The following is a 57,671-nucleotide window of genomic DNA, read 5'->3' as shown; positions in this document are numbered from 1 at the left end:
CAACTAGTAGCAGACGGCATTGCCTCTCAGCTAGAGCGTCGTGTTATGTTCCGTCGCGCTATGAAGCGTTCGGTACAAAATGCAATGCGCATCGGTTCAAAAGGGATTAAAGTTGAAGTTAGCGGTCGTCTTGGCGGCGCAGAAATCGCACGTTCAGAATGGTATCGTGAAGGTCGTGTACCTCTACATACTCTTCGTGCTGATATCGACTACGCAACTTCTGAAGCCTTAACCACTTATGGTATCATTGGTGTTAAAGTTTGGATCTTCAAAGGCGAAGTTATTGGTGGTTTACCACTAGTACAAGAGCAAGAGAAGCCAGCTAAACGCGCGCCAAAGAAAGCCAAGAAAAGTGCTAAGTAGAGGTAGCGAGTAATGTTACAGCCAAAACGTACAAAATTCCGTAAAATGCACAAAGGCCGCAACCGCGGTTTAGCGCAAAACGGTAACAAAGTAAGCTTCGGTACTTTCGGATTGAAAGCTACTGGCCGTGGCCGCATGACTGCTCGTCAAATCGAAGCAGCTCGTCGTGCTATGACGCGTCACGTGAAACGTCAAGGTAAAATCTGGATTCGTGTCTTCCCTGACAAACCGATTACAGAAAAACCTCTTGAAGTTCGTATGGGTAAAGGTAAAGGTTCTGTTGAATATTGGGTTGCTGAAATTCAGCCTGGTAAAGTACTTTACGAAATGGAAGGTGTTTCTGAAGAGCTTGCTCGTGAAGCATTCGACCTTGCAGCTCGTAAACTGCCATTCAAAACAACTTTCGTAACTCGGACGGTAATGTGATGAAAGCAAGCGAACTAAAAGACAAAAGCGTAGAAGAGCTTAATGCTGAACTTCTAGGACTTCTTCGTGAGCAGTTTAACCTGCGCATGCAAGCAAGCACTGGTCAGTTAGCTCAGACACACACGCTAAGAACAGTACGTCGCGATATCGCGCGTGTAAAAACAATTATTAACCAGAAGGCAGGTCAATAATGAGCGATAAAATTCGTACTCTTCAAGGCCGTGTAGTTAGCGACAAGATGGAAAAATCTTTCACTATCGCAATCGCACGTTACGTGAAGCACCCAATCTATGGGAAATTCATTAAACGTACAACTAAGCTACACGTACATGACGAAAACAACACAGCAAAAGCGGGTGACGTAGTTACTATCCGTGAATGTGCACCAATTTCTAAGAATAAATCTTGGACTTTAGTAGACGTTGTTTCTAGTCCAAAACAAGCTTAATTTTTAATTAAGTTAGTTTTGTAAAAAAGCCCCGGCATTAGCTGGGGCTTTTTGTTTGCGTTTAAAAAGCTGTAAGTTTGAAGCTTTTAGTCGTCAGGTGCTCGCAGTGAAGTGAAGCGCTATAGCTTAGGTAGATAGAGTCCAGCGAAACCCGAGGAAAAAGAGGCCAGTTTAATAGTTTTTAGAATGAAATATAAGTTTATTAACAGTAAGCTAACCTCTAGGTGCGTATTACTCCATCAATAGCTGGAGCTTAGTGCCAGTATTGATTAAAATCTTGTAAATTTATACTAATTATATAAGTCTTTAGAAAGGGAAATTCCGTGATAGTTAAGTCAGTCTTTCTTGATAGAAAAAAATACAAATTAGTTTCGAATAACTATTGTAACAAAAAAAATGCTTACACTGTGCTGGTTGGAAGTAATGGTACTGGTAAGAGTAGGATATTAAGAAGAATAGTAAATAGTTTTAAAAATATGACAGAAGATAAGGCTGTTGTACCACGTAATTATAGTAGAAACTTGGAAGTTGATTCTATTGTACGATCTTATTTTACGTTTTCAGGCTCTACTGAAGCAAAGTCATATTGTTCAGATAATCAAAGAAACGTCATGGAGGTAGATGATGATATAAAAGTCATCGCAGTTACAACCTCTCCCTTTGATAAGTTTCCTGTCGAGTATAAAGGCAACTCCAAGTATAGATACCATGATACAGACTCATATCACTATATTGGCTTACGCGCATCGAAAAACTCTTTTAATCAGTCTAATTTTTTGAATTTATTATTTCGATCTTTATTAAGTAATAAGAGCCTTATTTTTAATGAAAAAATATTTTTTCTTCTAAAGTTAAATAACTCAGTAAAGGTAAAAATTAAAACTAAATTGTTAAATGGTATTAGATATGAAACCTTTAAGAGTTCATTTGAAATTGTAGAAAATAAAACTCCTGAGTCTGAGTTTAGAGATTATTTGTTTCATAATATGCCAATGATTTTCAATAACATTAAAGATGACAATAAGTTAATAGAAAAAATATATAGTAGTTATATTGATTGCTTTAATTTCTTTAATGCTGAGATAGATCTTTCATCAGATCAAATACCAAGAAAGAGCCTTCTTTTGCTATTAGATTTAGGTTTAATTAATGTTTCAGATATAATTTATGAATCAAACGATGGTAAAGCTTTAAAAGATTCGGAACTTAGTTCTGGACAAAAATGTTTAATACTGACTATGTTAAACATAGCAGGAGTTATTGCTGATAATTGTGTCATTTGTATTGACGAACCAGAAATAAGTCTTCATCCGAAGTGGCAAAAAGAGTTTATGTCTACATTGATAGAGTTCTTTAGTGAGTATAAAAGGTGTCACTTCATTATTGCTACTCATTCACCTCTTATAATTTCTGAGTTATCAGAAGTAAATAGTTTTATCCTTAATATGGATGAGAAGGAAGCTAAACCATCTCAAGATTATACAAATAAGTCATCGGATTACCAGTTAGCAGAGGTCTTTGGCGTTGCTGGAAATAACAATGAGTACTTAAATCGTTTAGTAATCTCTTTACTTTCATCTCTAAGCAAAAATGGGAAATTAAAGAAGCTAGAGAAAAGTAAATTGAACTTACTAATGAAACTATCAGAACAGATGGACGATGAAGATCATGTAAAAGAGTTAATTCAAATTTTATGCGAAGCTTGGGAGCAGGTTTCAATAAAATGATAAATAAAATAAATTTTAATGAAAAGGATAAAGAGTTAATTCACAAGAAGTTGAATCATCTGGACTTTAACTCTGCTAGTTGGTCGGATGATGATTTAACTGATTTACGAGGTCGAATAAAAGAGTTTTATCTGAAAGAACAAAAATTTACTTGTTTGTATTGTAGGCAAGTGCATAAAACTAAAAATGGCCGATGTTGGGATATAGAACATATAGCGTCGAGACATGACTTCCCACAGTTCATGTTTGAACCAGAAAATTTATGCATTGCTTGTATTGATTGTAATTTAGCAAAATCTAATAAAAAAATAACTACTAGCAAAGCTAAAATTAATTACCCTAATAAGTCTGAGAGTTATTTGATTGTTCACCCTCATTTTGATGAATATACGGAAAATATTTTGGTTATTAAAGAGGGATTTTATTACGTAGCTATAAAGCCTAAGGGTGAAAAAACGATTGATATTTGTCGTTTGAATAGGTTCTATGAATACGCAGATTTTGGTGCAGATGTACAGGATGACGAGCGTATTTTTATACTATCCGAACAGTTAAAAAAAACTAAAGAAGAATTTAAGAAAAAGGCTATAAGAAAAGAGATTGCGGCACTTGCTATTCAAGGGGCAGCTTAAGTATATTGTTTAATTCTTAGTATGGAGTTTAAAAGGCCCTGTAAGTCAATGGGCCCTTCTCTTTCATTAATTTATTATTACCAAATCATTTCTACAAATTCAGGGTAGTCGATAAACGGATTACGGTTACCTTGGAATTCAAATGCTGCTTGGTTTCGGTCTATTTCCATTTGGCTAACAGGGTCTGCGTTATGCCAGTTGATTAACATAGCAACAACCCAGCTTTCAAATACCTGCGTACTGGTGCCGTTAAGAACGGCATTACTTGCAGTGGTATTATTTTGCCACGTCCCAATTACATTTTCGTAGCGTGTAGCCATGTAAAAATAGGCGCGTGCAAAGTCACCTTTAAATTCATCAATGGGTTCAAACACTGTGCCCGTGTAATTAATGGTACTACTTGCAGAGCCTAACTTACTGCCATTAGTTGATGTAAATGTGGCGCTTGCTACTTCACCAAACGGGAAGTTGCTGCGTTTAGAGTTTACATAGCCATCGGTTGCATAAATATGATGAACATCTGAGTTCATAGGCTCATTGGTACCGCCAAACCAACTTTTAGGGAACGAATGCTCGCGGTTGTAACAACCACCTTCACCACTATAATTGCCACATTGATCGCTAACAGCTGTGTATGTGTAGCTATCGCTGCCATTTGGCTTTTCGCTGTACATATCTAAAATACTATTATCGTTTTCAAAATATGTATCGCGAGCCGATGAATCATAAAAGTCCCATATCGCAGAGTACCCCTGCGAACTATGATTATTAATGATGTTATAAAGCTCTGTTTTTAGTGCATAACCGGTTAGGCCTTGTGCTGTAACATAATAACCCGTTGGTGTGGTCGGGGTGCCACCAGAGCCACCGCCAAGCGAAAATGAGGTGCTTTCAGTGCTGCTGAAACTTGCTCCACTTGCAATGGTTGAACTACCACTAGTGAGTGCATAATTACCACTACCAAAACTACAACAGATACCATCACCGTAGCTGTCGTTAATAGTAAAGGTATAGGCGCCATCAGCTAAACACAACGCTTCGTTGTATTGTGTATTAGACGCATAGCCACTACCACTGGCAACCGTACTACCTTGGTTATTATTAATAGCCCAGCTTGTTTCGCTACCATAATTATCTGTCGTCAAACTAAAAGAGAGACTATTGCTCGAACAACTTCCTGAACTGCTGTCGTTACTTGTAGGCAAAAAGTTATCTATATAAACAAGTTCACTGCCATCAAAGCCACTAACATCATAAAAGCGTAGACCAACATTAATGGTTTTATTACTACTTGCTGTATAGCTGTGGCTAATTGTTTGCCACTGGTTAGTTTGCGTATTATTGGAGTAGCCTTGGTAACCATCTACGAATAAACGGGCTTTAATTTTTCCTTCTGTGTGGTAGACATCAGTTGAAAACGTATAGGTTTTCCCTGCTTCTACCGTTATTTGTTGTAATAAATCGGTGTTAGCCTGAGAGCCTGTGGTTACATTAACTGCTGCAGCGCTATTACCTGTTTTAACAATATTTGTTGAGCGCGATAGGCTAATGCCGCTATCTATCGTGCTCCATGCGTCAGGTGTATTGCCTGACCATTGCTCAAAACTACCGTTTTCTACATTTGCCATTACCGGAAGTGTGCCTAGTAATAAGGCTGTTCCGAATAGTTTATTTTTATATGTCCCGTGTGACATGATTGTTCCTATTTTTATAATGAGTGAATAATATACATTACTTTGTTTAGGTTACAAAATTGTTAATTTAAAATTTAATAAAAAGCAATAATTACTCTTTAATCTGTTTTTTTAGGTGTTTTTTAAAATTAATAACTAAATGGAATATCAAAGCAGATTCTATTCTTTTTTGATAAGCGGATAGCCCGTTATCCTGCACAGTAAGAAAACCTCAGCAAACTTTATATTGGTTGAGGAAAAACTCATTTTTAACAATACACGGTGTGTGTTGTGCTTAATTTTCAGGGTTATGGGGAATCGATTCATGTTGTTAGGTCAACTAAATGCTGCGGCAAGCCCGCTATCGCAAGATCAAGTTCAAAAGCTGCAAGGTTTAGTGGCTGAACTTAATCCAATTCAACAAGCGTGGGTAAGTGGTTACTTAGCAGCTAATGCCAATGCCTCAACGCTTGGTATGCCTACAGCTGGGGCGCCAGTTTCTGGTGATGCAGCAGTACTAACTATTTTATACGGCTCACAAACGGGAAATGCAAAAGGTGTTGCAACCCAAATGAAAGAGCAAGCTGAATCGCGTGGTTTATCAGCCAAGTTAGTAAGTATGTCTGATTACAAGCCAACAGCCCTGAAAAAAGAAAAGTTTTTAACCGTTGTTGTATCTACTTATGGTGAAGGTGAGCCGCCTGAAGATGGCGAGACTTTGCATGCATTTTTAGCGACCAAAAAAGCCCCTAAACTCGACGGTGTTAAAATAGCGGTTATTGGCTTAGGCGATTCTAGCTATGAGTTTTTCTGCCAAACCGCAAAAGATTTTGAAGAACGTTTAAATAAGTTAGGCGCTGAGTCGGTTTATCAACGTGCTGATTTAGACGTTGACTACGAAGAAGAAGCTGCAACATGGATTCAAGGCGCATTGGATGCATTTGAACCAGATTTAAAAGCGCAACAGGGTAGCGCAGGGGGCCAAGCCGCCGTTATGCCATTTGGCGCGCCAACGCCTGTAGCTAGCCAGTACACAAAGAAAAATCCATTTGAAGCCGAATTATTAGCAGTTCAAAAAATTACTGGGCGTGATTCAACAAAAGATGTACGCCATGTAGAAATTTCACTTGAAGGCTCTGATATCACTTATACACCGGGTGACTCGCTGGGTGTATATTTTTTAAATGATGAAGCGTTAGTTAATGAAGTACTAGCACTTACCCAAATTGATGGCTCTAGTCGCGTTAAAGTAGCGAATGAAGAACTAAGCGTTCGTGATGCACTTATTGAAAAATTAGAACTAACTCAGTCATACCCGGGCTTTGTTGAGAAATACGCAACAGCAACAGGTACACCTGAACTATTAAAGCTAGTAGAAGATAAAGCGGCGATGCGTGCATACATTGAACCACGCCAAATATTTGATGTTATTCGTCAAAATCCAGCAAAACTAGATGCACAAACATTAGTTGATTGCTTACGTAAGCTTCAGGCTCGTTTATATTCTATAGCGTCTAGCCAAAGCGAAGTTGAAGACGAAGTGCATTTAACAGTAGGACTCGTTGAGTTTGACACCTTTGATAGCGAGCACTTAGGTGGTTGTTCTGGTTATTTAGCGCGCCGTGCAGAAGAAGGCTGTAAGGTAAAAGTATTCAGCGAGCATAATGATAACTTCCGTTTACCGGCTAACGATGAAACACCTATCATCATGGTGGGTCCGGGTACCGGTATTGCGCCATTCCGTGCTTTTTTACAAGAGCGTGACTCGCGTGAAGCACAAGGTAAAAACTGGCTGTTTTTTGGTAACCCTCATTTTACACAAGACTTTTTATACCAAGTTGAGATTCAGGGGTATTTAAAATCGGGCTTATTGAGCAAAGTAGACGTGGCATTTAGTCGCGACCAAGCCGAAAAAATCTATGTACAAGACAAGCTTCGCAAAAACTCAAAAGATGTTTTTGAGTGGTTAGAAGCTGGCGCTCACTTTTATGTGTGTGGTGATGCAAACCGCATGGCAAAAGATGTACATCAAGCATTGGTTGATATTATTAAAGAAAATACCGGCAAAAACGATGAAGACGCAGAGCAATATTTAAAAGACCTGCGTAGCGCAAACCGCTATCAGAAAGACGTGTATTAATCACGTTTCTTATTTTATTAACAGCTAACAGCCGTCACTGTAACAAATTTAGGATTTAAAATGAGCGAACAAGATAAAAACGTAAAGCTTTCTGATAACGAGCGTTTGAAAAGAGAAAGTAACTTTTTACGTGGCACTATAGAGCAAGACTTAAAAGATGAGATAACCGGTGGTTTCACTGCTGATAACTTCCAGTTAATTCGTTTTCATGGCATGTATCAGCAAGACGACCGCGATATTCGTCCAGAGCGCGCTAAACAAAAGCTTGAGCCATTGCATAACGTAATGCTACGTGCGCGTATGCCTGGCGGTATTATTAAGCCAGAGCAATGGTTAGCAATCGATAAATTTGCTGATGAGAAAACTAGCTACGGCAGCATTCGTTTAACTACGCGTCAAACGTTTCAGTTTCATGGTGTATTAAAGCCAAATATTAAAGGCATGCACCAAATGTTAAACAGTGTGGGTATTGATTCAATTGCAACTGCGGGCGATGTAAACCGTAATGTGTTGTGTACTACCAACCCGGTTGAGTCTGAGCTACATCAAGAAGCGTATGAGTGGGCTGCTAAAATTTCAGAGCACTTGTTACCAAAAACAAAAGCGTATGCTGAAATTTGGTTAAACGGCGAAAAAGCAGAAACAACAGAAGAGCCTATTTTAGGGTCTAATTATTTACCACGTAAGTTTAAAACAACCGTCACTATTCCGCCTAATAACGAGGTTGATGTTCATGCTAACGATTTAAACTTTGTCGCTATTGCAGAAGCCGGCAAGCTTGTTGGCTTTAACGTACTTGTAGGTGGTGGCCTTGCGATGACCCACGGCGATACGGCTACGTATCCACGTAAGGCTGACGACTTTGGCTTTATTAGCCTAGAAGACACGCTAAAAATTGCAGAGCACGTTGTATCTGTACAGCGCGATTGGGGTAACCGTTCAAACCGTAAAAATGCAAAAACCAAATACACACTAGACCGTGTTGGGTCAGACGTATTTAAAGCCGAAGTAGAAAAACGCGCAGGCGTTAACTTTGCACCGAGCCGCCCGTATGAGTTTACTCATCGAGGCGATCGTATTGGCTGGGTAGAAGGCATTGATGGTAAGCACCACTTAACGCTATTTATTCAAAGCGGCCGTATTTTAGACTACCCAGGTAAGCCACTTAAAACAGGTTGTCGTAAAATTGCAGAAGTTCACCAAGGTGATATGCGTATGACGGCAAACCAAAACTTAATAATTGCTGGTGTACCTGCCGATCAAAAAGCAGTGATTGAAGAAATTGCTCGCAATCATGGGTTGATTGACGACGGTGATACAGAGCAACGTAAAAATTCAATGGCCTGTGTGGCATTACCCACATGCCCGCTAGCAATGGCTGAAGCTGAACGTTACTTACCAAGCTTAATTGAAAAAACTGAAGCACTACTTGCTAAACACGGCATTCCAGACGACAGCATTATTATGCGTGTTGTAGGCTGCCCTAATGGGTGTGGCCGCGCAATGCTTGCAGAGGCCGGTTTAGTAGGTAAAGGCCCTGGTAAATATAACGTTTACTTAGGCGGCAACCTTGAAGGTACACGCATTCCTAAATTGTACCTAGAAAACGTAGGCGAAGATGTTTACCTAGAGGCGTTTGACAAGTTAATAGGCCAGTGGGCAAGTGAGCGAAACGACGGTGAATGTTTTGGTGACTTTGTAATTCGCAAAGGCATTGTTGCTGAAGTAAAAGTATCAGTAACCGATTTTCACGCATAATTAGATACCAGCGCCTGGCGCTGGTGAGGCTTGGAATTTTCCATGAGTGAATTTAAAAATATATTACAGCTAGATAAACAAAGCCAAGCAGCTATGTTGGCTGATGCTAATGGTTTACTAGCAGATATGAACGCAGAGGAACGCGTTGCGTGGGCACTTGAAAATTTACCCGACACTGCGTTTTTATCCTCAAGCTTTGGGATTCAAGCTGCGGTAATGCTGCATTTAGTAACGACCCAGCGTCCAGATATTCCTGTAGTATTAACAGACACAGGTTATTTGTTTCCTGAAACGTACCAGTTTATTGAGCAAATGAGCGAGCGTTTATCACTTAATTTAAAAGTGTACAAAGCGCAGCTGAGCCCAGCATGGCAAGAAGCTAAGTTTGGAAAACTTTGGGAGCAAGGTGAAGACGGTATTAAGCAATATAACCAGCTCAATAAAGTTGAGCCAATGACCCGTGCGTTAAAAGAAATTGAAGCGGGCACCTGGTTTAGTGGTTTGCGTCGCGACCAGTCATCAACACGAGCAGATAAGCAGTTTGTAGAAATTAGCAGAGGGACGGTTAAGGTATACCCCATTATTGAATGGTCAAACCGTGATGTCTATCAATACCTGACCAAGCATGATTTGCCTTACCACCCGTTATGGGAGCAAGGGTATGTGTCAATGGGAGATGTACACACTACGCGTAAATTAGAGCCGGGTATGACCGAAGAAGAAACACGCTTTTTTGGTTTAAATCGCGAATGTGGTCTTCATATGGACGGCGATGGGATTTAACACGATTAAGACGTTGTTTAACCACACTATAACGCAGCATAAGCTGCGTTTTTTATTGCTTAGATTTTGATAAAAAATTGCTTGATTGCACTTTATTTACTACTATCAACTTAATGGAATAACAAAAGCAGGAACGCTATGAAATACTTTACCTATTTAGCAATATCAGTCATGGTTATTGCTGTAATATCATTGTTTTATTTAAAAAAGCCCGATGGCCAAACTTGGCTTTCTGGTTCAGTAGTTAGCAAAGAAACCCAGCAAATTAAAGAACAAATGGTGGCGCTATCAACCAATACGCTAAATCAAGCTGTAAAAGGCATCCAGCAGGCTGGGGATAAAATTACCAGTGGCATTTCAAGCAATACATCAACAGTGACATCTTCAAGTACAATTTATAAGTGGCAAGATGAAACAGGCCAATGGCATTATTCAGATAGCCCTAATCCGAATGGAAAAAGTATAGAATTAACCCTTAACCCTGAAGACATAACCGTGATTGGTGCAGAAGATACCTCTATTTTAAATTTAGAATCTAGCACTAATGAGATGTCAGCTAATACACAGGCTCCTTCAATATTAAACCCTGAATCGATTAAAAAGCTGTTTGAAGACGCAGAAAACATCGAAAAAAAATTAGAAAAACGTAATAAAGAAATTAATAATTTAAGTGTGCTTTAAGCGCTATTCATGAGTACGAGAGCGGGTATAACGTTTTTCAACTTCCATTAGTAATATGGTTAGATATATTTTGGTGGGAAGTGATAATAATATGCCCACTGCAATGCAAGCTGCGGATGCAATAATGCCGTTAATACCAAATTGCTCATTAAACCCATTAGATATGATAAGTGCATGGCCCGTAATTATAAGGCATAAGCCAAGCACGATGGATGCTTTAAGTACTCTAATAATAGTTAGATGCGACATAACGCCCCCACTGGTTATGGTACCAGTGTATTAAGCTATGTGTTTTGCATATTGATGCAGCGCAATAATAAGACAGTTATAAAAAAGGCCTCATGGTTTTAACCATAAGGCCTTTGAATCATTCACTACGCAGCTTAGTTAAGCATATTACGCAGTACATACTGTAAAATACCGCCATGCTTGTAGTAATCCCACTCTTTAGGTGTATCAATACGTACATCGGCTTTTACGCTTGTTTTTTTGCCCTCGGCATTTGTAGCCACAAGTGTAACTTCGTCGGTTTTATCGTACAGGCCTTGAATATCAAACTCTTCTTGTCCTGTTAAACCATGTGACTCATAACTTTCACCCTCTTTAAATTGTAATGGCAGTACACCCATCCCGATTAAGTTAGAGCGGTGAATACGTTCATAACTTTGTGCAAAAACGGCTTTTACACCCAACAGTAATGAGCCTTTCGCAGCCCAATCGCGAGACGAGCCTGTTCCATATTCTTTTCCGGCCAAAATAATAAGTGGTGTATCATTTTTTTGATATGCCATAGCTGCATCGTAGATACTTTCTAAGCTATTGTCTGGTTGCGTGCGTGTTACACCGCCTTCTGTGCCCGGTGCTAACAAGTTTTTTAGTCGCACGTTAGCAAAGGTGCCACGCATCATTACTTCATGGTTACCCCTACGAGAGCCGTAAGAATTAAATTGTGCTTTTTCTACATTGTGTTCTTGCAGGTAAAGCCCAGCAGGTGCTTCGGCTTTAATTGCGCCAGCAGGCGAAATATGATCGGTTGTAACCGAGTCTCCTAGCTTAGCTAAGCAGCGCGCTCCTTCAATAGTAGGAATGCCAGGTGGCTCTACGGTCATGCCATCAAAAAATGGTGCTTTTTTAATATAGGTAGATGCGTCGTTCCAATCATATAATTTACCATCAGGTATTTGAATTTGTTGCCAACGGCTGTCGCCTTCATAAACATTGGCGTAGCTTTTGGCAAACATTTCTTTGGTAACCGTCTCTTTTACTAAATCGCTAACCTCTTTTACGCTTGGCCAAATGTTTTTAAGGTAAATATCGTTACCGTTTTCATCTTGTGCAAGAGGCTCGTTATAAACATCTATGTCTGTTCTACCTGCAATTGCGTAAGCAACAACTAAAGGAGGTGACGCTAAAAAGTTCATTTTAACATCTTGGTGTATACGCCCTTCAAAATTACGATTACCTGATAAGATAGAGCTGACTACCAGCTTGTGTTTTTGAATAGCTTGTGAGATTTCATCAGCTAGCGGTCCAGAGTTACCAATACAGGTGGTGCAACCGTAACCCACTAAATTAAAACCTAAGCTTTCTAAGTCGTCCATCAAACCTGCTTTGTCTAAGTAGTCAGTGACCACTTTAGAGCCTGGTGCAAGTGAGGTTTTAACCCAAGGTTTAACATTAATACCGAGTTGTTTTGCTTTTTTAGCCACAAGGCCCGCGGCTAAAATAACACTTGGATTAGAGGTATTAGTACAGCTTGTAATAGCTGCAATAACGCAGGCACCGTCGTTAAGTTCAAACTCTTGGCCTTTGTAATTAACTTTTGCCGCCCCCATAAATTGTGCTTCGTTTACAGGTTCATCAGGGTTGGTTGTGGGGCCTTCGCTTTCGATACGCGATTGCTCATCATCACTTTTATCGCGATGTGCGATACGCTCTTCTTGAAAGCCTTTTAAATGTTGAGAAATTTCCTCGCCGGCTTTGTTGAGCGCTATTCTGTCTTGTGGACGTTTAGGGCCCGCAAGGCTTGGTACAACATCATCGAGCTTTAGTTCTAGTGTGTCGGTATAGCGAGCTTCGTCGCCATCGTTACGCCACAGGCCCTGGTGTTTTGCGTAATCTTCAATAAGTTTTAGTTGGTCTTCATCGCGGTTGGTGAGGCGTAAATAATTAATGGTTTCATCATCAATTGGAAAAATACCACATGTAGCGCCATATTCGGGTGCCATGTTTGCAATGGTTGCTCTATCAGCAAGGGGGAGATCTGCAAGGCCATCGCCATAAAATTCCACAAACTTGCCGACCACACCGTGGTTACGCAAAATTTCAGTTACTGTAAGCACTAAATCGGTTGCTGTTGTGCCTTCAGGTAATCGGCCACTAAGCTTCATACCAACTACTTGTGGAATGAGCAAGCTAATAGGCTGGCCAAGCATAGCAGCTTCAGCCTCAATGCCACCTACACCCCAACCAAGTACACCTAAGCCATTAATCATGGTGGTGTGTGAGTCAGTACCAACCAGTGTGTCGGGGTAGGCAAACTTTTTACCATTGCTATCTTCATTGAAAATAACACGGGCTAGGTATTCTAAATTAACTTGGTGAACAATTCCGGTTGCGGGAGGCACCACTTTTAAGTTATCAAATGCCGTTTGGCCCCAGCGTAAAAATTCGTAGCGTTCTTTATTGCGGTCGTATTCAAGTTTGGCGTTTAAATCGAAGGCACCGTCATTACCATAGCCGTCTACTTGAACTGAATGGTCTATCACTAACTCAGCAGGCGAAAGCGGATTAATTTTTGCAGGATCCCCACCTAATTTTTCCATTGCATCTCGCATTGCAGCTAAATCAACAATGGCAGGTACGCCAGTAAAGTCTTGCATTACTACCCGTGCAGGGGTAAATGCAACTTCAGATGATGGTTTTGCCTTTGGATCCCAATTTAGTAGCGCATTAATATCTTGCTCTTTAATGTTTTCGCCGTCTTCGTTGCGCAGTAAATTTTCGAGTAAGACTTTTAAGGAGAAGGGGAGTCGTTTTGCTTTGTCGCCAAGTCCTTTTAGAGAATGTATATTATATTGCTCACCATTAATTGTGAGCTCATGTTGGGTATCGAAACTATTTTTCATTATTTTGCCCCTTCTTAACTAATTAAATTTTTTAAAAAGTAACCTCTGTAATTAGGTTATTGCAAAGTGCATACCATGATAAATGAACCTTAAATAGCTGCATTTATGAACAGCTAGAGTCGGGAGTAAGGTTTTAAATTATGATTTTAATAAACCATCTATGACAACTAAAAAACGTTGTTCAGCTGGCCCCATCAAGCTAGTTTAGCCAGCCTTGTTGTTTGCCTTTTATACTTAAATAAATAAGCGCTAAGGCAATGACAACTACCAATGATGGCATGATAATCGAGCTTACTCCGAGTAGAGCAATGCTATCAATTACAAAAAAGTTGTAGTATTGCTGAATTACTATCGCGCCGAGCGATAAAGCAAAAGTAGGTGTTGCAAGCGATTTTTTAGCAAGTAAAAATACGCAGCCTAAGGCACCGCCAAAAACGGCAACAGCAAAGGCAATGGTGGCCCATATTGGGGTGTTTGAATATGCAGCTTGTTGATCTAATGGTAGTTTACTGATCATATCTGGGCTTGTCATTATGTGCATAATGAATGCTATAACGCCCAATAAATTCCATATAAGAGCAGCCCAAGCTACAGGTTTAAACCATTTTTTAGGTGTGTGAGATGACATGTTGTGACCTTGTTTTTATTATTATTAACAAGGTTATTAAAGAGTAAAAAAGCCAACTATACAAGTTGACCTTTTTTGTAGTGCAGATTATGGGCTTACCCAAATGAAATAGGGCGTCGTCCTGTTTTTTCATCGACCTTTGGCTTTTTAGTACGTTTACGCTTACTTTTTGCTGGTTGGTTTTCCGCAGCTGAAGTATTTTGCTTGGGTTCAACAGGTGCTTGTTCAATCGGTTTTTGTACTGGGGTTGCATCTTCACTCAGAGAGAGTTGAAAAAGTTCGCCATCAAATTCAAGCACATCACCACTGTATAATTTTTTCCGTTTTATTGTACAAATTTCATGGTTAACACCCACATAGCCTTCGGTGATTAGGTTTTTAGCTTGGCCGCCACCTTCAACTAAATTGAGTACTTTTAATAATTTACAGAGCTCTATAGGCTCTTCTTCTAGTTCTATTTCTATGTATTCTTCGTTCATTTTTACTCTCGGTGGAGGCTTGCATAGGCTGTAGTATAAAGGCATACAGCCAATTATGCACCAAACCAAATCACTCAAATTTACGTATTAATTATTTTAAAAAAAATGACTCCCTTAAAAAAACTGAAGTATTTATTAGTTAAGCTGCGGCGAGTCACTTTTGTAGGTGGCTTACTAATTGCTATAGCTGTGTCGAATTTAGAATACATAGAATCATGGAGTAAAAAATGGGCGTAAGATTAGCAATGAGAAAAGAGCTAATGGGCTTAAATCATTCAGACATGTTAACTGCCGATGATGTTAGGGAACACCTTAGTAAATCAATAAAAAAACACGACCAAAAACCTGAGCGAGGGTTTTCGGTTATTTCAAAATTTAACGATACACACAGCCAGTTACTAAGTGGCAATACTAACAAAAAAAGCGTTTTGGAATTTGAACGTCACCGCTTATTTAAAGAGGTGTTATATACGCGCAAAAGTGTAGATGCTTGGTTGAATAACCAAATAAATTAGGTTGCTATAAGTCATTACCTCTAATAGACTACATTTGTAATCAATTGAGGTGACTATGAAAAAAGGATTTTTAATTTGTGTACTGGCATGTATGTTAGCCGCATGCCAGCAACCCACCGTTTATGTTTTTAGTGAAAATTTGCAAGTTGAACAGCGCAACCAGCTCGATGCTGCGCTAAAAGCACAGAACCTTCCTTATGAATATGTAGAACTAGAAATCCCATCTGATTTTGGTGAGGCTACATTGCTTTTATCAAGCGATAAGATTTATCAAAAAGAGACTGAGCAGTTAGCTATTATTATGCAAGAGCTAGGTTATCAACCCGAAATTAACTACACCACACGATCAAATCATTTTTATGGCGATGGCAATATAGGCTTTTATTTAAAAAGTACTGATGGAGAAGGCGCTTTTACTATGCCGTCTCGGCTAAGGACAACCCAATGCAGCGAAGATAAGTACAATGATTTAATCGTTTCCTTTACCAAAAAGCATGCTGATTTTACCTTACCCAGTGGCGCTATTGTGAGGTTAGGTTGGGAGTTTTTATACGGTTACGTTGTCATTTATTACAAAAATTATTCGCAAACATATAGCCACTCACAGCCGCTTGTAAATACGCCCTTTGGCGCCAAGCCATCCGATACTTACACATTTACAGCCCATGTCAATAACCCAAGCTGGCTTGATTGCTCATTACAGGTTGTTTATATGGATTGAACTAACCGTGGTTTTCTATATAGTCACTGAGCTTGGTTATTCGCTCGCTCATGCCTTCAATAATACGGTCTTTAATTTTTTCTCGAATGACATTGGGTAATTGAGTGAGTGCTTCGGGAGTGATGGCAAGGACAATGGTGTCGGTTTTGGCGCGGGCACTTGTACTGCGCTCTCGGTTATTTATAAATGCGCCTTCACCTATAAATTCGCCAGGCTCTATTGTGCCCAGTTCAAGTAAGTGATTATGCTTAAATACTAAAAGTGCGCCGCTAAGTACAATATACAATCGTTTATCGTTATCAAACTGCTTAAACAAAAATTGATGTTGGCCAACTAAATATAACAGGCCATATGATTCTAATAAAATTTGACGCTCGTTAAGCGTAAACTCTTTAAAAAAATGCAGCCTGTTAATTATTTCCATTTGTTTGAACAAAGGAATATGTTCGATTAATTTCATTCGATATCAAAATTTAATGCACATTGTTAACTAATATTGCGCTCTTTTAATTTACGGGTCAATGTATTGCGACCCCAGCCTATTTTTATGGCCGCATCTTGTTTGTGGCCAGAACAATTAGCGAGTGCAGTTTTAATCAAGCGTGTTTCTAATTGTGCTTGTATATCAGGCCAAATATTTTCTTTGCCTTGTTTTAGTTCATTATTAAGCCATTGCTGAAAAGCATCCAGCCAATCACCTTCTACTTGTATTGGTGTTACTTCAATAATTTCAGGGGGCAAATCTTGCTCTGTAACAAGCTCGCCTGGTGCCATAACCGTTAACCAACGACAGGTGTTTTCAAGCTGGCGAACATTGCCTGGCCAGTTAAATAAACGAAGTTGCTCAGTGGCTTTAGGGCTCAACACTTTACTTTCTACTTGCAGATCTTTAGCGCTTTTATGTAAAAAGTGTTGCGCTAAGCGTTCAATATCTTCGGTGCGTTCACGTAAAGCAGGTAAACGAAGGCGAACTACATTTAATCGATGAAATAAATCGTCTCTAAACTTACCTTGTTTAACGAGATCTTCTAAGTTTTGATGTGTCGCTGCAATGATACGTACATCGACTTTGATACTTTGATGCCCACCTACACGGTAAAATTCACCATCGGCAAGTACGCGTAAAAGACGGGTTTGCACATCAAGCGGCATATCACCAATTTCATCTAAAAATAAAGTGCCGCCATTGGCTTGCTCAAAGCGACCTTTTCGTACGCTATCGGCACCAGTAAATGCTCCTTTTTCATGGCCAAACAGTTCAGACTCAACTAATTCTTTTGGAATAGCGGCCATATTAAGGGCAATAAACTGGTTTTCTTTACGGGGACTATGGTTGTGCAGTGCACTTGCAACGAGCTCTTTACCTGTACCCGACTCACCATTAATCAAAACACTCATGCTTGATGCTGACAGTTTACCTATCGCTCTAAATACTTCTTGCATAGCCGGTGCTTCACCAATGATGTGGGCACTTTTAGGTGGCGCTTGTTTGCGTTTGGTTTTTTTTGTGGAGTTTGCTCTAAATGCGCTTTCAACAAGTGCAACGGCTTCATTTAAATCAAATGGTTTAGCTAAGTACTCAAATGCCCCTTTTTGAAAGGCATTCACTGCTGAATCTAGGTCTGAGTGTGCAGTCATTATGATCACTGGTAAGCCAGGGTTTTGTTCTGCGATGAGTTCAAGCAGCGCCATGCCGTCCATACCGGGCATTTTTACGTCCGACACCAAAACAGCTGGCTGGCTAAATTTTAATGCATTAAGTACATCTTGCGCATTAGCAAAACTTTCCACATTAAAACCAGAACGTTCTAGTGCTTTTTCAAGTACAAAACGAATTGATGCGTCATCATCTACAAGCCAAACTGTTTTCATGCAAACTCCAAACATTAATCTGCAAAGGGCAGATAGATATTAAATTCAGTATGTCCAGGCCAGCTATCACATTCAATGTAGCCATCGTGTTGATCAATAAGCGTTTGCGCAATCGAGAGTCCAAGTCCAGAGCCACCTTCTTTATTGGTGATCATAGGGTAGAACAATGTTTCACGTATGCTGTGATCAATGCCTGGGCCGTTATCAGATATTTGGATCAACAAGGCTTTTTTAGGAGCCTTACCCGGGCGGCGATGCTGATGATTTATTCGTGTTTTTATTTTTATCTCACCACCATCAATAAGCGCCTGCTGAGCATTACGAACAATATTCAAAACAACTTGTTGTATTTTGCTCTGATCAATAAACACATCAGGGATACTAGGGTCGTAGTCTTTTTTCAATTCGATATTTGTACAATTATCGAGTGTGCTTAACTTCACAACCGACTCTAACGCTTGGTGTATATTAACGTAAGATTTTTGCGGAAGCTGATTAGGCCCTAAAAGTCTATCTACTAATTCACGTAATCTGTCTGCTTGCTCTATAATGAGCTCAGCGCATTGATTTCTTTCTTGCTGATCAACCTCATATTGCAATAACTGCGCCGCTCCGCGGATTCCACCCAAAGGATTTTTAATTTCGTGTGCTAAGCCTCTTATTAAATTGCGTGCAGCTTGGTATTGGTGCATTTGATTTGAGGCCTGATCGTGTTTTATTTCGTCGTCTGTTTGGCGACACTCTAATAAAATATAAGCAATCCCTTTAAAGTTAATTCGTCTTGAATTAACGCTTACTTTGGCATGGCGAGAATCGCTAAACACCACGTCAGCTCTGTGTTGTTGGCAATCAACACCATCAATTAATGAAAACTGCGCTATTCGTTTTAAGTCAATTGAATGGTAATTAAAAAGGGTATCAAAGGGCTGTTTCAATAAGCGTTTAGTAGCCAGCCCAAGTAACTCACTGGTACTGGTATTTGCATAAACAACCGTAAAGTTTTTATCGAGAAGCATGACCGACGTTGTTTGATTTTGCCATATGGCATCAAGTAATTCAGGGCTAAAATTTTCGTTATTAATCATGTATGCACCATTTTAGTGCGCAGGTGTTTGCAGGTCAGGTTTTATCTAAAATGAGCTGCTGCGCCTAAGTATTAAGTTTCGCTTTAATTGCCATGGGTTTTGCCTTTTCTGCGCATATTAAATATACGAGGCTCGCTCACAGCGATAATTTGGTTTTTCTCGTTAAACAGCCTCAGTTGAAGCATGTGTTCACCGGCTTCAACATCAGCAATTGCAAATACGGAGTTGTTTATTGCAGGGCCGTTTGCTTCTCCATTAACAAGCAATTGAATGGTATACCCTGTTTTAAAGCTCGGGATTACCCGGCTGGTGACGTATATTGTTCCGGTATTTTCATGAATGGTTTGATTGTGCTCAGGTGACGTAATGGCAATACCAAACCCTGTTTTTTTAGTATGGGATTGGCTGCTGAGAGTCGCTATATCTTTAGCGGGTATAGTTAAACTTTGGCTAGAGAGTTTGACCTCTGTAGCACCTTTACGCGGTGTATCTGAAAACACTAAAACGCCATTTTGATCCTTCCAAGCGTAAATTCTTTTTTCACCCGCATAACCATAATTACTTAATCCTAAAGTAATCATTAGCAATAAAATCTTACTATTCACACTGCTACCCTGCAATTTTTATGATGGCTTAACTTTAGTGGAGTTTGATTTAATTTACCATTAAAAAAGCCCGCTTAGCGGGCTTGAGAACACACATTCTTTTACAGTGTTAAATTAACAGCTGTAGTACATTTCAAACTCAACTGGGTGAGTTGTCATGTTAAGCTTTTCAACTTCTTGACCCTTAAGTGCAATGTAAGCATCAATTAGGTCATCAGTGAATACACCACCTTGAGTTAAGAACTCACGGTCAGCACTTAGTGCATCGAGTGCTTCACCAAGTGAAGATGCAACTTGTGGAATTTCTGCTGCTTCTTCTGCTGGTAAGTCATATAAATCTTTATCCATTGCATCGCCAGGGTGGATCTTGTTTTTGATACCATCAAGGCCAGCCATAAGCATTGCTGAGAAAGCAAGGTATGGGTTAGCTGTTGGATCTGGGAAACGTACTTCAATACGACGACCTTTCGCAGATGGTACCACTGGGATACGAATTGAAGCAGAACGGTTACGTGCAGAGTATGCAAGCATTACTGGCGCTTCAAAGCCCGGTACTAAACGTTTGTACGAGTTAGTTGATGCGTTAGCAAATGCGTTAATAGCTTTAGCATGCTTGATAATGCCGCCAATGTAGTAAAGCGCCTCTTCAGATAGGCCGCCGTACTTATCGCCTGCAAACAAGTTTACACCGTCTTTAGCTAAAGACTGGTGACAGTGCATACCAGAGCCGTTATCACCAACAATTGGCTTAGGCATAAATGTAGCTGTTTTTCCGTATAAATGAGCCATGTTATGAATAACATATTTCATCTCTTGGATTTCATCCGCTTTTAAAACCATGCTGTTAAAACGCGTTGCGATTTCGTTTTGGCCAGCTGTTGCTACTTCGTGGTGATGTGCCTCTACCACTTGACCTAGTTCTTCAAGCACTAAACAAGTGGCTGAACGCCAATCTTGTGAAGAATCAACAGGTGAACAAGGGAAGTAACCGCCTTTAACACCTGGACGGTGACCAGTGTTACCGCCTTCGTAATCTTTATCTGAGTTCCATGCCGCTTCAACAGCATCAACTTTGTACATTGAACCAGACATATCTGATTTGTATTTAACATCGTCGAAAAGGAAAAACTCTGGCTCTGGCCCAAATAACACAGTATCTGCGATACCTGTAGATTTCATGTACTCTTCAGCACGTTTTGCAACAGAGCGTGGGTCACGCTCGTAACCTTGAAGTGTAGAAGGCTCTACAACGTCACAACGTACAATTAATGTCGTTTCTTCAGTGAATGGGTCAAGTTTTACTGATTCAGCAACAGGCATTAATACCATGTCTGATTCGTTAATGCCTTTCCAGCCAGCAATTGAAGAACCGTCAAACATTTTACCGTCTTCGAAAAAATCTTCATCAACTTGGTGATGAGGAATAGATACATGTTGCTCTTTACCTTTTGTATCAGTAAAGCGTAAATCAATGAACTTAACGTCATTTTCTTTAATAAAATCTAAAACCGATTGTGACATGTGTCCTCCAACTATTGGGTTTTATTATTGCTGCATAATTGCTTTGGGATTTATTAAGCTGATTTTGTGCCATTTTTATAACTCTATGTTTATAGGTTAAAAAAACTTAGTTGCTACAATGTGGGGCATAAAATGGCACCAACATGGTGCGGTTAAGTTCCACTTTGGTGCAAGCTGTGCACGCTCTATTTTGTTGTTAATTTAATCGCTCGAAATCAGCATAACCTAAATGTAAAAGAGTGCCAAAAATATCGTATAAATAGTGTAAACTGCATTTTTGAAAAAATAATGACAATTTATTTCATATAATTGTCATATATAAAACAGATACTTAGTAAAAGTATTGAGAAAGTTTTGAAAATTGTATTGGATAAACTTTCATCCATGTCATTAATGAGGGATAATATGCGCCCTTTTAAATCCTATGCTTGGACATCTCGTGAAAACGCAGATGAGTGCGTAGATCTTGCAGGATCATTGAGAATTTAATTTCTCTGAGTAAATATATGAGCATCGAACAGTTAAGAAATATAGCGATTATCGCGCACGTTGACCACGGTAAAACAACTCTGGTTGACAAACTACTTGAGCAATCAGGTACATTAGAAACACGCGGCGGTAACGAAGAGCGCGTGATGGACTCAAACGACATTGAGAAAGAACGTGGTATTACCATTTTAGCTAAAAACACAGCTATCTCTTGGAATGATTACCACATCAATATCGTAGATACCCCGGGACACGCCGATTTCGGTGGTGAAGTTGAACGCGTACTTTCGATGGCTGACTCAGTATTATTACTTGTTGATGCTCAAGAAGGTCCAATGCCACAAACGCGTTTCGTAACGCAAAAGGCATTCGCGCAAGGCTTAAAGCCAATCGTCGTTATCAATAAAATTGATAAGCCAGGTGCACGCCCTGATTGGGTTATGGATCAAATCTTTGATTTATTCGATAACCTTGGCGCAACTGACGAACAGTTAGACTTTAAAGTAATCTACGCATCAGCTATCAACGGTTGGGCAACATTAGATTTAGACGAGCCATCAGACAACATGGAACCTATGTTCAAGATGATCGTTGATGAAGTATCACCACCGGATGCAGATCCTGAAGGTGACTTCCAAATGCAAATCTCTCAGCTTGATTACAACTCGTACAAAGGTGTAATTGGTATTGGCCGTATTAAGCGCGGTTCTGTTGCGACTAACCAACAAGTGACGGTTATCAGCGCTGACGGCACGACTCGTAACGGTAAAATTGGTTCAGTACAAAGCTACTTAGGCCTTGAGCGTATCGATACTGATAAAGCTTATGCAGGTAACATCGTTACTGTAACAGGTTTAGGCGAGCTTAAGATTTCAGATACGCTTTGTTGTCCTAACAACGTTGAAGCATTACCACCACTAAGTGTTGATGAGCCAACAGTAACAATGACGTTCTCTGTAAATAACTCTCCGTTCTGTGGTAAAGAAGGTAAGTTTGTAACATCACGTAATATTCGTGAGCGTTTAGACAAAGAATTAGTACACAACGTAGCACTTCGTGTTGCAGATACAGATAACCCAGATAGCTTCCGCGTATCGGGTCGTGGTGAATTACACCTAGGTATCTTAATTGAGAACATGCGTCGTGAAGGTTACGAGCTAGCTGTTTCTCGTCCAGAAGTAATCTTACGTACTGTTGATGGTGTGTTAGAAGAACCGTATGAAACACTAACGATTGACTGTGAAGAAGAGCACCAAGGTTCTATCATGGAGCAAATTGGTCTTCGTAAAGGTGAGTTAACTGACATGGCACCAGATGGTAAAGGTCGTATGCGTATGGACTTTATGATCCCAAGCCGTGGCTTAATTGGTTTCCAAACTGAGTTCATGACATTAACGTCAGGTTCTGGCTTACTTTACCATACGTTCGATCACTACGGTCCGCACAAAGGTGGCGAGCTAGGTGTTCGTAAGAACGGCGTAATGATTGCTAACGCAACAGGTAAAGCACTTACTAACGCATTATTTAACTTACAAGAGCGCGGCCGTTTATTCATCGGTCACGGTGTTGAAGTTTATGAAGGTATGGTTATCGGTATTCATAGCCGTGATAACGACCTTACTGTTAACGCACTTAAAGGTAAGCAACTTACTAACGTTCGTGCATCTGGTACAGATGAAGCACAAACATTGACACCAGCACTTAACTATTCACTTGAGCAAGCGCTTGAGTTTATTGCTGATGATGAGCTAGTAGAAGTTACACCTGAGAACATTCGTATTCGTAAACGTCATTTAACTGAAAATGAGCGTAAACGTGCGGGTCGTGCTCCTAAGTCATAATCTATTAATTTAGAATAATGATTTTAAAAGCCGCTGTATTGCAAAATACAGCGGCTTTTTTGTGGATAATAGTTAGCCAGGGAAGAGCTTTAAGCCCTCAGGTTAGAGCATCGCAGTTGGTTCGATACTGTTGAACAGTTTTTTTATGTTGGACCTAAAAAAGGTATTAAGTTATTATCAAAGCTATATTTACTATGTGCGAGTGAGCTAGTGTGAATACCGAAAATGAAATTAAGGCAAAACTAGAGATAGAACATATTGCTGAACTGCAAAAATATAAAGATGAATTTGAAACGTTAGGAAAAAATGATTGGGGCTTGAAAGATCTCATATCAATTTTTTTACCGTTTGTTTTGTTATCAATTGCTAATGGCTTCTATGATATTGAAACTGAATTATTTCAAATTATATGTCTTATTTTCCTTGCTTCAGCTGTGGTGCAGGGAATGATTAGGGAGCAGACCAAAAAAACAAATCGCAGAATTGATTTGCTTCTTAAAATTTTTAAACACGAGCAAAAAGATGGTTAAAATTAGCTTTATATTAGGGCGCAGCGCTCTTTATAAGCAAAAACGTGCTTGAGAATTAAATAATCTATATTGAAAAGTCTCTGTTTTTGCTAATAGGGTATTTTTGTTGGGTTTCGCTTAGCTCAACCCAACCTTTGTTATCAATTATTTCATTAGTGATTACTGACTTTTCGGTAGCAAAGTGATTTTGCCAAATACATCTGCGTCTATAAATCCACGGTTTCTGTCACCCTTCACAGGCTGTACTTCGTGTGAACCCATAAAGTGCTCGCGTGTTTCACTGCCATCGTTATCGCAATAGGCGAGCATAAAACCAATAACTTGTTTTTCTGTTAATTTAAGTGGTGTATTTTTTGCGTCTTGTTGATAATCATTCGGGTAGAGTTTTATCGCAACTTCCCAAGTAATGTTATAGGGTGCAGTGGTATTGCGTTTCCAGTTGCTAACTAAGTGGTCGGTATACAAGTGCGCTTTTTTATCAGGGCCGTAATCGGCAGCTTGGTTATCAAGGCCAATGTGGTACGCTAAAGCGGTGTGGTTAAATTGGTGAATCCCGCCCGATGCATCGCTATCTATAAATATTTCAAGGGCATCGTCATCCCAATATTTATAGGTTGGGTCTGGGTGTGTATCTATTAAAACATCATCTACAATATCGGCTTGTAGGTATAAGAATTTTTCATCCCACAATAAGCGATAGCGGCCTTTAAAATCGGCATCGTTTGAAGGCAGTGTACCATCCATTAAATGTGGCATATCGTGCCAAGCAGCCTTATCCCATGCGCTTTCAGATACGCCGTCAATATTAATAGGGGTTGATGTGTATTTTACGTCTGCCGCCATTATTTGGGTGCTGATTAATAAGCTTGTTGCTAAGAGTATTTTTTTCATTAATAGCCTTACTAATTGAAGATGACTTAGCTTGGCCTAAGTGACTATTAAAAACAAATATATATGTGTATTTTAACTAATAGCACCAGTAATGCTGTCTTTTAACGCGAGCATTAATAAGTGGGCACTTTCGCCAGACATTTTAAATGGATTAAAATCAACAGAGCCTGAAAATTTCAGATTCAGTGATTCGGTTACCCTAGATTGTGGAACATAACCCATAGACCACTTTTCAAATTCTCTTTCTGGAATTTGGGTATAGTTAAGCATAATTACATTGTGGTGACGCTTGTCATTTAATATTTGTTGATAGGTATTATTTACTGCAGTTCTGGAGCCATCAAGGCACTGTAAAAAGTACTTGTTACTAAAGCAAAGCATGCCGGTAACATGTGTTTTTACATTATAGGTACGAGCACTTTGTAAAATATTTTCTATATCTTTAGGCCCAAAGCCGTCTGTAATTTTGCTTGCGTAAATGAGTCGTACAAGAAACATATTATTCCCTCCTGCTTAGTTAATTAAAGATAGTTCAGCAAGGAGTTTATTACTAATTATGTTAGTGACTGATTAAAGTTTAATAGTCCCACCTTCGTTTAAAATATAAAGCGGCACTGATGATTTCATTGTTTTATGCATGTGTAATAAACGCAGTAAGGCTGAATGACTCGTCCGATCGCCCATTTTCCATGATGAGTTACCATATCCCCAAGGTATCATTACCTTGCAGTTAAGCTCTTGTGCGGCTGTAAGAGCATCTTCTGGTGTAGTATGAACATAACGATACCATTTAGGGTTATCTTCGCTGTAGTACGATGCTATGGGCATTAAACATATGTCTATGCCGCCATAGTTGTGTTGAATATCTTTAAAATGCTTTGAGTAGCCTGTGTCGCCTGCAAAAAATAAGGTTTTGCCATTTTGCTCAAGTAACCAGCCATTCCATAAGTCTTTATCGTTATCTTCATAAATAAAGGGCACTAATATTCGACTGCTGAAATGATGCGCAGGTAGTGCATGAATAGTTAAATCATCAATTTTAGTTTTTGCATACCACGCCATTTCGCTAATATTAAGCCCTGCATTTGGAAAGTTATCTGCCATGCCTAATGGTGCTAAGTAACGTGGTTTGCTGCCTATTTCTTCTATATCAGATTTATTAAAGTGATCGTAATGAATATGTGAATACATAACGGCGTCTACGTTTTCGAGTTCAGTTTTGCTTAGCCAGTCACCTGGTTTTCGATAAAAGCCAGAGGCAAGCTTAAATGCTAAATCAACCGGGGAATCAAACTGCTCTTTTACAGGGTCAAATACGACATGTTGGCCGCTAGGTGTTCGGATCAAAAAACCAGCATGCCCTAACCAACGTATATTAAAGCCAAGGCTTAGATGCGGGTTTAATTGCTCAGCGTTATATGTGCAATTCTCAGCAGTGGTTTCGCATATTACGTTGGGGTGCTTTGGGTAGCAGTCGGTTTCACACGTAACTGGGTAGGTTTTTTCGCCCATATAGAGATTGTGATAGCGATCTTTACGCTCACCTGATTCATGAATTGGCGTTACGCTGTCTTGCCCTGCAATAACATTGATATTGTTGTTTGTGCTACAGGCAGCTAAAAAACTTGAGGAAATAAGTAAGCACAGTGTGTGTAATTTCATTTCTATTATTTTTATTGCTTCAATTAGGTAAAAGTTTAACAAACGCTATTTATTAAACAATGTGTTAATCGTAACAAAAAATAATTATAAAAAAGCCTGTTAGAGTAACAGGCTTTTAGGGGAGCTATATTAAGTAGTATTATTAGGCTTTGTTCATTTGCTCAATAAATTTGTTTGAATCGGCAATTGACTTGTTCATGTCGTTCATCAGTATCTGAATATCGCGTTTAAGGTTAGTAAATTCACCTTTTATAGCAGCAACGGCCTGTGCATTTAAATTATGCTTTAAGTACAAAACGTTATCTTTTAGTGATGAGAGAACTGGTTCCATTTTACTTTCAGCACTTCGCATAGAGCGAAGAAGCTGATCAAACTGGCGCTTAGTGGCGTTAAGTTTTTTACTGCTTTCGCGTTTTAACGAAGCGCTTTTGTATTGTTCTAACTCATCGCTCCACTCATCAAACAATGCTTCAGCAACGTCTTCTACTTTATTAATATTGGTAGTAACGTCGTCTGCGGCTTTAAGGCTTGATTCGTAATCGTCATTGAGTTGGTTGTAAGCATCTTGTAGCTCACCGCCGTCGAAATTAATAAGTGTAGTTAAACGTTCAAGCGCTGACTGAAACTCTTCTTGAGACTCTTCTTGCGACTCTTTTGTTTCTTCTACGCGGTCAATAAGAATGTCACGTTTGTGAACGCCTACTTTTTCCATTGCAGAATAGTAAGCTGATTGACAGCCAGATAATGCTAACGTTAGGGCAAGTATTGATGCGCTTAACAGTGTTTGTTTTTTCATTTGATTCCCTATTTACGTGTAAGTGCTGTAAATTCCGGTGCTGATTGTTATGATAATCAAAACTCGATAAGCACAAGTCAATTGTATGAATGATAAGCTCTCCCATTACAAACAGCAAGTTAAGTCCTTTATACGCCAGCAACCCGGCTGGTGGATGCAATATATTAACCGTTGTATAGATGATCAAATTACAGTTAATGCTGGTTACCTTGCTTACGTAACGCTACTTTCATTAATACCACTTATTGCGGTGGGTGTTGCTATATTTTCAGCGTTTCCGGGGTTTGAATCGACACGCATGGAAATAGAAAGCTTTTTGTTTACTAACTTTGTACCGACTTCTACGGATGTGATCAGAGAGCATATTAGCTCCTTTGCAGGAAATGCCAATCAAATGACTGCAGTGGGTATAGGTTTTTTAGCCGCTGTTGCCTTACTTTTAATACGTAATGTAGATGCAACACTTAATCGTATTTGGCGTATTAAGAAAAAGCGCCCGATGATGATTTCATTTGCAGTGTATTGGATGGTACTGAGTTTAGGCCCCGTGTTACTGGGGGCAAGTATTGGTGTAACTTCGTACATTGTGTCGTTCGTCTCGTTTGCTGATCAAGGTATTCCAGGGTTTAGTGGTTTTTTATTAAAATTGCTCCCTTATGGAATTTCGATGATGGGGTTCATCATGCTTTATACCCTAGTGCCTAATACACGCGTATCGTTTAAAGCCGCAGTGCCAGGGGCATTATTTGCTGCGCTTTTATTTGAGCTAACAAAAAAAGGGTTTGCACTTTATATTAGCCACTTTCCTTCGTATGAAGTGATTTATGGTGCAGTAGCCACAATTCCAATTTTATTTGTGTGGGTGTATTTAGCGTGGGTAGTTGTACTTTTGGGCGCCGAATTTACGGCATGTATTAGCCCAAATGATATTGAGGATACCCCAGAAATAGAACTGGAAGAAGAACCAGAATTAAAGGATATACATTAAATGCAAGGGCTAATACAGCGCGTAAAACACGCAAAGGTAGAAGTTAACAACCAAGTAATTGGGCAAGTAGCGCAAGGTATTTTACTTTTGTTAGGTGTTGAAAAAGCAGACGATAAACACGCTGCCGATAAGCTTTTACATAAAGTCAGTAATTACCGAATTTTTACCGACGAAAACAACAAAATGAACTTAAGCCTAAAAGATATAGGCGGAGAGTTACTAGTGGTTTCGCAATTTACATTAGCGGCTGATACCAAAAAAGGAATGCGTCCGAGCTTTTCATCGGCGGCAACCCCAAGCCAAGCTAATGAGTTGTATGAGTATTTTGTTGACCAAGCCAAAGCGTTAGGAATTAAAGTAGCAACTGGGGAGTTCGGTGCCGATATGCAAGTGAGCTTATGTAACGATGGGCCGGTTACGTTTAACTTATCTGTTTAAGGTGTTTGCTTGTGAATCACAACAATATGGTTAACGTACCCCTTAATTTTTTGAGAGTGAATATCACAGCCAAATACATGGCGTAATTGTTGCTGAAGTTGCTTTAACTGTGAGCTGTGTTGCGATAAAAAATTAATAAAGAGTGTCCCGTTGTTGTTCAGCGCTGAGTAGATTTTTTCATAAAATGCGCGTTCAAATAAAAAACGGGGTGCATCTATGTGGCTAAACAAATCTAAAATAATCCAATCAATATTTCGGGCAGTATTTAATACCAGCTGCGCGTCAGCGCAAAGTAAATTCTCATCACTTTTGATTGCAAAAAACTGTGAATAACACGCCAATATTTCTGCGTTTTTTTCAACTGACGTTATATTTACTTGGGGGTATTGGTTAAGTAAATAGTTGCGAATAGCCCCACCACCTAGCCCAAGTTCAAGCACGTTATTAGGGGGTGAAAGTGTTTGCCATTGTTTAGCCAAATATTGTAAGTGAGGAAACAACAGAGCTTCAGGGTTTTTGACATCGATAATGGATTGCAACGTATTATTAATTAGCAGCCACCGCAAATTACCATGCTCGCGCACTTGAATGTGCTCGCCATTTACGTTGTGCCAATAAAGTAGGACTCCTTCATTTTGGCTGCCTTCAATAAAATGGCTATTAATTAGGCCTGTTGAGGCATCAATATATGTGGTCATGATCTTTAGCATAAACCAGCTTGGTTAAAGCGCAATGTGATTTGTCATTAATTTTTTACGCATTTATAAAGTCTCACCAAAGTCGTATTTGCAGTTTTTTTAAGATGGAGTATGGTATTTGCCATCAACAGGTTGAGGCCTTTTTAGATTTTTACATGCGGCTTTTACAACAACAGGAGTAAGTATGTTTCAAGTAAGTACCCCACAAAGTAGCGAAGATTGGCAAGCTTATTATCAATTACGTTGGGAAGTATTACGTGCTCCTTGGGGCGAGCCCAGGGGTTCTGAACAAGATGATTTAGAGCAGGACGCTGAACACCGGTTTATAAAAAATAAAGAGGGTGAAGTATTAGGGGTGGCTCGATTACATTTTAATAACCATGAGCAAGCTCAGGTTCGTTATATGGCGGTGGCTGAAGGTAACCGAAATCAGCATATTGGTAGTCGTCTGTTACACGATTTAGAAAAAATAGCATGGACACAAAATGCCGATGAACTGGTGTTATTTGCACGCGAACGCGCACTTGAATTTTATAAGCGCCACGGCTACGAATTAAAAGAAAAAGCGCACTTAGCTTACGGTGATGTTCAGCATTTTAAAATGGTTAAGCAAAAGCCGAGTGAGCCAGGTTGGTTTCGTCATCCTAATTGGACTCAAGTGCTACAAAATATCTGGCGGGAATCAATTCCTATTAGTGATGCAATGGGCATTAAAGTAGAAAGTTACACCGATTGGCAATTTACAACCAGCGCTGATTTAGACGCTAATTTAAATTTACATAACACCATGTTTGCTGGTTCTATTTATAGCTTAGCCACATTAACTGGCTGGGGAGCAACGTATTTGGCGCTCAAAGAAGCGGGGCTTGAAGGTAATATTGTACTGGCTGATGCCAATATTAAGTACTTAAAGCCACTCAATACAGATCCGCGCGGTTGTGTCGATTTACAAGCGTGTAAAGGTAAATTAAGCGATTTAGAAGCCGATGGTAAAACAAGTTATGTGGTACCGGTAACCATTTATGATGGTGACAATGTAGTTGCTGAGTTTGAAGGTGTGTTTGCCGTAAAAAAATAACGAGTAATTTTTAATTAAAAAAGCCAAGCACTTAATAATTAATGCTTGGCTTTTTTATGCGCTGATTTTATAACAAATCGGTTAATAAGATACCCACGCCAATCCGCTCAACATCGGCGTTGTAATCAATTAGGCTTTCACCGTAGCCGTTAAAGTATTGCGCGTAGCCACGAACGCGGCCCCACAAAGGAAATGACCAATCAAGCTGAAGTGCACCGCGATTGTCTGAGTTTAAATTGTTGCGAGTCATAAAGCTAAATTCATGATCGTGATAACGATACGCACCACTAAATTCAAAATACCCCATGTATTTGTAAATATCGGGGTTATCGTCACCTTTTGCGTCTAGCAGATCTTCTTTTTCGTCTTCAGCTATGCGGTACCAAGGTTTAAAACTAAAAACAAAGCCTCGGTTTTCCCAAATGAAATCGGCGTAAATACGGTTCCACGAGCGCGAGTTTGGTTGGCTACGGCCATTTGACTGGTGCGATATACCGAGCACAATAGCCATTTCATCGCCCCAGAGTACGTTTTCTGGATCAAGGTAATTCATCCAGAAAATTTCTGGCTCGTAGTTAGTTTCACGAAATGGCGATGAAATTTCCGAGTTATAAATTTGCCAATACGATTGCAGGGTAAAGCCAAAATACAATGCTTGGTCTTCGTCAGAGAATTCGTCAAACAAGGGGACCTTGATTGAAAGCTGATATTTAGCTTCTAAGTTATCGAGTGTATCACCATCTTGTTCGTCTGTGAGCTCGTCAAAACGATCGAACGGGCGATCGTTTGGATGCGATACATATGATAATGGCAATATGTAATTACGTTTATGGGGTGTGATTACATTACGATTTTTTTTGCCTACCTCTTCACGTGCTTGGCGTTTATCAAGTGCGGTCAGTTGTTTGTTTTCTTCCAGTGCAGAGCATTTTTTACGAAGCTCATCGAGTGTTTGCTTGCCATCGCCCCCAATCACTTCATTCAAAATACATTGCTTGACGAGTTCTATGCTGCTGTCTTGCTCGTTTGTTGGTACTTCGTCTTGCGCAAATGCTGCGGTACTTAGTAAAGCTGAAAGGGTGATCCAGTGGCGCCAGCTCATTGTAATTCCTTGTGAGTATTGGGTAGGTTGTGATTTATTTTATTATAACGCTTTTTACATTAGGTACAGTGAACTTTTACTGAACTGTTTACATTACGTTAAAAGCGGTACTGATAGATCAAAAGAAAAGCGGCCTAAGCCGCTTTGTCTAATGTACATTAACTTAGGAGATTAATGTACTCTCACGCAATGAGAAGGGTGAGTGATAGCGCAGTGCGCTATAACTCAAATATGTTGGTAAAAAATTTATACAACTCAGTGCCTTGGTTTACGCTTGCCGAGGCAAAGTGCAAAATAGCGATGGCATCGAAATCGAGGCTGAGCGTTTGTAGTGGCTGCTCACTCAAGTAGCGCTCCATGCGTAAAACATGTGCAATGGGCTCGCCTGCTTTAATATGCCCACCTAGTGGGGCTACATATTCAACCATGCCGCCAATAGGGGCGTAGTAAGCAAAGTAGTCATCTAAATGGCATGCGTAGCGGGTTATATTGCTCGGTTTGTGTGGTGCGTCTACCAATACGTTTTTATGATTTAGGTAACTTAAAATGCTATTTGAATCGTTGAGTGCTTCTTTTAGGTCTATTTTTTCTTGGCTACCTAGCTCAACCGTAAAGGCTTCTACCTGTACGTTGAATGATCGCCCTTGCGCGCTAAGTGCATCACTTAGGTGCCACCATGGGCAAAAGCTTGCTTCGTCCATGGCGCCATCAAAGTCGCTTGGGATGAGCAGTATATGTTCAATATTAAAATAACGAGCGCTGTCGGTTGCATACGCTGGGCAATATAAGTGCTTGCTTGAGATAGGCCCTGTGTGTAAATCGAGTACTATGTCGGCTTGGTGCGCAAGCTTTTGCAAATTAAGCGCAATGCGTTTACCTGTATTGAGTAAATAAGCGGGGCCGTTAAGTTTGGCATCTATTTCATCAAGCAGGGCTTTTTTAAAGTTACTTTTTAAAGCTGCATCGCCGTACTGGCTATGATCTTTGGCAAACTGGGTGACTAAATCACTATTGTAGTGATACATGCGGTTCCAGTTAGTGCCAGTAATCGGGTCGAATCGGCCAAGGGTAAATTCCCCTGATTTTTGGTTACACCCAATAGGGTTAGCATAAGGTACTAAGGTAATGTCGCCTTTTAAATTGAGCTGTTTTAATTGCTCTAACAGCTGAAAAATAACCGCGTTACCTTGTACTTCAGCGCCGTGCATATTTGCTTGAATATAAACACTTGGCCCGCTGCCATCGCCTTTTAAGCGATACACAGGAATAGTGAGAGGCAAGCCGTTTGCCACTTCCCCTACTACAATGTTTTCTTGGCTGATTGGTGTTGTTATGCTCATGTTTATTACCTTAAATAGTGGCTGGCATCTTCTGCTTGGCGTACACAGGTGAGCTCACCATTGTGTAACACATATTCTGCTGCCAGCTCATGGCATAAAAAATACGGCATGCTTTCGGTAAAACCATAGGCGCCACATTGGCTAAATACCAGCCAGTCTTGCTCGTTTAAATCGCTTGGTAAGTTATGCTCGCCTAAGCAATCAAGGGCCGTACATAACGGCCCATATAAGCTCATTGCTTGTTCTGGCGCTGTTGATTCGCGCAGTAACGCCGCAGGAAAATCTTGGCTTGTAACAGCAGGGCGCAATAAGTGGTTAATACCACCGGTTAAAATAACTTGCTGTTGGCAGTAGTTTTGTTTGCACTCAACGACGGGGTTAGCGTAATGACCGCATTCGCCTACAGCGTAACGGCCAAGCTCCATCCATAGCTCGTCTACACCCGCATCTTTTTTAATTTTTGCCAGCGCGGTGATTAATCCATCCCACTCAAGTGTTGCATCGTTTGGTGTGTAAGGAATACCTAAACCGCCGCCTAAGTCTAAAACTTTAAGGTTTATATTTAAGTTATTAGCCAAGGTGGTAAGCGGTGCAATCATTTGCGACCACAGCTCGCTTAGCTTTTGCGTGCTAAGCATGTTACCCCACTGAAATATATGTAGGCCATCAAAGCTAAGGGCTGGGTAATCGGCGGTATTTAGTGCTTGCCATTCATCGCAGCCAAGCCCAAACGGAGTTAGGCTGTCGCCGCCTAGAGGATTTTTTTCACCTTCAGGCCAGCGTAGTTGCACACGTAATAAAACTTGCAGCTGCGTATTTTGCAGCTGCGCTTGTTGGTTTAACCAACGCACTTGATTGAGGCTTTCGGCAACAAATATGCGCACACCGCGATCAATAAAGTGTTTAATTTGTTTAGGGCTCTTTGCAGGCCCTGTGTTGAGCACGCGCTGCGAACTAATACCTTGTGCAAGGACTTGTTCAAGTTCACCTTTACTTGCAACGTCAAAGTTAAAGCCTGCGCTATCTAAGCTTTGAATAATCTTAGAAAGCGGGTTCGCTTTTACTGCATACCAAAGTTTTACATCGGTTTGCGCAACTAAACGCGCAAGGTGTGCGTTTAGTTTATCTAAGTCGTAAACAAAAAAAGGGGTATCAAGTTGCTGTGTAAGCGTATTAACAGAGGTTTTGATTGGCGTGCTCAAAAAGCTCATTATCGTAAAACCTCTTCTAGCAATAATGATGCATCGCTTTGTTCGTCACGGTATTTAACAATTAACGCACACGACATGCTCAAGCCTTGCTCACGTGCCCATTCGTTTGACGCCGGGCGAGAGCCAGGTATTACAATTGCGTATTCTGGGATTGGTTCGCCTTTATCAAGCTGACGCTCATTAACGCAGTCGTATACCGGAATGGTTGCAGATAAGCGTACGCCTGGCGCTAGTACTGCCCCTTTTTTAACAACTACGCCTTCAACAATGACACAACCTGCGCCAATAAAGGCATCGTCTTCAACTACTACAGGGCTTGCACCAATTGGCTCAAGTACACCGCCAAGTTGCACAGCTGCGCTCAAATGTACGTTTTTACCTACTTGTGCACACGAGCCTACTAATGCGTGGCTATCAACCATAGTGCCTTCGTCGATGTATGCGCCAATGTTTACGTACGCTGGTGGCATAATAATAGTGCCTTTAGCTACGTATGCACCACGGCGAACGCTTGAACCACCAGGTACCATACGCACGCCGTTGTCAGTACTAAACTCTTGCGGTGCAAGGTTGTGTTTATCTACAAAACCACCTGCAAACTCAGTGTTAGTGCCATTTTTAAAGGCTTCTAAAATGCCTTGTTTTACTTCTACGTTAGCTTCCCATTGGCCGCTTTCGTTTTGTGATGCTGCGCGTACTGCGCCCGATTCTAAATTATTTAGTAGTTCTAACCAGCTCATTATAAAAACCTGTATTTAATGCCAAGATAAAATGGTGTCGTTTGCAGTAGTAATGCAATCGGTTTGCGTTAACTCAAGATGCGTTAAAGGTGGGCGTAGCAACGGGCTACTTAAGCGGCCTTGTTGGTGCATTAACACTTTAACGGGAATAGGGTTTGCTACAGCAAAAAGGCTATTAATAGCGCGAGTCCACTGAGCAAATAAATTGGGGTGTTGGCCACTTAGGCTGCGTTTTACAAACTCATGCGTTTGTGTTGGCCACGCGTTTGCTGCAACCGATACTAAGCCTTTTGCGCCAGCTTGCGCGAAATAGGGCATAAGTGCATCGTCGCCACTGTATAGCGCTAAATTAGGTGCGGCTTGTCGGTATGCTTCAAATTGGGTGATGTTGCCACTGGCTTCTTTTAACGCCCAGAGCTTTGGATGCGCCTGTAAATTTTCGATGGTTTGCACCGGAATACTTACACCGCTTCTACCTGGTACGTTGTACAACATACACGGGTGCGCGCTTTCGTTTAATAAGCTTTCGTACCAATGAGTTTGACCTACAGCCCCTGGTTTTGCATAAAGGGGCGAGCCTAGTAAGTAACTGTGAATAGGTAACTGATTGCAATAGTTAACCCACTCTTTCTGTTGGGCTAAATTGCTACCGCCTACAGCAACCATAAGCGGTACACTGGGCTTTAGTTGGCACACGTGCTCAACAATGGCTTGTTGCTCTTTAAGTGTCAGCGCTAAGCCTTCACCTGTACTACCAAGGAGTAAAATACCGTTGTGTGCCGCTTCTTGTTCACTAACGAGAGTTGTGAGTGTGTCGTAGTCAACATTACCTTGTTGATCAAACGGCGTTACAAGCGCTGTCCACAGTGCGTAGTCGTCTAAATTGAAGTTGTTGATCATCTCTTACGAACCTATAAGGTGTTCGAGATATTAAAGGGGCTTTATGATGTGAGCCGCATTAACGTCGTTCGAACAGTATTCGAAGAGCGAATGGGCTTAAAATAATAGGGCGCACGGCCTTATTATTTAAGACCAGAAGCTCTCCACCAAACTAATAAGCTGCTAAAAAACAGCTCTTGGTGACAGTCGCTAGGATTCAACCTAGTCGCCCGAAGTAATTGCTTCGCAAAAGCGTTTACCTCTCGGCGGTATTCCCCTGGCGTATGCTCACTGGAGTTTGCGCTCCTAACATACGCTACCTGAATAACGCACCTCTTCTAGCCCTTTGTATTTTGTTTAACCGCAAAAGAGTTAGCAAAATACAATTTAAATAGGGTAATTGCGGCGATTAAAACATTTTAGCCGTCTAGGTGTCAAGCTGCTAAATATAGATTAGCTCATCGAAAATAGCGGTGGTTACGTATTGGCTGCTTTTCTCGTACACTAACCCTATGAGCAGCGAGGTATTTAATAAGTATGGAAAAATTTAGTGATATTTATAAGCGAGCGGTAGAGCGAAAGGGCTCTGAAAAAATGCTTAAGTTATTACTCGCAAAACCTTTATCTAAAAAAGCGTTAAGTACGTTAAGTGACGACGATTGGCTTGAAGAATTTACCCGAAAAGTTTTTCAAAGTGGCTTTTATTGGTCGGTAATAAATAGTAAATGGCCGGGCTTTAGAGAGGTTTTTTGGGAGTTCAGCGTTGATAAGTTATTAATGATGCCGCCCGATATGCTAGAGCAAAAAGCAACGGATGAACGCATTATTCGTAATTATAAAAAAGTGAAAACGATTCCTGAAAATGCTTACATGATCCACGAAATAGCACAGGAACATGGCAGCTTTAGTAAGTTTATTGCCCAGTGGCCAACAGATAATATTATTGGTTTATGGGCGCATTTAAAAAAACACGGTGCTCGGTTGGGCGGCAATACAGGCCCCTATGCTTTAAGAGCGCTTGGTAAAGATACATTTTTACTTTCGCGCGATGTAGAAAGTTACTTAAGAGCGCATAAAATAATTGATGGCGGGCTGCAAACTAAAAAATCACTCACTGCTGCGCAGGCATTTTTTAATGAAATGCAAAAGCAAAGTGGTTTAAGCATGCAAGAGCTAAGTTTAATTGTGGCCTACGGTGTGGGTGACAATCGCGTAGGTATAAGCCAACAAGCTGAGGATTAATGATGAAACTAGTGCCGAGATACACAGACATAGCAGATAACTTCGCGATAGAGGATCAACCCTCAAGCGTTGCTGCACCGCAATTGCTGCTGTGGAACGCATCGTTAGCTAAGCAGTTTAATATAGAAATTGAGCCGCAGCTGCGTGCAAGTACCTTTGCAGGCAATGAGCCACAGCAAATAAAGACGGTAGCGCTTGGCTATTCTGGGCATCAATTTGGACACTTTTCGCCTCGCTTAGGTGACGGGCGCGCGCATTTGCTTGGCGCTATAAATGACGATAAAAACCAGCTATGGGATATTCAATTAAAAGGCTCAGGCGCTACCCCGTATTCTAGAGGTGGCGATGGAAAATGTGCACTAGGCCCTGCTATTCGTGAATACGTAATGAGTGAAGCTATGCACGCATTAGGTATTCCAACCACTCGCTGTTTAGCTGTTGTAGGCACAGGCGAAAGCGTTTCCCGCAACCCGCCTCAGCCTGGTGCTGTTGTTACTCGCTTAGCAAGTAGCCATATTCGGGTAGGCTCGTTTCAATATTTGGCAACACAAGGTGATATTGAAGGTTTAAAAAAGCTAGCGGATTTAGCTATTGGACGTCATTACCCTGAAATAAAGAGTGAAGGCCCAGAACGGTATCTAGCTTTTTTAGAATCAGTGACTAATAATCAGGTAAGCTTAATAATTAATTGGATGCGCGTAGGATTTATCCATGGTGTTATGAACACCGACAACACGCTAGTCAGCGGTGAAACCATAGATTATGGCCCGTGTGCGATGATGGATAATTTTGACTTTGACACCGTATTTAGCTCTATTGACAAACAAGGGCGCTACGCTTTTGGTAACCAGCCAAATATGGCGAGTTGGAATTGTGCTCGTTTAGCTGAAAGCCTTATCCCATTAATTAGCGATGATGAAGAAAAAGCAGTGTCATTACTGACTCCCGTCATACATCGCTTTTCAGAACAATTTAATACTCAATTTACAGTAATGTGGAGCAAAAAATTAGGCCTGGTTGATGCAAACGAGGGCGACAAAGAGCTTGTTTCTGAGCTTCTAACATTATTGCAAACACATCATCTTGATTACACCAATACTTTTGATGCATTGACGGAGTTTGTGAATGGCAACGCAACTTTTCCTGAAGAACTAACTGAGTGGGCGAATAAGTGGCAAAGCCGAATAAGTAACGATAGCTACAAAATCATGCGAGCAGCCAACCCACGTATCATTCCGCGAAATCATATAATTGAAACAATATTAGCTGAATATAATGAGCTTGGTTCAAGTAAGCTGATGAGTCGTTTTATCAAAGTGGCTAATAATCCGTACTTATTCAGCGATGATATGACCGAATTTCAAAAGGTGCCTTTAAATGATACTAACTACAAAACCTTTTGTGGTACTTAAGTGTTGTAAAAATAGATAAGTTAATGATTATAAATAACGATATTTTAGAACAGAGATGTTCATTGATTGAGCAAAGCAAATTCTGGTGTTACTATCTAAATGTATAAAGATAAGTTAGTTTCATTGTGAGCAAGAACAATTAATTGAGTTGTCTTTGTGTCTTCTGCAGATTATCGATTTATATAATCAACTAGTTGGTTTCTAGCTAGGTAAAGTTTTAAATTTCACCTAAACTGATTTGTTGGATATCGTTATATCGCATTGAAAAAAATTATAAACTTTATTTTTCGTTAAGTATTGATTAACAAAAGTTGAGTTAGTCTGTATAAAACTTAGTGAGCTAGTACTTAATTAGCCACAATTTATTAGTTGTTAAAATGGGAAGAAAACAATGAAATTAAAATCACTAACTATTGCAATTGCGTTAGCTGCAACTAGCGTATCTTCATTTGCTGCTGACAAGCAAGAAGGTTTCTATATTGGCGCATTTGGCGACTACTACGATGCGTCTTGGGAAAATATGAGCGCACAGGCTGGTCTTGACGTAAATGAGTCGACTGGTTTTGGTCTTGAAGCGGGTTACCGTTTCAGTGATTTTTGGAGTGCTCGTTTAGAGTATGCAGATCTTGATTTTAATGCATTCGATAAAGCTGCTGGTAACCGTAACAATATCGATGGAAGCCGTTTTGGTATTGATGCGCTTTACCATTTAGATGGCGGTCCTTTCTACGGTTTAGTTGGTATTAAATCAATGGACGTGGTTGATGACAACATGTTCTTAAACGCAGGTGTTGGTTACAGACATTTCATTACAGATAACTTATTTGCTAACGTTGAAACTGCTGTATACCAAGGTATTGATAAAGGTTACACAGATGTTGGCGCTAAATTAGGTATTAACTATTTCTTTGGTCAAAACACTATGCCTGCTGAGCCAGTGCAGCCTGCGCCAGAAGTTGTTGAAGTGCAAGTAGCACCTGTTGATAGCGATAACGACAACATTCTAGATGTTGACGATAAGTGTGCTAATACACCAATGACAGACGCTGTTGATGGTACTGGTTGTACTTTATACGAAGATAAAGAAGTAACTGTAAGTTTATTAGTGACTTTCCCTAATAACAATTCAGCTGTATCACAACGTTACTTAGATGACATCGACCAAGTTGCATCTTTCTTAAAAGATTACCCAGATACAACAGTGCTTTTAGAAGGTCATACTTCAGCAGTAGGCAAAGCATCTTACAACAAGTGGTTATCAAAAAAACGCGCTGACGCTGTAGCTAAGCAGTTAATGGACGATGGTATTGCGTCTGACCGTATCACTACGGTAGGTTTAGGTGAAGAGCGCCTTAAAAATGAAGCTAACACAGCAGCTGCACACGCAGAAAACCGCCGTGTTGAAGCGCACATCAAAACAATCAAAACGGTAAAAGTTTTACGTTAATAGATTATTTGATGATAGAAACCCAGCTTATGCTGGGTTTTTTTATGGTTGCCATTTAAATCGTAATGATTATTACTTAATAAGTATTCATGGAAATAGAATTTACCGCAACCACTATTCATGTTATTTATAGCCGGTATAATCAGTTGTGTAACTGGATGGATTTTCATCTATCTATAAAAGCTTTATAATTACGCGTTAGAATACTATAAGTATTGGGTAACAAGTGCGCATGAAGCGCTACCGAATACTTTCACGTCACCAAGAGGGCAATATTGTGCTACAAGAATATCGTAAACACGTAGAAGAACGTGCCGCGTTAGGTATCGTACCAGCGCCATTAGATGCTCAGCAAACTGCTGATCTTATTGAATTAATAAAAAACCCACCGGCAGGTGAAGAAGAATTCATTTTAGATTTATTAATTAATCGTGTACCACCAGGTGTGGATGATGCTGCATATATCAAAGCAGGCTTTTTAGCCGCTGTTGCAAAAGGTGAAGCGAGTACTTCTCTTATTTCTAAAGAAAAAGCAGCTGAATTATTAGGAACAATGTTAGGCGGATACAACATCGCGCCAATGATTGACCTACTTGATGACGAGTCATTAGCGCCAATCGTAGTAAAAGGCCTTTCAAATACACTACTTATGTTTGATGCTTTCTACGACGTAGAAGAAAAAGCTAAAGCGGGTAATGCGTTTGCTAAGCAAATTATTGAATCTTGGGCTGCGGCTGAATGGTTTACAAATAAGCCAGCAGTCGCTGAAAAAATCTCTGTTACTGTATTTAAAGTAACGGGTGAAACAAACACTGATGACTTATCACCAGCACCAGATGCATGGTCACGTCCTGATATCCCACTTCATGCTTTGGCGATGCTAAAAAATGAGCGTGATGGAATAAACCCAGACAAAGCAGGTGAAGTAGGTCCAATCGTTCAGCTTGAAGAATTAAAAACTAAAGGTTTACCACTTGCTTACGTAGGTGATGTTGTAGGTACTGGTTCTTCTCGTAAGTCTGCGACTAACTCTGTGCTTTGGTTTATGGGTGATGATATCCCATTTGTACCAAACAAACGTGTTGGTGGTGTATGTTTAGGTAACAAAATTGCACCTATCTTCTTTAACACAATGGAAGATTCTGGCGCGTTACCAATCGAATTAAATGTTGACGAGTTCAACATGGGTGACCAAATCGACATTTACCCATACGAGGGTGTTGTTAAGCGCCACGGTACTGATGACGTTATCTCTACTTTCGAACTTAAATCTGACGTAATTCTTGATGAAGTTCGTGCTGGTGGTCGTATTCCACTTATCATTGGTCGTGGTTTAACAGACAAAGCACGTACATCTCTAGGTTTAGGTGCTACTGACGTATTTAAAGTACCAGCAGTGACAGAAGAGTCAGACAAAGGCTTTACACTAGCGCAAAAAATGGTTGGTAAAGCATGTAACGTTGCCGGTATTCGCCCAGGCCAATACTGTGAGCCTAAAATGACCACTGTAGGTTCGCAAGATACTACAGGTCCTATGACACGTGATGAACTTAAAGACTTAGCATGTTTAGGTTTCTCTGCAGATTTAACAATGCAGTCATTCTGTCATACTTCTGCTTACCCTAAACCAATTGACGTAAACACTCACCATACGCTTCCTGATTTCATCATGAACCGTGGCGGTGTTTCACTTCGCCCAGGTGATGGTGTAATTCACTCTTGGTTAAACCGTATGTTATTACCAGATACTGTAGGTACTGGTGGTGACTCACATACGCGTTTCCCATTAGGTATTTCGTTCCCAGCGGGTTCAGGTGCAGTTGCATTCGCAGCAGCAACCGGTGTTATGCCACTTGACATGCCTGAGTCTATTTTGGTTCGTTTTAAAGGTGAAATGCAGCCAGGTATCACGTTACGTGACCTTGTACATGCAATCCCTTACTACGGTATCAAAGAAGGCCTATTAACGGTTGAGAAGAAAGGTAAAATCAACGAATTCTCTGGTCGCGTACTAGAAATTGAAGGTGTTGAGCACTTAACTGTTGAGCAAGCGTTTGAGTTATCAGATGCATCAGCAGAGCGTTCAGCTGCAGGTTGTACTGTTAAGCTTTCTAAAGAGTCTATCAGCGAATACCTTGAGTCTAACATTGTTATGCTTAAGTGGATGATTTCTGAAGGTTACGGTGATGTTCGTACAATCGAGCGTCGTATTACTGCAATGCAAGATTGGCTGGCTAACCCAGAACTTATGGAAGCTGATGCTGATGCAGAATATAAGCACGTACTTGAAATTGACCTAGCTGACATTAAAGAGCCAGTACTTTGTGCGCCAAATGACCCAGATGATGCGCGTTTACTATCTGACGTTACAGGCGAGAAAATCGATGAAGTATTTATCGGTTCTTGTATGACTAATATTGGTCACTTCCGTGCCGCAGGTAAATTATTAGATGGCTTTACTGGTCGTATTCCAACACAGCTTTGGGTTGCTCCACCAACGAAGATGGATAAAGACCAACTTACAGACGAAGGTTACTACGGTATCTTTGGTCGTGTTGGTGCACGTATTGAAACTCCAGGGTGTTCACTGTGTATGGGTAACCAAGCACGCGTTGCAGATAAAGCAACGGTTGTTTCTACCTCAACACGCAACTTCCCTAACCGATTAGGTACGGGCGCAAACGTATTCTTAGCATCAGCAGAGCTTGCTGCAGTGGCGGCAATTTTAGGTAAATTACCTACCCCAGCTGAGTACCAAGAATATGCAGCGAAAATCAATGCAACGGCAGCAGATACTTACCGTTACTTGAACTTCCACCGTATGCCTCAGTACACTAAGAAAGCAGACAACGTAATTATTCAGCAAGCTGTATAATTAATAGAGTTTGTTTAAAAAAACCCGCTTAGGCGGGTTTTTTATTGTTTAAGTTTATATGTATCAATTAAGGTATGAAAAGGGTTAGTTTATTAAAAGTAATGAAATAGGTTTGCTTTTTAACAAAAAATAAACAATTATATGTTTTGATAACACTTGTTAATGATTGAGGGAGCGATCATCAAGTATTTTTTTGCTCCATCTAAATTTAGTCTTGGAGCACATAATGGATGTAAATAAAAAATACCGATATGGTTTACTAGCAAGTACGATGAGTGCCTGTCTGTTTGTATCAGGTTGTGATATTGATGATATTATTGAAGATGATAACGTAGCCCCTTCTGTTGAAATTACGGCTCAAAATCAAATACAAGAGAAAACGGCTTTTACTCTAACAGCTAACGCTATTGATTCAGATGGTCAAATCATTAGTTATAATTGGCAACATGATTCTACACTCAATTTAAGTGCGCAAAACCCCAACTCCAACGAAATTACTTACCTTTCACCCGACATCACTGAAGATATGACCGTAAATTTCACAGTAACTGTAGAAGATGACGATGGCGCAACTACCACAGCTACTCAACAAGTGTTAATAAAGCGAAATTCAACGGCTGTAACTCTAAATGGCTTAATTACTGACAATACTATTAGTTTTGCAAATGTAGAAATAACCATAGGTGATAAAACTTATTCAGCTACAGCAGATGAAAATGGTGTTTACACAATAGTCTTAGATGTCGATGAAGCCTTAGAACAAACGCTAGTAAAAGTTAAAGCTAAAGGGCGGGATGATTTAAACCCTGGGGTTGAATTTATCTCTCAGCTTAGCTCTGTTAAAAAGTTAGCTACGCAGGCAGGTGATGATGGTATTTTGGACAGTGATGAAAACTTTGGCGTTAATACAACTAATGTGACAACAGCAGAGTATGCACTGATTGTAAGAGATGGTGATGAGCCCACTAGTGAAAGTGAGTTAGATAATGCACTTTTAAATGTTGATGCAGATGAAAAAGTTCAACTTGCGAGCTTGATTAAAATTATTGTAGATAACCCTGATTATGAGTTGCCGGAGGGTATAGAGAGCACCCTCGATTTAGTTACTGATGAAGAAGCTGCACAGCAGTTTGAAGAAGAAGTTAACGAGCAAGATCCCGATCTAATAGAGCAAACTAAAACAGAAATTAAAGAAGACGAAGATTTGGTCACAGGCTCAAAAGAGCCGTTAATTGGTGAGTATATAATTAATTCTCCGCGTTACTATACAAACCATGCCAGTCACTTAACCTTAAATGAAAATGGCACTGGTCAATACCATGCAGTTACGGGTAGCCCAGTAACGTGGCAAGAAGTAAGTGGTAAGATAGAAGTTACTTTGCAGTTTCCAGTACTCATTAACAAATACTCCCAAATCGAAGACGATGTTGAAACTATTTATGAGGAGCATTTAAATTCATTTTCGCTGCAAGTACTCAGTGAAAACGATGTTTTTAAAACAATAGATATTAAAAGCGATATTACAGTTTACGAAGACAGCATTGAGGTTCAAAACAAGCAAGAAATACAAACTACTAATCTTATCCTTAAAAGTAAAACATTAAGCTTGACAGTCGAAGATATTGTTGGCGAGTGGGAAATGCAGCGAGCTGAAAGCCGTAATTATATTACTCACCTAGAGACTATTGCATTTTATGAGGATGGAACTGGCGCTGTTTTAAGTGATAATTTAGCACCGTTTGAGTGGGTGCTTACAAATAATAAATTAATAGTAACCTATGATGAAGGCGGTAGCATTGGTATAACTAATTTTTGGTTTACTAAAAATCTAAAAGCGGGCTATCAATTAGTTTCATTAGATACTTCATCAGCCGACCCAGCTGATAGCCAATTTGGCTTAATGATAAAAAGAGAAACGGTGTCTTTATCAAATGACGATTTAGTTGGGCGTTGGCACGGCTTTGTTGGTACGGCACAACTTTATGATATGAACGTGTTTGCCGATGGCACCATAATGTTAGGGCTTGGGACGACGTCTTACCAGGGGGGGCTTGAGGATGGCAAACTAACTAGACGCCGCTATGAGTATAATGGCTACACCGTTAGCAGTTGTGAAGGGTTTGATGAAACATGCTACTTAAGCGCTGAAGTAACCCATGACATCGTTGCAGTAAAGAACAGCTATTACTACTTATTAAGAGAGTTTAAATGGTTTTCTCCTGAAGGCGATATTGATGATATTCAAAAGGGATTACTTATCTATCAGTATAGTAAAGATCTAAGCTATTCAGAGTTTACGCCTTACTTATTACAAAATAGTTTTAACCTTTATAAAAGTGCTGGTGATCAAGTCATAGAGGATCGAATCAGAGTTAATTATGATGACGGCTCATTTACGATAACAATTGACGGGATAGAGTATGAGGCTCAGTTAAATGAAGGTGTAATTGAATATCGAAAAGATGAGCGCACATGGCTTTTTGAAATTGTTAGTGGTGATGGTGAAACATATACTATTTGTAATTACCAACAAGGTAGTAGCTGTACACAGAGCGATAAAACCGTTTATCAATCTAAAAACCCACGTGTAACTTTAACAGCTGAATCTAATGAATTTGGGCAATTACAGCCTGCAGTACAAGAGGTACCTTTTTCTCAACTGGTTGGTTTTAATATAGTGCCTAATGAAGGCTATGAAGTTGATTCAATAGAAGGTTGTGAAGGTTACATTGAGGGGGAATATTATATTGCCTTTAGTGGACACAGTGACTGCGAAATTAATGCGACCTTTGTAGAAAAACCAGAAACACTATCAGGGCAATTTTTAATTAATAATCCTGATTATTTTACCTCTACCTCTTTCAAATTAGGGCTTAACGAAAATGATGAGGGCAGCTTTACTGGCAATAACCAAGTAGCAATATCTTGGAACAAATACTTTGACGAAATTAGAGTTAATTTTTCTGATGAGTATGTATTAAATGAAAGTATAGCGTATGAGGTCGTGGATGGCTCTCAAGTAGAAGTTAGGTTTAAAGATGTAATGACCTATATTACCTTAAAAGAACGTTTTGAATTGGGTGATGGCTGGTACGAAATGAAACAAAGTATAAGTAAGTTTCGTAACGATGAGTTTGTCGAGGAATGGTATAGTGATAGCCATGTTAAGTTATTTGATTCAGTAGTGCCTCAAATTGATTTAACCTCAAACGATTTGGTTGGTAGCTGGTCTTTAGATATCCCATCTGAGAGTACAGTTAAGGAATTACTGCTAAATGACAATGGAACAGGTAGCGTAGTCGATACTATTGATGCAGCGCAAACAGAAAGCTTTACTTGGCAGCAAACAGCAACAGGGCTTAAAATTACGACCTCTAATAGCGTTGAAGATATTTATATTACTAAAGATATAGACCTTGGTTATCAAGTAATAATGCAAAGCCAATATGAAGATGAAAGGCAGATTAATGTTGCCGTAATGATAAGGCTGGAAGAGCAAGTAATAACACCGAGTAACTTTGCTGGTCGTCATTTATTTAAAGAGGGCCATGACTTAGAGAACATCTGGGATGAGCTGCAGATATACGAAGATGGCCAAGTATTCTTCACATATTCTACAAGCTCCATTCAAGGTGAGTTTAAAGATGACAGCTTTATCCGAAGCCGAAAATATGATCAACTAACTGGGAGATACGGTTCTGATTGCGATTTGGCTTTAGAAACATGTTTAATAGATTTCTCAATGAATTATAGGCTTATTAACAGTAATGATAACTACCAAGTTGTTGAACGTGTATCTAGATCATTTGATACTAATTCAGGGGAAGAACGCTTTTCTTACGCGTCGCTTTACTTTGAAAACTATAATGCAAATACAAGCGCAGATAAGTTTTATGATCATGAAATTCCTTTTAAAATTTACGAACGCAGTGGCGAGAACTTTGTAAAGTGGGGGATTTACTATATTGGTGGTTATGAGCTTTGGAAAAACGACATCAAATTTACATCACTTGAATTAGTTGAGGGTAAATTTACCTACGAGCAAGACGGCCAAAACAAGGTCATTGAGTTTATTTCAAATGATCGCGATGAGATAGTGCTTTGTGAGTATTTGCAAGGTACAACATGTCAAAATCAAGAAGAGATTACTTTTACGATTTTTGAGCCAAGGTATGATGTTACTGTCTATTCAGATGGTAATGGAGTGCTAAATAATGGGGTTGAAAACTATACAAGCTTTCATGGCGATACGTTAGCCTTTAATATCTCTGCAAATACAGGCTATAAATTAGCGTCAATAAGCGGGTGTGATGGTGTTTTAGAAGATAATACATACACTATCCATTATTTGGCACAAAGCTGTGATATTAATGTCGCATTTGAACTAATACAGTGAATGTTTTTTTCAGGTACAGACTTTAATTATAGTGATGATTAACCTTAATAGATTGGCTACACAGTGTAGCCAATTTTTTTGAATTAAATTTTCAATAAAGTATAGATTTAGATCTTAAACTTTAACTTTTAATCTTTTATACCTCAATTTATGCTCAGAAATTCCTCGCTACATGCATTAAAATCCCTCCCAATATTCTCATTATTTTAGGCGAGATTTCATGACTGCATTAAACAACCAGAATTTACTGCAACTTCGTTTTATTAACCAAGCAAATATTGATTTGGTTAAGCCTTCTTTTGACAACCTACCTGCAAATCCCTATGCAGATGGTGAATTTCGTAAGCGTCGTTATTCAGTAATTAAATTTCAAAATGGTGAGCTAAAATTACAAGCTGCCAAAGCATTTGTTCAAGACGACTCAATTAATACGTTTCAAGGTAACGTTGAGCGTACTTACGAAAATTTAGAGCAAAGCTTACTTGAATCAGATGGCATGAAAAGTATTGTTAGCGAATTTTGCGCTATTACAGGTATTGATGAAGAGCGTGATATTGAAATACATCAATTTAGAATGCTTGCCATTGATAGCGATACACCAGCAGCGCCAGAAGGTGTTCACCAAGATGGCTTTGACCACGTCTGCGTATGCGGTGTTTCGCACGAAAACCTCGAAGGTGGCGAGTTACTTGTATATGAAAACAAACAAGCTGAACCATGTTTTAAAATGGAAATTAAAGACGGTATGTTTGCACTAATAAACGATCGTCAAGTGTGGCACAACGCGACGCCAATGAATAAAGTCGATGCCAGCAAGCCAGGTTATCTGGATTGTTTTGTACTTACCTCTTAAGGAATCGGCATGAACATAGCGCAATTACGTGAGCAGTTTCCGGCATTAATACAAACCGTTGATGGTAAATCGCCGATATTTTTAGACGGACCAGGTGGATCTCAAGTGCCACAGCCTGTACTAAATGCAATGTCTGCTTATTTAGGGCACTACAACTCAAACCTAGGTGGTGCGTTTTTTTCAAGTGATAAAACCGTTGAGTTAATGGCAAATGCTCGCCAAGCTGCAGCAGATTTACTCAATGCGCCAAGTGCTCAAAATATAGTGTTTGGTCCTAACATGACCAGCCTGACCTTTAGTTTTAGCCGTGCTATTTCGCGCGATTGGCAGGCAAGTGATGAGATTATCGTGACTAACGCCGATCACTTTTCAAATGTATCGTCATGGCAGCAAGCCGCAGAAGATAAAGGCGTTAAGGTTAATACTGCCTTGATTAATGAAGCCGATTGCAGCCTAGATATGACGCAGTTTGAAAGCTTATTAAACAGCAAGACTAAATTGGTGGCTGTTACCTATGCCTCAAATACCACAGGCTCAATTAACGATATTAAACGTATTATAGAGCTTGCTCATGCTGTAGGCGCTCTTGTGTATGTTGATGCTGTGCATTATACGCCGCATGAGCTTATTGACGTACAGGCACTTGATTGTGACTTTTTAGCCTGCTCGGCATATAAGTTTTTTGGCCCGCACTTAGGTATGGTTTTTGGTAAAACTGAGCACTTAGAAGGTTTTACACCTTATAAAGTCGAACCCGCTAAAGATGTAGCGCCGGGACGCTGGGAAACCGGTACCCAAAGCTTTGAAGCAATGGCAGGGTTTGTTGCTGCTGTTGATTACATTGCTGCAATAAGCGAGCTTGATGATGGCCATACGCGCCGCGAAAAGCTAAGCGTGGCGTTTGCTAAAACCAAACAGCATGAGATGGCGCTTAGTGAGCATTTTTTAACGCGTTTGGTTAATTACCCTCGTATAAAATTGTACGGTATTGATGACTTTGATCGCTTAAACGAACGTACACCTACATTTGCTTTAACGTTTGAAGGGCTTGAGCCTCGCGCCGTTTCAGAGTTTTTAGGCAAACAGCATATATGTGTGTGGGATGGACATTTTTACGCGCAAGGTTTGTGTAAGCAATTAAACGTGCTTGATAAAGGCGGCGTAGTACGTATTGGTTGTATGCATTACAACACAGTCGAAGAGCTTGATAAGCTGTTTGATATGTTTGACGAGCTACTTGGTTAAAGAGTTCGTCTATTAAATATATAAAAAAGCCATAAGTGTTACTTATGGCTTTTTTATTGGTTTAGCTTTTAGGTGCACCATATATTTGCTCTGCACGGTTAAATAGCACCCACGAGGTTAAAATATACTTATCGTTTGATACTGGCTTATTGCCTCTATGTGTATGCGTAAAGTAACCAGGCGCTATCACCATGGTGCCTTTTCTAGGGGCTATTTTACGGTTTTGATAGTAAAACTCTGTTTCCCCGCCTTCCTCTACATCGTTTAAGTAAAACATAAATAAAAGTACACGATGCAGTGCTTCATTGTGTTGTAACTGCGGGTAAACCTCACTATGCCAATACGGGTACCCCCCTTTATTGACCTCGTATTTCTGCGCTTGAATGTTGCCTAATCTAAATATTTGCTGCACAAGGACAGGGAGCTGTGGTTTGCCTACTTCTTCAAAGTTCTCTTGAGTTAAATCTACTACTTCCCCCGTTTTTGGATGATAAACCTTTAAGCCAAAGGCGCCAATCATCATAAAAATATGTTCTTCAATATACTTAAAAACATGCTGTGCAGTCGTTTGTTGTATGTGTTTTAATTGCTCTGCATATTCGGGGTGACTATTTAGGTGCAGGTCGTGGCTGTCTTTTTTCTTTAAATCAACACCACCTGACGTAACCCCTTGTTTTACATGCGGGCTTTGCGTGAACGTATTAATAAAATTTTCACAAAAATCATCGCTCAATGCGTTTTCATAAACGCGAATAAAGTCCGTCATGGTTTACCTTTGTATAATTATTTTTGGATTAATATGTTTACTGAAAAAGTGATACCGCGCTTTAGCGAAACAGATGCACTCGGACACATCAACAATACCGTACTACCCGTGTGGTTTGAAGCCGCACGCGTACCTATTTTTAAATTTTTTACGCCAGACTTAAACCCACATGATTGGAAGCTAATTATTGCCAAAATAGAGGTGTCGTTTGTAGGGGAGTTATTTTATGGCCACGAGATCACGATTAAAACCTCTGTAGAACACATAGGCACTAGCTCTTTTGTACTTAAGCAAGAGGCATTTCAGCATGATAAATGTTGCGCGATTGGCAAGGTCGTTATGGTCAGGTATGACTTTGCTAAAAAAGCTAAGCACGCATTGAGCACTGAAGAAAAAGCAGCACTTGAGCAGCATATGGCTTAATTTACAAACCGATATTGTGGGGTTACGCACATTTCAACTTAGCTCATTATAAATAATTGAGTGCCAATAGCTGAAAGGTAGTCAGTATTAACGTTAAATAAATAACGCAATTGTAAATTTTATTAAAAAATTTAACGTTTTTTAATTGAGTTACCGATTTGAGTTATATATTATTTATAGTATATATAGCTGCCTTATCTAACTAATATAGTTATTTAGGTAACTTTTGGGGAATGTGCGTGACGATGACAACCATTGATGAACCAATGCAGGTTATACGGCTTAGTGACGCTAAGCATTTAACTGCCGAAATATTGCCATTTGGCGCAATAATCAAAAGCATTAAATTTAAAAACCAAGAAATGACGCTCAGCGTCGACGATCCGCACTATTATCTTCAAAACCCGTTTTATTTAGGTGCAACAGTGGGCCGGTATGCAAACCGCATTGCAGAAGGGCGTTTTACTTTAGCCGGAACAGATTACCAACTCGATAAAAATAATGGTCCAAATAGTCTGCATGGTGGTGTGAAGGGCTTTAATAAAGTGCAGTGGCAAGTGATTCAGCAAACTGATAGTGAAGTTGAACTTTATTATTGCTCAGAGGATGGCGAGCAGGGATTTCCGGGCCAATTAAAAGTATGGCAAACCATCACTGCAGAAAATGGGCAACTTTCACTTAAGTTTAAAGCAACTTGTAACAAAGAAACTCTCGTTAACTTTACCAACCATTGTTATTTTAATCTTGAGGGCAGCGACACCATTGCCAATCATTTACTACAGGTAAATGCAACCCACTACTTACCCATTAACGAGCACAGCATTCCATTAGGTGAACCTGCTCCCGTTGCAAATAGCTGCTTTGATTTTATTAAGCCAAAATTAGTAAAAGATGCATTGTCGCAAAGTGATACACAATTAGATGCGGCCAATGGCTTAGATCACTGCTATGTATTTGAAAACGAAGACAGCCTTCATACAATGGCTACATTAACGTCACAGCAAACCGGTATTAATTTAACACTCAAAAGCACTCAGCCAGGTATGCAATTATACACAGCTAATTTTGTTAGTGACCCTTTCAAGCCACGCCAAGCACTGTGTCTTGAAGCACAGAATTGGCCTGATGCGCCCAATCGCGAAAATTATCCAAAAGCTAGCTTATTGCCTGATGAAGAATACAGTCAGGTTATTATTTATGCATTTTCGTAATTAAACTCAACACTTTAATGTTGGGTTTTATGTTAAAAAAAAGAAAACAGAAAGAAAATCCATAGTAACAAAATGATGCCTAATATTAAGGAAAAGGTTGCACTTTTTCTTGTTTTAAAGTATTTATAATATAAATAGTATTTGAGATAGTTTTGAAACTATTCAACCAACACAACGACAAAATAACTACACACAATCAGGAGTTTTTAAAAAAATGATAATTAACAATAATTTATCGTTCAACAAGAAAACCGCGCTCAGTTTAGCCATCGCTGGTGTACTGGCAAGCGGGCATGTTGCAGCTCAAGGGGCTGAAGAGACTACAGCAGAAAAAGATATCGAAGTTATTGAAGTTCGTGGCTTAATAAGTAGCCTTAAGCGTTCTTTTTCTGATAAGAAAGAAGCGCTCATCGTTTCTGATGGTATTTCGGCGGAAGATCTTGGTAAATTTCCTGATCAAAACGTAGCAGAGTCACTACAACGTATTACGGGTGTTGCTATTGACCGTAGCGGTGGTGAAGGTCAGCTTATATCAGTGCGTGGTTTTGGCCCTCAGTTTAACTTGGTTACTGTTAATGGCCGTCAAATGGCGTCGGAAAGAGCTGGCCGTGAGTTTAGCTTCGACACACTTGCTTCAGAGCTAATTTCAGGTGCAGATATCTACAAAACATCAAATGCTGCTAATCAAGAAGGTGGTATTGGTTCATACATTAATTTGAATACAGCTAAACCTTTTGACTTGGACGGTTTCAAAGCTGTGGGTAATGTAAAAGCAACTTACGACAGCTTATCTGAAAGCACAACCCCTGCATTTTCAGGTCTCATAAGTGACACTTTTATGGAAGATAAATTAGGCGTACTAGCCTCTTTATCAGTACAAAAGCGTGATGCACAAATTAACCAAGCTGATACACGTGGCTTTTACCGTGTCGATCGTATCCAAACAAATGACTTTGATGCTGCTGCAGGTACAGGTAAAGAAGCATTTAATGTATGGGTACCACGTAATTTAGATTTAACTTCAAACGTTGAAGACCGCACGCGCACAAGTGGTACACTGGTATTTCAATACGCTGCTAGCGATGATCTAACTTTAACGTTTGACGGTATTTATTCAAAATTTGAAGTTGAGTCTCAAGTAAGTAACTATGCAAACTGGTTTACTCCAGGTAACTTCCGTGATTTTCAGGTAGATCCATCAACAGAAACAGTGACTTATTGGTCACACAATGCGTTTGACGATCCAAATGGTGGGGGCTCAGGTGCAACTGACTTTGTTCAACAAGGTTTAGACCGCAACGTTAAAATTCAATCTTTTGGCTTTAATGCTGATTGGAAACTAACAGATCAGTTAAAAGTAGATATCGATATTTCTACGTCTAAAGCTGAAGATTTAAGTGGCGATCAAAGCCGTGTTTTCACCGTAATGGGTTACGCAAACGGTTATACATATGACTTCACTGGTGGTGGTGATTTACCGGGTTTATCTTCTGATGGAATTAACGGCCCATTCACTCAAGCAGACTCAAGTAAACTTCGTGCGCACTACGTAGAGCGTGGAGGTGATGAGCGTACTGATGAAATCACAGAAATGCGTGCAGATTTCACTTACACACCAAATAGCGAAACGTTTACTCAGTTACGCTACGGTGTATACACACAAGATAGAACAAAAGAAGCTAAAGTATTTCAATCGCCAAGTTTACCAAATTGTTTCTACTGTGGTTACGGTCTAGATGTTCCAGATGACTTAGCATATCTAGTTACACCAAATGGTTGGTTTAATGGTATTCCATCTTCATTCTTTGGTTACAATGTAGATGATTACTTATCGTACTTAGAATCTGATGCAGCTATTTCTGGTCAGTCAGCCAACCGCGGTGATGATGCAGATGCAAATATTGCAGCGTTTGCAGCGTTAAATGGTTATACGCCGGTTGAGTTAGGTACAAGTTTTGAAATAGAAGAAGAAATATTTTCGGCTTACGCTGACTTTGTATTCCAAGGTGATTTAGGTGATATACCATGGACTGTAAATGTTGGTGTTCGCTACAGTGAAACTACAACTACAGCATCGGGTAATCAGGCTACATTAGTTGATATTGCTCAAAATCCACTAGACGGTACAATCCTTGACCAGGTTTACATTGAAGATGCAAACGGTCAACGAGCTTCTGTTCCTATTACGCTTAAAAACTCTTACACAAATTTACTTCCTAGCTTAAACGCTAAGTTTGAAGTTGAAGATGACATGTTGTTACGTTTTGCTTACTCAGAAACGATTACTCGACCAACATTAGAAGCAATGCGTCCAGTGACAAATATAGGTACAACTCGCCCAGATATTTTACTAGCAAGCGGTGGTAACCCTAACTTGACTCCATTCCTATCAACAAACTGGGATATGTCATACGAGTGGTACTACGATGATGCAAGCGCCGTATCTTTTGGTATTTTCAGCAAAGACGTTGAAGGCTTTATTACAGTAACACCGGCTACAGAGTCTTTCTCTTTAGCAAGTGGAAGCTATGATTTCGAAGTAAGTCGTCCACGTAATGGCGCTACTGCACAAGTTGAAGGTCTAGAAATGGCTTGGACTCACACGTTTGAAAATGGTTTTGGTTTCCAAGCAAATGCAACTATTGTTAATAGTGACAGTGAAGATGGCTTTCAGTTAGAAGGATTAGGTGATTCACAAAACTTAATTGGTTTCTATGAAAAAGACGGCTTCCAAGCCCGTATTGCTTACAATAATCGTGAATCATTTTTACAAACTCTTCGTAACGGTGATACTGGTGAGCCTGAGTATGTAGATACTTATGGACAGTGGGATATCAGCGCCAGCTATGACATAAACGACAATCTTACAGTTATACTTGAGGGTATTAATATTACTGATGAGTACACGTCTAAACACGGTAGCTTAGCAAGTCACTTTACTGAACAAGTTCGTTCAGGCTCTCGCTATGCACTAGGTATTCGAGGCTCGTTCTAGTCAGGTTATGATGTAAGTTTAAAGGGGGGGGATTTACCCCCTTTTTTCTTGATGTTTAACATGCAATGAAAAGGTAAACGTTTTGTCTGGTGTTATTAATCGAATTATTGTCTTGGGTGGTGGCACAGCAGGGTGGATAACTGCAGGCATTCTTGCAAAGAAACACGCTCGCAACCTTTCCAACCAAGGTATTAAAGTTACCCTAATTGAATCGCCTGAAATTTCAGTAGTTGGCGTTGGCGAGGGTACATGGCCAACAATGCGTAAAACATTAGCACAGTTGGGAATTTCAGAAACGCAATTTATGCGTGAATGCGGGGCTACTTTCAAACAAGCTAGTAAATTTGTAAACTGGGTAAATGCAAAAGGTGATGTCTATTATCACCCGTTTACAGAGCCACAAGGGTTTAATAAAGTTGATCCAGCACCTTACTGGCAGTCTGTAGTTGAACCTACTTGTTCATTTTCTGAAGCAGTCAGCTTTCAGCAATATTTATGTGAACAGGGTTTAGCCCCGAAAACTATTGCGAACAAAGAGTACGAAGTGATAGCTAACTATGGCTACCATTTAGATGCGGCAAAGTTTATCACTTTATTACGAAAGCACTGTATTAGTGAACTTGGTGTTGAGCACATTAGCGATACCGTTGAGCGTATTGAGCAAGCTTCATGTGGTGATATCACTTGTTTACAGACCAAAGAACATGGCGCACAACTAGCTGATTTATTTGTAGATTGCTCAGGCATGCGAAGCTTGTTGCTTGGTGAAACTCTAAAAGTTCCGTTTGTTCCTTGCGATGATGTTTTTTTAGCTGATACGGCCATAGCCACCCAAGTTCCTTATATCAATGAACATGATCCTATTGCTTGTCATACTATTTCAACAGCTCAAGAGGCAGGTTGGATATGGGATATTGGCTTACAAGAACGCCGTGGTGTTGGTTATGTGTATTCGAGTAAACATTGTTCAGAAGAACAAGCTCGCAAAACACTTGCGAATTACGTTGGTTTGGAAGAGGTAAAAACAGCGAAAAAAATAAATTTCAAACCAGGGCACCGAAAAATTTTCTGGAAGAATAATTGTGTTGCTGTTGGCTTAGCTTCAGGGTTTTTAGAACCACTAGAGGCATCAGCGCTTATGCTTATTGAAGCGTCTGCAAATTATATCGCGGATCAACTGCCTGCAAATAAAGAGTTAATGCCTATTACTGCAAAACGTTTTAATGCAATCATGTTGAAAAAGTGGCGCGGTGTAATTGATTTTCTTAAGTTACATTATGCTTTGAGTGAGCGTACTGAGCCGTTTTGGCTTGAGCATCGCGATACACAGAGTATTCCTAATTCTTTACAAGAGTTATTGTCTATTTGGCGTTATAGCTCCCCAAGCGAGTATGACTTTACTGATAATGTAGAAGCATTTAGTGCTGCTAGCTATCAGTACATCTTATATGGTGTTGGGTTTAAGTCTGACTTTAGTCAAATGGAACATATTTATAATCAAGGTGAGCTAGCAAAAAAACAGCTACAGATGACAAAAATACGTATAGATCAGCTGAAATATAATTTGCCCACTCACAGAGATCTTATTAATAAAGTAAATTCATTGGGTTTTGCAAAACTGTAATTCCCTTTGACGAGAGATAAACATGTCTAACTATGTACTACTTGATCCTGTAAAACATCAGGATATAAAAATAAAACCACATAGCAATTTCGCCTTTTCAAAGAATCATCACCACGCATCATTAGTTGTTCATGAGTTTGGCGCAGCTGCGAGTAGCTTTCCCGTTGTTTATATGAAAGAGCCTACTCAAGGGCAATTTCGCGCTGTCGGATTGCTTGGTTTAGTCGCTGGTCACAATGTGTTCTTCACAGAACAAGAGTGGCTAGCAGTTCATGTTCCTTCAGCGTTTTTACGAGCCCCATTCGAGTTAGGGCCAGATCCTGAAAAAGATAAAACACTCACTATTTACATAAATGAACAAAGTGACTATGTGAATAATTCACAGGGCGAAGCTTTATTCCAAAATGGCGAACCGAGCCAATTTTTGCATCAAGTGCAAGATAAAATGAGTGAGTACTATCAGCGAGAACAGTTTTCACATGAATTTACCCAAAAGTTACTCTCTTTGAGCTTACTTAAAGAAATAGAATTGGTTATTAATTTTAGTGATGGAAAGAAAACACGAGTAAAAGGTGTCTACACAATCGACGAAGAAGTGCTAAGAAAACTGCCAGACACTGATATTGTTGAGCTTAATAAACAAAATTACTTATTACCTATCCATGCAATGTTATCGTCGCTAGTTCAAGTTAACCGCTTAATTAAACAACATAACTATTGCTCAGAAAATACGATATTAGGTGTGCAAATGCGCGCTAATGCAGGAGAGTAAAAATGTCTGATAGTATGATCCAAGTGTTAGTTTTTGCTATTGTAACGAGCCTAATTGGTTTATTTACATACTTAAAATGTCGCGATCAGGGACGTAGTGAGCAAACTCAAAATAAAGAATATTTTCTAGCAGGAGGCGGTTTAACCTGGATATTTGTTGCCGGTTCAATCACGCTTACTAATTTAAGTACAGACCAGTTAGTTGGCATGAATGGTAACCAAATGGCTTTGTTAGTTTGGTGGGAGCTTGCGGCGATTATAGGTCTAATATTATTGGCTAAAGTGTTTATTCCGGTTTATTACAAATATAACTGTACAACAACGACTGAATTATTAGAAAAGCGCTATAACAACAAGCATATCCGCGCCGTTATTGGCAGTTTGTTTTTTACAGGAAATGCACTCATTTACATGCCTGCGGTAATTTACTCGGGTGCGCTATTTATGCAAACTATGTTTAAAGTTGATATTCCACTCATGTACATCGCGACCGCATTCGCTATTGTAGGTGCCATTTATGCCTTTTTTGGTGGTCTGCGCGCT

Annotated in this window: 51 protein-coding genes and 1 riboswitch (2 of these 52 cut by a window edge); of the genes, 30 read left to right on the top strand and 21 right to left on the bottom strand. The window is 39.8% G+C overall.

Going from position 1 to position 57,671, the window contains the following annotated elements; genetic code table 11:
- From rpsC to CWB62_RS06125, 6 genes are all read left to right on the top strand, one after another.
- On the top strand, positions 1–363 hold the 3' portion of the coding sequence (gene rpsC / locus CWB62_RS06150; protein WP_006791356.1) for a 30S ribosomal protein S3. It extends 339 nt beyond the left edge of the window; only the last 363 of its 702 coding nucleotides appear in the window; its start codon lies beyond the left edge, outside the window; its stop codon occupies positions 361–363.
- A 12-nt stretch (positions 364–375) separates the two neighbouring features.
- Positions 376–789 carry a 50S ribosomal protein L16 gene (gene rplP, locus CWB62_RS06145; RefSeq protein WP_002957890.1) on the top strand — a complete coding sequence of 138 codons (414 nt, stop codon included), beginning with the start codon at positions 376–378 and terminating at the stop codon, positions 787–789.
- Positions 789–980, top strand: a complete 192-nt coding sequence (rpmC, locus tag CWB62_RS06140; RefSeq protein ID WP_004588692.1) for a 50S ribosomal protein L29 — start codon at positions 789–791, stop codon at positions 978–980. Before rplP ends, rpmC begins: the two co-directional genes overlap by 1 nt.
- Entirely contained in the window at positions 980–1,237 is a 258-nt protein-coding gene (gene rpsQ, locus CWB62_RS06135; protein WP_006791355.1) for a 30S ribosomal protein S17, read from the top strand. Before rpmC ends, rpsQ begins: the two co-directional genes overlap by 1 nt.
- 323 nt (positions 1,238–1,560) lie before the next feature.
- On the top strand, positions 1,561–2,964 hold the full coding sequence (locus CWB62_RS06130) for an AAA family ATPase (RefSeq protein ID WP_138527362.1): 1,404 nt from the start codon (positions 1,561–1,563) through the stop codon (positions 2,962–2,964).
- Positions 2,961–3,596 carry an HNH endonuclease gene (locus CWB62_RS06125; RefSeq protein ID WP_138527361.1) on the top strand — a complete coding sequence of 212 codons (636 nt, stop codon included), beginning with the start codon at positions 2,961–2,963 and terminating at the stop codon, positions 3,594–3,596. The genes CWB62_RS06130 and CWB62_RS06125 overlap by 4 nt, the downstream gene beginning before the upstream one ends.
- A gap of 77 nt (positions 3,597–3,673) precedes the next feature.
- On the opposite strand, the gene CWB62_RS06120 is transcribed toward CWB62_RS06125, so the two are convergent.
- Positions 3,674–5,290 carry an endonuclease gene (locus CWB62_RS06120; protein WP_138527360.1) on the bottom strand — a complete coding sequence of 539 codons (1,617 nt, stop codon included), beginning with the start codon at positions 5,288–5,290 and terminating at the stop codon, positions 3,674–3,676.
- A 304-nt stretch (positions 5,291–5,594) separates the two neighbouring features.
- Here CWB62_RS06120 and CWB62_RS06115 point away from each other — a divergent pair, with 304 nt between their 5' ends.
- The 4 genes from CWB62_RS06115 to CWB62_RS06100 all read left to right on the top strand — a co-directional run bounded on the left by CWB62_RS06115 (position 5,595) and on the right by CWB62_RS06100 (position 10,631).
- Positions 5,595–7,409: an assimilatory sulfite reductase (NADPH) flavoprotein subunit gene (locus CWB62_RS06115; RefSeq protein WP_138527359.1), complete on the top strand. Its 1,815-nt coding sequence runs from the start codon at positions 5,595–5,597 to the stop codon at positions 7,407–7,409.
- A gap of 60 nt (positions 7,410–7,469) precedes the next feature.
- Positions 7,470–9,167: an assimilatory sulfite reductase (NADPH) hemoprotein subunit gene (gene cysI / locus CWB62_RS06110; RefSeq protein WP_138527358.1), complete on the top strand. Its 1,698-nt coding sequence runs from the start codon at positions 7,470–7,472 to the stop codon at positions 9,165–9,167.
- Positions 9,168–9,209: 42 nt separating this feature from the next.
- Complete coding sequence (locus tag CWB62_RS06105; RefSeq protein ID WP_058405919.1) at positions 9,210–9,950, top strand: phosphoadenylyl-sulfate reductase; 741 nt, start codon at positions 9,210–9,212, stop codon at positions 9,948–9,950.
- A 138-nt stretch (positions 9,951–10,088) separates the two neighbouring features.
- A complete protein-coding gene (locus CWB62_RS06100) occupies positions 10,089–10,631 on the top strand; it encodes a DUF4124 domain-containing protein (RefSeq protein WP_138527357.1) in 543 nt (180 codons plus the stop codon).
- Positions 10,632–10,634: 3 nt separating this feature from the next.
- On the opposite strand, the gene CWB62_RS06095 is transcribed toward CWB62_RS06100, so the two are convergent.
- The 4 genes from CWB62_RS06095 to CWB62_RS06080 form a co-directional block, all read right to left on the bottom strand.
- Positions 10,635–10,880 carry a hypothetical protein gene (locus tag CWB62_RS06095; RefSeq protein ID WP_138527356.1) on the bottom strand — a complete coding sequence of 82 codons (246 nt, stop codon included), beginning with the start codon at positions 10,878–10,880 and terminating at the stop codon, positions 10,635–10,637.
- A gap of 134 nt (positions 10,881–11,014) precedes the next feature.
- Positions 11,015–13,759, bottom strand: a complete 2,745-nt coding sequence (acnA, locus tag CWB62_RS06090; RefSeq protein ID WP_138527355.1) for an aconitate hydratase AcnA — start codon at positions 13,757–13,759, stop codon at positions 11,015–11,017.
- A gap of 199 nt (positions 13,760–13,958) precedes the next feature.
- A complete protein-coding gene (locus CWB62_RS06085; protein ID WP_138527354.1) occupies positions 13,959–14,387 on the bottom strand; it encodes a hypothetical protein in 429 nt (142 codons plus the stop codon).
- 95 nt (positions 14,388–14,482) lie between these two features.
- Positions 14,483–14,866 (bottom strand): RNA-binding S4 domain-containing protein, encoded by a 384-nt coding sequence (locus CWB62_RS06080; RefSeq protein WP_058405924.1) that lies wholly within the window; start codon positions 14,864–14,866, stop codon positions 14,483–14,485.
- Positions 14,867–15,093: 227 nt separating this feature from the next.
- Between CWB62_RS06080 and CWB62_RS06075 the strand changes: the two genes are divergently transcribed.
- Both CWB62_RS06075 and CWB62_RS06070 read left to right on the top strand, forming a co-directional pair.
- On the top strand, positions 15,094–15,381 hold the full coding sequence (locus CWB62_RS06075) for a hypothetical protein (protein WP_058405925.1): 288 nt from the start codon (positions 15,094–15,096) through the stop codon (positions 15,379–15,381).
- A 55-nt stretch (positions 15,382–15,436) separates the two neighbouring features.
- Entirely contained in the window at positions 15,437–16,102 is a 666-nt protein-coding gene (locus CWB62_RS06070) for a hypothetical protein (protein ID WP_138527353.1), read from the top strand.
- Between the two features lies 1 nt (position 16,103).
- Here the strand turns inward: CWB62_RS06070 and CWB62_RS06065 are convergent, their stop codons facing one another.
- From CWB62_RS06065 to glnA, 5 genes are all read right to left on the bottom strand, one after another.
- Positions 16,104–16,562, bottom strand: a complete 459-nt coding sequence (locus tag CWB62_RS06065) for a cyclic nucleotide-binding domain-containing protein (RefSeq protein WP_006791339.1) — start codon at positions 16,560–16,562, stop codon at positions 16,104–16,106.
- A 26-nt stretch (positions 16,563–16,588) separates the two neighbouring features.
- A complete protein-coding gene (gene ntrC, locus CWB62_RS06060) occupies positions 16,589–17,974 on the bottom strand; it encodes a nitrogen regulation protein NR(I) (protein ID WP_058405928.1) in 1,386 nt (461 codons plus the stop codon).
- Between the two features lie 14 nt (positions 17,975–17,988).
- Positions 17,989–19,059, bottom strand: coding sequence for a nitrogen regulation protein NR(II) (gene glnL / locus CWB62_RS06055; RefSeq protein ID WP_058405929.1), 1,071 nt, complete (start codon positions 19,057–19,059; stop codon positions 17,989–17,991).
- An 83-nt stretch (positions 19,060–19,142) separates the two neighbouring features.
- Entirely contained in the window at positions 19,143–19,664 is a 522-nt protein-coding gene (locus CWB62_RS06050) for a DUF4124 domain-containing protein (RefSeq protein WP_283235009.1), read from the bottom strand.
- Positions 19,665–19,778: 114 nt separating this feature from the next.
- A complete protein-coding gene (gene glnA, locus CWB62_RS06045; RefSeq protein ID WP_058405931.1) occupies positions 19,779–21,185 on the bottom strand; it encodes a glutamate--ammonia ligase in 1,407 nt (468 codons plus the stop codon).
- Positions 21,186–21,691: 506 nt separating this feature from the next.
- Between glnA and typA the strand changes: the two genes are divergently transcribed.
- Both typA and CWB62_RS06035 read left to right on the top strand, forming a co-directional pair.
- Positions 21,692–23,515: a translational GTPase TypA gene (typA, locus tag CWB62_RS06040; RefSeq protein WP_058405932.1), complete on the top strand. Its 1,824-nt coding sequence runs from the start codon at positions 21,692–21,694 to the stop codon at positions 23,513–23,515.
- A 212-nt stretch (positions 23,516–23,727) separates the two neighbouring features.
- Complete coding sequence (locus CWB62_RS06035) at positions 23,728–24,045, top strand: hypothetical protein (protein ID WP_058405933.1); 318 nt, start codon at positions 23,728–23,730, stop codon at positions 24,043–24,045.
- 159 nt (positions 24,046–24,204) lie between these two features.
- Here the strand turns inward: CWB62_RS06035 and CWB62_RS06030 are convergent, their stop codons facing one another.
- The 4 genes from CWB62_RS06030 to CWB62_RS06015 all read right to left on the bottom strand — a co-directional run bounded on the left by CWB62_RS06030 (position 24,205) and on the right by CWB62_RS06015 (position 27,394).
- The gene (locus tag CWB62_RS06030) at positions 24,205–24,936 is read right to left on the bottom strand and encodes a CBM9 family sugar-binding protein (protein ID WP_058405934.1); all 732 of its coding nucleotides are present in this window, start codon (positions 24,934–24,936) and stop codon (positions 24,205–24,207) included.
- 72 nt (positions 24,937–25,008) lie between these two features.
- Entirely contained in the window at positions 25,009–25,434 is a 426-nt protein-coding gene (locus CWB62_RS06025; protein WP_058405935.1) for a BLUF domain-containing protein, read from the bottom strand.
- 72 nt (positions 25,435–25,506) lie between these two features.
- Positions 25,507–26,598: an MBL fold metallo-hydrolase gene (locus CWB62_RS06020; protein WP_058405993.1), complete on the bottom strand. Its 1,092-nt coding sequence runs from the start codon at positions 26,596–26,598 to the stop codon at positions 25,507–25,509.
- Between the two features lie 142 nt (positions 26,599–26,740).
- Positions 26,741–27,394, bottom strand: coding sequence for a DUF2959 domain-containing protein (locus tag CWB62_RS06015; RefSeq protein ID WP_006791329.1), 654 nt, complete (start codon positions 27,392–27,394; stop codon positions 26,741–26,743).
- 85 nt (positions 27,395–27,479) lie between these two features.
- Between CWB62_RS06015 and CWB62_RS06010 the strand changes: the two genes are divergently transcribed.
- Both CWB62_RS06010 and dtd read left to right on the top strand, forming a co-directional pair.
- On the top strand, positions 27,480–28,382 hold the full coding sequence (locus CWB62_RS06010; protein WP_058405936.1) for a virulence factor BrkB family protein: 903 nt from the start codon (positions 27,480–27,482) through the stop codon (positions 28,380–28,382).
- Positions 28,383–28,820, top strand: coding sequence for a D-aminoacyl-tRNA deacylase (gene dtd / locus CWB62_RS06005; RefSeq protein ID WP_058405937.1), 438 nt, complete (start codon positions 28,383–28,385; stop codon positions 28,818–28,820).
- On the opposite strand, the gene CWB62_RS06000 is transcribed toward dtd, so the two are convergent.
- Positions 28,817–29,530 (bottom strand): spermidine synthase, encoded by a 714-nt coding sequence (locus CWB62_RS06000; RefSeq protein WP_058405938.1) that lies wholly within the window; start codon positions 29,528–29,530, stop codon positions 28,817–28,819. The two genes, dtd and CWB62_RS06000, sit on opposite strands and share 4 nt — an antisense overlap.
- 172 nt (positions 29,531–29,702) lie before the next feature.
- Between CWB62_RS06000 and CWB62_RS05995 the strand changes: the two genes are divergently transcribed.
- Positions 29,703–30,596, top strand: a complete 894-nt coding sequence (locus CWB62_RS05995; protein WP_058405939.1) for a bifunctional GNAT family N-acetyltransferase/hotdog fold thioesterase — start codon at positions 29,703–29,705, stop codon at positions 30,594–30,596.
- A gap of 67 nt (positions 30,597–30,663) precedes the next feature.
- Here the strand turns inward: CWB62_RS05995 and CWB62_RS05990 are convergent, their stop codons facing one another.
- From CWB62_RS05990 to dapA, 5 genes are all read right to left on the bottom strand, one after another.
- On the bottom strand, positions 30,664–31,698 hold the full coding sequence (locus CWB62_RS05990) for a phospholipase A (protein WP_058405940.1): 1,035 nt from the start codon (positions 31,696–31,698) through the stop codon (positions 30,664–30,666).
- A gap of 218 nt (positions 31,699–31,916) precedes the next feature.
- Complete coding sequence (locus CWB62_RS05985; protein ID WP_058405941.1) at positions 31,917–33,038, bottom strand: succinylglutamate desuccinylase/aspartoacylase family protein; 1,122 nt, start codon at positions 33,036–33,038, stop codon at positions 31,917–31,919.
- A gap of 5 nt (positions 33,039–33,043) precedes the next feature.
- A complete protein-coding gene (locus CWB62_RS05980) occupies positions 33,044–34,249 on the bottom strand; it encodes a PLP-dependent decarboxylase (protein WP_138527352.1) in 1,206 nt (401 codons plus the stop codon).
- Positions 34,249–34,989 carry a 2,3,4,5-tetrahydropyridine-2,6-dicarboxylate N-succinyltransferase gene (locus CWB62_RS05975; protein WP_058405943.1) on the bottom strand — a complete coding sequence of 247 codons (741 nt, stop codon included), beginning with the start codon at positions 34,987–34,989 and terminating at the stop codon, positions 34,249–34,251. Before CWB62_RS05975 ends, CWB62_RS05980 begins: the two co-directional genes overlap by 1 nt.
- A 15-nt stretch (positions 34,990–35,004) precedes the next feature.
- Positions 35,005–35,889 carry a 4-hydroxy-tetrahydrodipicolinate synthase gene (gene dapA / locus CWB62_RS05970; protein ID WP_138527351.1) on the bottom strand — a complete coding sequence of 295 codons (885 nt, stop codon included), beginning with the start codon at positions 35,887–35,889 and terminating at the stop codon, positions 35,005–35,007.
- Between the two features lie 128 nt (positions 35,890–36,017).
- Positions 36,018–36,214: riboswitch (Lysine riboswitch) on the bottom strand.
- A 191-nt stretch (positions 36,215–36,405) separates the two neighbouring features.
- Here dapA and CWB62_RS05965 point away from each other — a divergent pair.
- The 7 genes from CWB62_RS05965 (at position 36,406) to CWB62_RS05935 (ending at position 49,338) form a co-directional block, all read left to right on the top strand.
- A complete protein-coding gene (locus CWB62_RS05965) occupies positions 36,406–37,110 on the top strand; it encodes a DNA-3-methyladenine glycosylase I (RefSeq protein ID WP_138527350.1) in 705 nt (234 codons plus the stop codon).
- 2 nt (positions 37,111–37,112) lie between these two features.
- Positions 37,113–38,522: a protein adenylyltransferase SelO gene (locus tag CWB62_RS05960; RefSeq protein ID WP_138527373.1), complete on the top strand. Its 1,410-nt coding sequence runs from the start codon at positions 37,113–37,115 to the stop codon at positions 38,520–38,522.
- A gap of 391 nt (positions 38,523–38,913) precedes the next feature.
- Entirely contained in the window at positions 38,914–39,969 is a 1,056-nt protein-coding gene (locus tag CWB62_RS05955; protein WP_138527349.1) for an OmpA family protein, read from the top strand.
- 277 nt (positions 39,970–40,246) lie between these two features.
- Complete coding sequence (acnB, locus tag CWB62_RS05950; RefSeq protein WP_138527372.1) at positions 40,247–42,844, top strand: bifunctional aconitate hydratase 2/2-methylisocitrate dehydratase; 2,598 nt, start codon at positions 40,247–40,249, stop codon at positions 42,842–42,844.
- Between the two features lie 226 nt (positions 42,845–43,070).
- Positions 43,071–47,240, top strand: a complete 4,170-nt coding sequence (locus CWB62_RS05945) for a PKD domain-containing protein (RefSeq protein ID WP_138527348.1) — start codon at positions 43,071–43,073, stop codon at positions 47,238–47,240.
- Between the two features lie 220 nt (positions 47,241–47,460).
- Positions 47,461–48,093 (top strand): 2OG-Fe dioxygenase family protein, encoded by a 633-nt coding sequence (locus tag CWB62_RS05940; RefSeq protein WP_058405948.1) that lies wholly within the window; start codon positions 47,461–47,463, stop codon positions 48,091–48,093.
- Positions 48,094–48,102: 9 nt separating this feature from the next.
- A complete protein-coding gene (locus tag CWB62_RS05935) occupies positions 48,103–49,338 on the top strand; it encodes a cysteine desulfurase-like protein (RefSeq protein WP_138527347.1) in 1,236 nt (411 codons plus the stop codon).
- 61 nt (positions 49,339–49,399) lie between these two features.
- On the opposite strand, the gene CWB62_RS05930 is transcribed toward CWB62_RS05935, so the two are convergent.
- On the bottom strand, positions 49,400–50,104 hold the full coding sequence (locus tag CWB62_RS05930; RefSeq protein ID WP_138527346.1) for a 2OG-Fe(II) oxygenase: 705 nt from the start codon (positions 50,102–50,104) through the stop codon (positions 49,400–49,402).
- A 33-nt stretch (positions 50,105–50,137) separates the two neighbouring features.
- Between CWB62_RS05930 and CWB62_RS05925 the strand changes: the two genes are divergently transcribed.
- The 6 genes from CWB62_RS05925 to CWB62_RS05900 form a co-directional block, all read left to right on the top strand.
- On the top strand, positions 50,138–50,527 hold the full coding sequence (locus CWB62_RS05925) for an acyl-CoA thioesterase (RefSeq protein ID WP_138527345.1): 390 nt from the start codon (positions 50,138–50,140) through the stop codon (positions 50,525–50,527).
- Between the two features lie 245 nt (positions 50,528–50,772).
- Entirely contained in the window at positions 50,773–51,738 is a 966-nt protein-coding gene (locus CWB62_RS05920) for an aldose epimerase family protein (RefSeq protein ID WP_138527371.1), read from the top strand.
- A 214-nt stretch (positions 51,739–51,952) separates the two neighbouring features.
- Entirely contained in the window at positions 51,953–54,733 is a 2,781-nt protein-coding gene (locus CWB62_RS05915) for a TonB-dependent receptor (protein WP_138527344.1), read from the top strand.
- Positions 54,734–54,815: 82 nt separating this feature from the next.
- Complete coding sequence (locus CWB62_RS05910; RefSeq protein WP_138527343.1) at positions 54,816–56,357, top strand: tryptophan halogenase family protein; 1,542 nt, start codon at positions 54,816–54,818, stop codon at positions 56,355–56,357.
- A 22-nt stretch (positions 56,358–56,379) separates the two neighbouring features.
- The gene (locus CWB62_RS05905; RefSeq protein WP_138527342.1) at positions 56,380–57,129 is read left to right on the top strand and encodes a SapC family protein; all 750 of its coding nucleotides are present in this window, start codon (positions 56,380–56,382) and stop codon (positions 57,127–57,129) included.
- Positions 57,130–57,131: 2 nt separating this feature from the next.
- On the top strand, positions 57,132–57,671 hold the 5' end (the start) of the coding sequence (locus tag CWB62_RS05900; RefSeq protein ID WP_138527341.1) for an SLC5 family protein. The gene runs 924 nt beyond the window's last position; only the first 540 of its 1,464 coding nucleotides appear in the window; its start codon is at positions 57,132–57,134; its stop codon lies off the right edge, out of view.

This window comes from Pseudoalteromonas sp. S408 (assembly GCF_005886645.1).
GTDB lineage: Bacteria > Pseudomonadota > Gammaproteobacteria > Enterobacterales > Alteromonadaceae > Pseudoalteromonas.
This window is presented reverse-complemented; position numbering and strand designations above follow the sequence as displayed.

Excerpts from the sequence above, each read along its gene's own strand:
- CWB62_RS05985 (WP_058405941.1), bottom strand. The coding sequence starts at position 33,038 with ATGAGCATAACAACACCAATCAGCCAAGAAAACATTGTAGTAGGGGAA.
- rpmC (WP_004588692.1), top strand. The coding sequence starts at position 789 with ATGAAAGCAAGCGAACTAAAAGACAAAAGCGTAGAAGAGCTTAATGCT.
- ntrC (WP_058405928.1), bottom strand. The coding sequence starts at position 17,974 with ATGAAAACAGTTTGGCTTGTAGATGATGACGCATCAATTCGTTTTGTA.
- CWB62_RS05930 (WP_138527346.1), bottom strand. The coding sequence starts at position 50,104 with ATGACGGACTTTATTCGCGTTTATGAAAACGCATTGAGCGATGATTTT.
- CWB62_RS05940 (WP_058405948.1), top strand. The coding sequence starts at position 47,461 with ATGACTGCATTAAACAACCAGAATTTACTGCAACTTCGTTTTATTAAC.
- CWB62_RS06025 (WP_058405935.1), bottom strand. The coding sequence starts at position 25,434 with ATGTTTCTTGTACGACTCATTTACGCAAGCAAAATTACAGACGGCTTT.
- CWB62_RS06100 (WP_138527357.1), top strand. The coding sequence starts at position 10,089 with ATGAAATACTTTACCTATTTAGCAATATCAGTCATGGTTATTGCTGTA.
- dapA (WP_138527351.1), bottom strand. The coding sequence starts at position 35,889 with ATGATCAACAACTTCAATTTAGACGACTACGCACTGTGGACAGCGCTT.
- CWB62_RS06120 (WP_138527360.1), bottom strand. The coding sequence starts at position 5,290 with ATGTCACACGGGACATATAAAAATAAACTATTCGGAACAGCCTTATTA.
- CWB62_RS06080 (WP_058405924.1), bottom strand. The coding sequence starts at position 14,866 with ATGAACGAAGAATACATAGAAATAGAACTAGAAGAAGAGCCTATAGAG.
- CWB62_RS05965 (WP_138527350.1), top strand. The coding sequence starts at position 36,406 with ATGGAAAAATTTAGTGATATTTATAAGCGAGCGGTAGAGCGAAAGGGC.
- dtd (WP_058405937.1), top strand. The coding sequence starts at position 28,383 with ATGCAAGGGCTAATACAGCGCGTAAAACACGCAAAGGTAGAAGTTAAC.
- CWB62_RS05905 (WP_138527342.1), top strand. The coding sequence starts at position 56,380 with ATGTCTAACTATGTACTACTTGATCCTGTAAAACATCAGGATATAAAA.
- CWB62_RS05990 (WP_058405940.1), bottom strand. The coding sequence starts at position 31,698 with ATGAGCTGGCGCCACTGGATCACCCTTTCAGCTTTACTAAGTACCGCA.
- acnA (WP_138527355.1), bottom strand. The coding sequence starts at position 13,759 with ATGAAAAATAGTTTCGATACCCAACATGAGCTCACAATTAATGGTGAG.
- CWB62_RS05945 (WP_138527348.1), top strand. The coding sequence starts at position 43,071 with ATGGATGTAAATAAAAAATACCGATATGGTTTACTAGCAAGTACGATG.
- CWB62_RS05995 (WP_058405939.1), top strand. The coding sequence starts at position 29,703 with ATGTTTCAAGTAAGTACCCCACAAAGTAGCGAAGATTGGCAAGCTTAT.
- CWB62_RS06070 (WP_138527353.1), top strand. The coding sequence starts at position 15,437 with ATGAAAAAAGGATTTTTAATTTGTGTACTGGCATGTATGTTAGCCGCA.
- CWB62_RS06105 (WP_058405919.1), top strand. The coding sequence starts at position 9,210 with ATGAGTGAATTTAAAAATATATTACAGCTAGATAAACAAAGCCAAGCA.
- CWB62_RS05920 (WP_138527371.1), top strand. The coding sequence starts at position 50,773 with ATGACAACCATTGATGAACCAATGCAGGTTATACGGCTTAGTGACGCT.
- glnL (WP_058405929.1), bottom strand. The coding sequence starts at position 19,059 with ATGATTAATAACGAAAATTTTAGCCCTGAATTACTTGATGCCATATGG.
- rplP (WP_002957890.1), top strand. The coding sequence starts at position 376 with ATGTTACAGCCAAAACGTACAAAATTCCGTAAAATGCACAAAGGCCGC.
- glnA (WP_058405931.1), bottom strand. The coding sequence starts at position 21,185 with ATGTCACAATCGGTTTTAGATTTTATTAAAGAAAATGACGTTAAGTTC.
- CWB62_RS06085 (WP_138527354.1), bottom strand. The coding sequence starts at position 14,387 with ATGTCATCTCACACACCTAAAAAATGGTTTAAACCTGTAGCTTGGGCT.
- CWB62_RS05975 (WP_058405943.1), bottom strand. The coding sequence starts at position 34,989 with ATGAGCTGGTTAGAACTACTAAATAATTTAGAATCGGGCGCAGTACGC.
- CWB62_RS06000 (WP_058405938.1), bottom strand. The coding sequence starts at position 29,530 with ATGCTAAAGATCATGACCACATATATTGATGCCTCAACAGGCCTAATT.
- CWB62_RS06125 (WP_138527361.1), top strand. The coding sequence starts at position 2,961 with ATGATAAATAAAATAAATTTTAATGAAAAGGATAAAGAGTTAATTCAC.
- CWB62_RS05980 (WP_138527352.1), bottom strand. The coding sequence starts at position 34,249 with ATGAGCTTTTTGAGCACGCCAATCAAAACCTCTGTTAATACGCTTACA.
- rpsQ (WP_006791355.1), top strand. The coding sequence starts at position 980 with ATGAGCGATAAAATTCGTACTCTTCAAGGCCGTGTAGTTAGCGACAAG.
- CWB62_RS06010 (WP_058405936.1), top strand. The coding sequence starts at position 27,480 with ATGAATGATAAGCTCTCCCATTACAAACAGCAAGTTAAGTCCTTTATA.
- CWB62_RS06020 (WP_058405993.1), bottom strand. The coding sequence starts at position 26,598 with ATGAAATTACACACACTGTGCTTACTTATTTCCTCAAGTTTTTTAGCT.
- CWB62_RS06095 (WP_138527356.1), bottom strand. The coding sequence starts at position 10,880 with ATGTCGCATCTAACTATTATTAGAGTACTTAAAGCATCCATCGTGCTT.
- CWB62_RS05955 (WP_138527349.1), top strand. The coding sequence starts at position 38,914 with ATGAAATTAAAATCACTAACTATTGCAATTGCGTTAGCTGCAACTAGC.
- CWB62_RS06115 (WP_138527359.1), top strand. The coding sequence starts at position 5,595 with ATGTTGTTAGGTCAACTAAATGCTGCGGCAAGCCCGCTATCGCAAGAT.
- typA (WP_058405932.1), top strand. The coding sequence starts at position 21,692 with ATGAGCATCGAACAGTTAAGAAATATAGCGATTATCGCGCACGTTGAC.
- CWB62_RS06075 (WP_058405925.1), top strand. The coding sequence starts at position 15,094 with ATGGGCGTAAGATTAGCAATGAGAAAAGAGCTAATGGGCTTAAATCAT.
- CWB62_RS06015 (WP_006791329.1), bottom strand. The coding sequence starts at position 27,394 with ATGAAAAAACAAACACTGTTAAGCGCATCAATACTTGCCCTAACGTTA.
- CWB62_RS05925 (WP_138527345.1), top strand. The coding sequence starts at position 50,138 with ATGTTTACTGAAAAAGTGATACCGCGCTTTAGCGAAACAGATGCACTC.
- CWB62_RS05915 (WP_138527344.1), top strand. The coding sequence starts at position 51,953 with ATGATAATTAACAATAATTTATCGTTCAACAAGAAAACCGCGCTCAGT.
- cysI (WP_138527358.1), top strand. The coding sequence starts at position 7,470 with ATGAGCGAACAAGATAAAAACGTAAAGCTTTCTGATAACGAGCGTTTG.
- CWB62_RS05960 (WP_138527373.1), top strand. The coding sequence starts at position 37,113 with ATGAAACTAGTGCCGAGATACACAGACATAGCAGATAACTTCGCGATA.
- CWB62_RS05935 (WP_138527347.1), top strand. The coding sequence starts at position 48,103 with ATGAACATAGCGCAATTACGTGAGCAGTTTCCGGCATTAATACAAACC.
- CWB62_RS06065 (WP_006791339.1), bottom strand. The coding sequence starts at position 16,562 with ATGAAATTAATCGAACATATTCCTTTGTTCAAACAAATGGAAATAATT.
- CWB62_RS06030 (WP_058405934.1), bottom strand. The coding sequence starts at position 24,936 with ATGAAAAAAATACTCTTAGCAACAAGCTTATTAATCAGCACCCAAATA.